This window comes from Brevibacterium renqingii, from assembly GCF_017808105.1.
GTDB lineage: Bacteria > Actinomycetota > Actinomycetes > Actinomycetales > Brevibacteriaceae > Brevibacterium > Brevibacterium renqingii.
This window is the reverse complement of the sequence record NZ_JADBHF010000011.1, coordinates 57672-114976: the sequence shown is the minus strand read 5'-3', so window position 1 is coordinate 114976 and position 57305 is coordinate 57672. Positions and strand designations below refer to the sequence as shown.

Below are 57305 nucleotides of genomic sequence, written 5' to 3'. Positions count from 1 at the left end.
GTTCGACCAGGAGTCGGCGAACAGGACCACCTCGGCGGTCTCGCCTGACCCACCCGATTCGGCCCGGGGCCTCCGGACCCCCGAGGCGGCGTCCGCATCCTGCGCGTCATCCGGTCGTGCGCCCGCCTCGGCGCCGGTCGCCCACCACTTGCGGAAGGTCGTGGCAGCGAACTGCGGGATCGAACGACGCACGTCGATGCCGCCGATCCGCTTCGCCATCGTCGAGAGGACCGGCAGGCCCGTCACTCGATTGACCACGGGCGCCAACGGAGCAGACAGGCGCGCGATCTGCGGGAGGAAGCCGAGCACATAGTGCTTCATCGGCCGCAGTCTGCCGCGGTAGGACTGGTAGAGGACCTCGGCCTTGTACGTGGACATGTCCGTCCCCGTCGGGCACTCCGTGCCGCAGGCCTTGCACGACAGGCACAGGTCGAGCGCCTCGTGGACCTCGGGGGAGTCCCACCGCGGTTCGAGCAGATCTCCGGAGACCATTTCCTGCAGCACCCGGGCGCGCCCCCGCGTCGAATGCCGCTCATCACGTGTGGCCTGGTAGGACGGGCACATGGTGCCCCCATCGGCTGCCGAGTCCGCACGGCACTTGCCGATCCCGGTGCACCGGTGCACGGCCGAGGCGAAGCCCGCGGACTCGCCTTCGTAGGCCATGGCCAGGCCGCCGGGCAGCTCCTGACGCAGGGGCAGCTGAGTCAGCCGGATCGATTCGCTGAGCGCATCGGGATCGACGATGACACCCGGGTTGAGCAGGTGCCGTGGATCGAACAGTCTCTTGACCTCGGCGAACAGATCGATTGCCGCAGGGGTGTACATGAGGGTGAGCAGTTCGGAACGCGCCCGGCCGTCGCCGTGCTCGCCGGAGACCGAGCCGCCGTAGCGCGCCACGAGCTTCGTGGCTGCGACCATGAACTCCCGCATCACCTGGGGGCCGTTCGGGTCCTCGAGCGGGAAGTCCACGCGCATGTGCAGGCAGCCGTCCCCGAAATGACCATAGGGGATGGCCCACAGTCCGTGCTCGTCGAGCAGCTCCATGAGATCGTGCAGGTAATCGCCGAGGTGGTCGACCGGAACCGCAGAGTCCTCCCATCCGGCGTGGGCATCGCGACCGTCGGGGGTGCGGGAGACGAGACCGGCGCCGTCAGCGCGGATCCCCCAGACCTCGGCGGCCGCCTGGGCGTCGAGAACCGCCGAGTCGAGGGACTTCGACTCGGTGATGAGCCGCTGCGTCTCCCGTTCGAGCTCAGGTTCGTCCTCACCGGTGAGTTCGACGACGAGCCAGCCGCCGCCTTCGGGCAGGTGCGGAATCGCCTGGGCTCCCTTGGTCGCGATGACCCGGTCGAGCATGCGCGAGTCGAGGCCCTCGCAGGCGGCGACGGGGAAGTCTTTCAGCAGCGGCGCGTCGTGGGCGGCCGCGACCATGTCCTCGTAGCCGAGCACCACCGCCGAGGTGAAGCTCGGGTTCTTGACCAGCCGCATCTTCGCCGCCAGGATGATGCCCCATGTGCCCTCGGTGCCGGCGAAGGCGCGGCGCAGATCAAAGCCGTTCTCCGGCAGGAGGGATTCGAGCCCGTACCCGGAGACCTGGCGGGAGAAGGTGCCGAAGTCCCGCCGGATGGTCCCGAGGTGCTTCGCGACGAGTTCGTGCAGACGAGGGAACGTCTCGGAGCAGTCCGTATCGTCGAGGGTGACGACGGTGCCGTCGACGAGCATGACCTTGAGCGCGAGGATGTTGTCGCCGGTGCGTCCGTAGCCCAGGGCCCTGGGGCCGCAGGCATTGTTGCCGATCATCCCGCCGATCGTGCAGCGCGTATGCGTGGAGGGGTCCGGACCGAAGCGCAGCCCGTGCGGTCTGGCCTGCTTCTGCAGGTGGGCGTGGATGCAGCCGGCCTCGACCCACGCCGAATGCTCCTGCGGGTCGAGTTCGAGGACCTCATTCATATGGCGGGAGAAATCGAGAACGATCCCGCGGCCGATGGCATTGCCCGCGATCGAGGTCCCGGCCCCGCGGCTGGTGATGGGCACCCCGAGGCGGCGCGAGATCGCAAGGACGCGGCGCACCTCGTCCTCGTCTCGAGGGAAGACGATGGCGGCGGGGACGAGCCGGAAGAGAGAGCCGTCGGAGGAGAAAGCGGCTCTGTCCGTGCTCTCGGTGCTGAAGTCGCTGATGCCCGCGGCACGGAACTCGACCGCGAGTGTGGTGGGCAGCGGTGTCGTGGACTCGTCGTCATCGACGGTCGCCCGATTCGCGCCGGTGGGATGGGCCATAGTCGTCATGTCCGCATTGTGCCACTTGGGTTGCCGGAACATCGAGTCCTTTCGCCTCGGAACGGGTCGTCGCAGAAGTCATCGCCAACTCATAAGAACGTTATCGTTTCGTTATCTCGCAAGCTCAGAACGGCGCTCTTGTGTGGCATGGATTCCGATATCCGGGAATTCTTGGTGTATTGCCATATTCGTGGTATCTAATGGGACTACACCAATTCGTGGCAACGGGCCACAGCATGAATGCAAGGGAAGAGACCATGTCGCGTCGAGCTCGTGAATTGACAGATGATCAGTCGGCATTAGTCGGCGTTGTCCGAAAGGTCGCTCGGCAGCGATCGAAACTCAACACAGACTATGTGATGGCCATTCTGCGTGCGCGTGAAGAAGGGGCCACCTTCGGAGCGATCGCCGAGGCGGCCGGAACCTCCTCGCAGGCCGTGCAGGAGATCGTGCGCAGGCACGGGCCGGTCAAGCGCAGCGAACCGAAAGCGGGCGTCCCGGACCCCGTCTGACCGCGGGAGAACGGGCGGAAGCGGCTTCGCTTCACCCTTCAGGGTCGGGCCGCACCTGCGCGCACACCGGGCGGTGATCCATGGGCGACATGGGTCACCGCCCTTGTGTGTTCCGTGGACGTGCCCTGGCCGTTCGATGGCCGATTTCCATCACTGTTCGATAACAAGAAATCCTACTGCTCGGTAAAACGGTGTGACGGGTGCATAATTGCGCGCATGCGTTTCTCGGATCGATCAGGAAAATCCCACCTCGAATGCGGTGATTCGAAGAGGTGCGACTTTCGCGTCGAGGAATGAGCGGCGATAAACACCGGCCGGAGCAGAGTGTGCAGAGCGCGGAGGAAATAGCGGAATTCCACGGTCCGCAGTCGGCTTCGAACGGCTTAGATACAAGAAGTACATACTCGCGGAAGTATTGCAGTCTTGTTACAGGAAGGTGCTGGCCCGGGTCCATGGGCGGCCAGGGGGCATGTTGTCTAGAGTGGCCGTATGAACTCCGAGCCCGAAACGCTGCCCGCCGAGATCGCCGACCTCCCCCTCATCCGCATCGCCTCCGACCTGTCGCTCATGGCCTGGGAGCAGATGCTCGCCTGGCGACCGCTTCTCGGGGCCAGCCTCGATGCGCGCATCGTCGATACGAAGACCTCGCCGAACGATCTCGTCACCCGGGCCGATGCTCAGATCGAAGCGCTCGTCCGCGGCTACCTCTCGCAGGTCAGGCCGCACGATCTCATGGTCGGCGAGGAGGATTCGCCTGCACTCGACCCGGTCGAGTTCTTCTCCGCCGAATTCCTCGGCAGGCTCTGCGGCTTCGACCCCGAGACTGGAGGCCTGGCCGATCTCAGTGACGGCGGTGCGACCCTGGAATGGCATGTCGATCCCATCGACGGCACCGTCAACTATGTCCGAGGAATCGAATACCACGCCTTCTCGGTCGGTGTCTGCGAAGCGGCTGCAAGCACGGCCTCCTCGGATGGTGCGTCACCGGACGGCCGCTCTGTCGACAGCGGAGCCGGCCTCGGCCTCGGACCATGGCGCATCGGTTTCGTCGCCTCTCCGGGGCTGAACGCCACGTGGCTGGCAGCCGCCGGCCACGGTGCCTACCGTGTCGAGGGGCGGCTGTCCGACCACTCCGCTGCGGGAATCCGCGCGCGACGCCTGCGGGGAACGCCGGCCGGTCTGTCGGGGAGGCTGCTCGCCACCGGATTCGCCTACACCGGGAACAGTAGGGGCCCGCAGTTGGCCAAGCTCGAGAATCTCATGAGCGGCTACGACGATCTGCGTCGCTGCGGCGCGGCCTCCATCGATCTGTGCATGGTCGCCGAAGGGCGGGTCAACGGATACGCCGAACGTGGTCTGGGGATCTATGACTATGCCGGCGGGGCGGTCATCGTCGAGGAGGCGGGACTCCAGGTCAGCCGCGGGGGAACCGGCGGGCCGATCGCTGCGGCCGACACTCGGGAAGAGGTCGAGCGGCTCGTCGCCGCGATCTGAAACGAGTGCGGTGAAGCGGATGTGAGCGCTGCCGCCTGCGCCGGGCGCAGGCATTCGTCTCGCGAGAAGTGTGACGTGGTTAACGTCATATTTCTTTGACTTTATTTTCGTAGCCTAGGCTAAGCTTACTTTCAGTGCGTGCACACGTTTCTCCAATCCGTTCATATCAGGAAGTAGGACCCCATGGTTTCGACTCGCCTTCAACTGAGTGCCCTGGCGGGCGTCGTCGCTCTCACTCTCGCCGGCTGCGGCTCATCCGGTTCCGATGAGAACAAGGCCAGCGCCGAAGACTCCGGCAGCAACACGATCGAGGTCGAGGACAACAGCGGCAAGCAGACCGTTGCCAATCCTCCTGAGTCCGTGGTCGCCACTGACAACCGCACATTCGAGACCCTCGACACCTGGGGCATCGAACTCAGCGCCGGCGCTGTTTCACTCATGCCCGATGACCTCAGCTACACGAAGGACGACTCGATCCTCGACCTCGGCTCCCACCGCGAGCCCGACCTCGAGAAGGTCGTCGAGGCCAAGCCCGATCTCATCATCAACGGACAGCGCTTCTCCCAGTACCACGATGACCTGGCCAAGCTCGCCCCGGACGCCACCATCCTCGAGCTCGATCCCCGTGATGACGAGCCCTTCGACGACGAGCTCAAGCGCCAGACCACCGTCCTCGGCGAGGTCTTCGGCAAGCAGGACGAGGCGAAGAAGCTCATCGAGGACTTCGACGCCTCGATCGAACGCGCGCGCTCGGCATATGACGAGAACGACAAGGCCATGGGCCTGATCACCTCGGCGGGCGATATCGGATACTCCGCGCCCTCGGTCGGCCGCACCGTCGGACCGGTCTTCGACATCCTCGACCTGAACCCGGCCCTCGAGGTCGAGGAGAGCAGTGAGGACCACCAGGGCGACGACGTCTCCGTCGAGGCCATCGCCGACTCGAACCCCGACCTCATGCTCGTCATGGACCGCGACGCCTCCTTCGCGCCCGAGGACCGTGACGAGGGCTCTGCCCCCGCCGCAGAGGTCCTCGAGGACTCGGAAGCGCTCAAGGACGTCCCCGCGATCAAGGACGACAAGATCGTCTACTTCCCGGAGGACACCTACCTCAACGAGGGAATCCAGACCTACACCGAGTTCTTCAACTCCTTCGCCGACAAGCTCGAAGGCAAGTAAGGTCCGCTCCCGCGCATGACACGAGCCCCACGCAGCACTGCCGGCACCGGTGACACCGGTGCCGGCAGTCGCACGTCCATCACCGAGGCTGGCATCCGTCCGGCCCCCCGCGTCCGAACCGCATCCGTGGAACCCGCCTCGGCGGTGGTGGGACAGCTGCTGGACTGGAAGTTCCTGCTCAGCGTCCTCGGTGTCCTCGCTCTGCTCGCGGCCTCGCTGCTGACCGGTGTCTACGACATCTTCGGCGGCGAAGGCGGAGCCGAGATGTTCCAGATCACCCGCGTTCCGCGCACCATCGCCCTCGTCCTCTCGGGAGCGGCGATGGCGATGTGCGGGCTCGTCATGCAGCTGCTGACTCAGAACCGCTTCGTCGAACCGACGACGACGGGCACGACGGAATGGGCCGGACTCGGCCTCATGCTCACCGTCATCATCTATCCCGACGCCTCGATCCTCGCGCGGATGATCGGCGCGATCATCGCCGCGTTCCTCGGCACCATCATCTTCTTCCTGTTCCTCCGCCGCGTCTCGCTGAAGTCCTCGCTCATCGTGCCCATCATCGGCATCATGCTCGGAGCCGTGGTCGGCGCGATCTCGACCTTCGTCGCCGTCCAGATGGACATGCTCCAGAGCCTGGGCATCTGGTTCGCCGGCAGCTTCACCTCGATCCTGCGCGGGCAGTACGAGGTGCTGTGGATCGTCGCCCTCGTCGTCGCCGCCGTCTTCGTCGCGGCTGACCGCTTCACCGTGGCGGGGCTGGGCAAGGAGATCGCGACGAACGTCGGGCTCAACTACAACCGGATCATCCTCATCGGCACGATCCTCGTGTCCATCGCCACGGGAATCGTCACCGTCGTCGTCGGCAACCTCCCGTTCCTCGGTCTCATCGTGCCCAATATCGTGTCGATGCTGCGCGGCGACGACCTGCGCAGCAACCTGCCCTGGGTCTGCCTGCTGGGCATCGCGATCGTCACGGTCTGCGATCTCATCGGCCGCATCATCGTCATGCCGTTCGAGGTGCCGGTGTCCCTCATCCTCGGAGTCGTCGGCGCCGCGGTGTTCGTCGCACTCCTCATGCGCGCACGGAAGAAGGGCTGAAGATGCACGATACGACTTCCACATCAACCGCACAGGCACCCGGCAGCCAGACGGCACCCGCCTCCGCGCAGGAGACGGAGACTGCAGCCGTGCGCACCCGCCCGGCCGAGGGCGGCGACGCTGACGCTCGCGCGGCAGGGGCAGCGACTGCGACTCGGTCGATGATCGCGGGCCTACCTCGGCGCTCGACCTCGCGTCCGCCTCGGCGCTCGACCTCGCGTCCGCCTCGGCGGTCGGCGGGCTCCCTGCCGACTCCGCGGGCTCGGCGCCGGTACTGGGTGATCATGGCAGCCCTCGTCGTCGTCTCGGCGGCGGTCGCCCTCGGGCTGCTGGCCTGGGACAACCCGATGCCGATCACCGATGACGGATTCTGGCTCATCGCCCAGCTGCGGTTGAAGAATCTCGTCGTCCTCGCCATCGTCGCCCTCAGTCAGGCCTTCGCCACGGTCTCCTTCCAGACGGTGACGAACAACCGGATCATCACCCCCTCGATCATGGGCTTCGAATCGCTCTACGTCGCGATCCAGACCGGAGCGATGTACTTCTTCGGCGTCACCGCCATCGTCGATCTCAAGGGCTTGGCGCCCTTCGCCATCCAGCTGATCGTCATGGTCGGCCTGTCCCTGGTGCTCTACGGCTGGCTGCTCTCCGGCAGGCACGGCAGCGTGGCGATCATGCTGCTCATCGGCGTCGTCATCGGCGGCGGACTCGGCTCGATCGCGACCTTCATGCAGCGGACCCTGACGCCGAGCGAGTTCGACATCCTCTCCGCCCGTCTCTTCGGTTCGATCGCGAACTCGGACTCCGCGTATCTGCCACTCGCGATCCCGCTGTGCGTACTCGCCTGCGGCGCGATCTACGCGAGCTCGGGCCGGCTCAACGTGCTCGCACTGGGCCGGGACACCACGAGCAACCTGGGGCTCAACCACAAGTTCGAAATGATGAAGATCCTCTTCTTCGTCTCCATCCTCATGGCCGTGTCCGTGTCGATGATCGGGCCGATGGTCTTCCTCGGCTTCCTTGTCGCGATGCTCGCCTATCAGTTCTCCGACACCTTCGACCACAAGTACATCCTGCCCATGGCCGCGCTCATCGCGTTCACGGTCCTCGGCGGGGCGTACTTCATCATGAAGAACATCTTCTACGCCCAGGGCGTCGTCTCGATCATCGTCGAGGTCGTCGGAGGCGTGGCATTCCTCGTCGTCGTCATGAGAAAGGGACGCCTGTGATCACACTGAGCGATGTCCGCAAGTCCTACAGCGACGAGGTCGAGATCGGCCCCGTCGATCTGCAGATCCCGGCCGGGGGCGTGACCGCGCTGGTCGGGCCCAACGGCGCCGGCAAATCGACGCTGCTGACGATGGTCGGACGACTGCTCGGCATCGACGACGGCGCGATCGAGATCGCCGGATTCGACGTCGCCTCGACGAAGTCGAAGGATCTCGCGAAGGTCGTGTCGATCCTGCGTCAGGAGAACCACTACATCACGCGCCTCACGATCCGGCAGCTCGTCGGCTTCGGCCGCTTCCCCTACTCGAAGGGACGGTTGACGCGCGAGGACGAGGAGGTCATCTCACAGGCGATCGACTTCCTCGAGCTCGGTGACCTCGAGGAGCGATTCATCGACGAACTCTCCGGCGGTCAGCGGCAGCGCGCCTATGTGGCGATGGTGCTCGCTCAGGACACCGACTACGTGCTCCTCGACGAGCCGCTGAACAACCTCGACATGAAGCATTCGGTGCAGATGATGCAGCACCTGCGGCGGGCCGCCTCGGCGATGGGCCGTACGATCGTCATCGTCCTCCACGACATCAACTTCGCCGGCCACTATGCTGACCACATCTGCGCCGTGAAGCAGGGGAAGGTCGTCGAGTTCGGCACTCCCGAGGAGATCATGACCGGCGAGGTGCTCTCCCGAGTCTTCGACACCCCCGTCGAGGTCATCGACGGCCCCCGCGGTCGTCTGGCCGTGTACTACTGAGTCGTTCTGACGATTCGGCTGTGTGTGCTGAGAGCCGGGCACCGGTGAGTGGGCGGTGGCGCTTCGTTGACACCGCAGCGGTGTCGGCGACTCAGCATCCCGTTGCCTTCGCGCCTTCCAAACCACATCGCGTCCATGTCATCAGGATGCGAACAGATGTCAGGCACCGGACGTGAAGCCGGTGTGCACCGAATGTGGTTTCACGAGTAGGAAATGTGGTGCCGGGCTGCACCAAATGTGGCGCGAGAACCTTTCCGATGCCGAGTTAGGTGAATACACGGTCGGGGTCGACACCCACGCGGGCGAGAAGTGAAGTCAGTTGAGTCTGCTCGGACGGAGAGAGCCCCGCAAACAACAGTGCCTCAGCTCGCCCAACTTCCTGTCGGAGGTCGTCGATTTGGCGGATGCCTCGTTGTGAGAGACGAACCAGGACGCGACGTCGGTCGGCAGCGTCGCTGGTCCGGTACACCAGCGAACGTGTGACTAGTCTGTCGACGACGCGAGTGAGGGTGGCGCTGCTTGTTCCGACGGCTTCGGCGAGAGCGGACATAGTGAAGCCATCAGATTCGTACAGGGCGTCGAGCACCCGCCATTGATCCAGCGAGAGATCTGAACTGGAAAGCGCAACCGAAAGGTGGCGATCAACTGCGTTCGCGGAGCGTGACAGTAGGCGCATTGTTGCACCGGTTGCGGTGTGACCAACGAGTTGTGACTCCACGAGATCTTTCCTTTTCTGCCGGACCGCCCTAGATTGATAGGCAATCCTTTCACATGAAAATGTTATCTCCAATGGCGCGAGGAGGCGACGTGGGGTGGAGTTCGGCATTTCACGAGGCTCGGTCTGACGACGTCCTGAGGTTGGGATTGGCAATTCCCCTGCAAGGGCCCGGCGGAATATTCGGGCCGTCGTGTGAAGCTGTGGCCGAGCTGTACTCGCGGCAGTCGAATGCCGAGTCAGGAGTGATCGGTCGGCGGCTTGAATTGGAAATCATCGATGCGGGCGCACCGCCGGCTCAGGTGGCCGCCGAGGTGGACCGCCTCGTCGGATGCGGGCGGATCGATGCTCTCACCGGGTGGCACATTTCCTCTGTTCGAGAAGCGCTCACTCCGGTGACAGCAGGGAGGATCCCGTATGTCTATACCTCACTGTATGAGGGTGGGGAGCGTGGGCCGGGGGTCTTCTGCACCGGTGAAACGCCAGAGCGACAGATTGCTCCCGCCTTGGAATGGTTTCGTGCGGAACTGGGCGCGAGGCGCTGGCATATTGTCGGCTCGGACTATATCTGGCCGAAGCGGTCGGCTCGAGCCGCACAGGATTTTGCGCGAAACCTCGGCCTGGACGTACTCTCGCTCAATTTCATTCGGTTTGGAAACGCTGACTACACCTCGGTCCTCGATGAGCTGGAAGAATCGAAGAGCGGTGATGGGGTGCTGATGTTCCTGGTAGGGCAGGATGCTGTGGAGTTCAATCGCGAATTCTCTGCCAGAGGTCTGCACCGGCACCTGGTGCGATTCGCTCCGCTGATGGAGGAAAACATGCTCCTGGCCTCGGGCGGGGGTGGCTGCGAAAACATGTACGTGGCTGCTGGATATTTTCGATCCTTAGCCACTGAGAGCTCGCTTGACCTCGTCGGAGCATATGCAGCTGAATTCGGCGCTGCGGCGCCTCCGCTGAATAATCAGGCAGAGTCATGCTTCGAAGGGATTGCACTGCTGGCCGAGCTGATCACGGCGGCCGGCAGCATCGATCTGCACGAGATCCTCGCGGTGACGGACGGTTTCGGCTATGAGAGCCCCCGCGGAAGTCTCGAATTTCAGGGCGGCCACGTACACCAGCAGATCCATTTGGCTCGGGCGGGGCAGGCGGACTTCGACGTTCTCACTACCTTCTAGGCTTAGCCTGCCCAGCGTCTGTGGGCCTTGGCGGCGGCACGGTGAAGGGGCTCGGGCCGGTGCAGACTCTTGACTAATGCTTTCATCTGAAACTATTGTGATTGAAAGCACAGGGAGGTGCCCATTGCCGACATACTCATATACCTGCGCCCGTTGCGGGTCGTTTTCTCTCGTCCGCCCAATGTCCCAGAGCTCACTTGCCGGGCGATGTCCGACATGTAATGACGAGAGCAAGAGGAGCTACGAAGTTCCTCACCTGAGTGGACTGAACCCCTCGCTCGACCGAGCCGTTGCTCAATCCGAGCGCAGTGCTGAAGCTCCCCTGGTCACTCGCCGCATTCCACCTGCACGGAGCGCTGCGCCGCCGGATCGCGTCGGCATCAGGTGAATGCGGTTCCGGGGCAGTCCCCGGGCTGACACGAGGCCTTCGCATGTGTCGAATTTCCACCTGACCCACAAGACCATCCGACCTGCAAGACAAGGTGTTTTCACTCAAAGGAGTCATGCAATGCCCGAAGTAGTGTTCAGCGTCGATCACGATAAGTCGATGCGCGATCAAGCAGTCCCCGGTCACAACCGCTGGCACCCCGACATTCCATCAGCCGCAACTATCAAGCCCGAAAACCTCGTCCGAATCGAAAGCAAGGAATGGACTGACGGGCAGATCGGCAACAACGACTCGGCAAACGACGTCCGAGACGTCGACCTCGACCACAACCACATGCTGTCCGGGCCTTTCGACATCGAAGGCGCTGCCCCGGGAGATCTCCTCGTTGTCGACATCGTCGACCTCGGGCCCGCTACTCAGACGAAAGGCGACAACTGTGGCGAGGGTTGGGGTTATTCGGGCATCTTCGCAAAGGTCAACGGCGGTGGCTTCCTCACCGACTACTTCCCCGATGCATATAAGGCAGTGTGGGATTTCCGTGGACAGGAATGCACCTCGCGGCACATCCCCGGAGTCCGTTATACGGGAATCCAGCACCCGGGACTTGCTGGCACTGCGCCCTCACCCGAGCTGCTGTCGCGCTGGAACAAGCGCGAGCAGGCATTGGTCGATACCGATCCCGAGCGAGTGCCTCCACTGGCGATTCCACCCACAGTCGCCTCGGCGCTCGCAGGAACCGCCGATACTGAAATCGCCGCACGTGTCGCACAGGAAGGTGCGCGGACGGTTCCCCCGCGCGAGCACGGCGGCAATATGGACGTCATGAACCTCACTCGAGGATCTCGCGTCTACTACCCGGTGTATGTTGACGGCGCGAAGTACTCGGTCGGCGATCTGCACTTCAGCCAGGGAGACGGTGAGATCAACTTCTGCGGTGCCATTGAGATGGGCGGTTTCATCGACCTGCACTTTGAGGTGATCAAGGGTGGAATGGAAACCTACGGGGTGACTCACAACCCCATCTTCCAGCCCAGCCGAGTAGAGCCGACATACTCCGAATGGCTGACGTTCACTGGAATCTCAGTCGACCACAGAGACGATACAAACCTGTACATGGATGCAACCGAGGCTTATCGAAATGCCTGCCTCAATGCTATCGAGTACCTCAAGAAATGGGGCTACACCGGTGAACAGGCGTATCTTATCCTCGGCACTGCACCGATCCAGGGGCGACTGAGCTCGGTCGTCGACATTCCGAACGCGTGCTGTTCGCTGTTCCTGCCGACCGAGATCTTCGATTTCGACATTCGCCCCGGCGGTGATGGACCGGTCAAGACAGATCGTGGTCAGGTCGCTGTGACGTCCTGAGCGTTCGACATGTTTCGCGTTTGTACGGTGTAGACCGCAAGCCGCTCATTTGACGGGTACGACGCCTCGATGGAGTAATTCTTCATCGGGGCGTTCGGCCGTCTTCTGGGGAATTTGGCCGGCTTGGAACGGGCAGCAGTGGGGTGGCACCACATCGCGTCCATGTCATCAGGGCGCGAACAGATGTCAGGCACCCGAGGTGAAGCCGGTGTGCACCGAATGTGGTTGCGCGAGTACAAAGTATGGTGCCTGGTTGCGCCGAATGTGTATTGAGTGCTTGCGTGACGTGGTCGTTGCAGCGCCGACTCGATCGTTCAACCTTGTGAACGAACGCGGGTCTGACGGTGGCACGATCAGACGAGGAAATCCCTGAGCCTCGGCCACTTGCAGCGGATTCGACAGCCCCTGGCCGTCTACAGGGCCTCATCGTACGAGCGGTCGCTCGGTAGTGCGAACTTGTGGACATCAGCATCACTCGTACACCTGCGGTAAGTGGATGAAGGTGCCTCTTCCACAGGCAAGTTTCACCGCATCGAAATTGCGGACGGTCCTCACACAGACTCACAGCATGAACAACATCGTCTATCGACAAGAATTCATCGCCGCCGGTGTCGCCTCCCGCACGATCAAGCAAGCTCTGAACTGCTGCCTGCTCAAGCTCTGCGCCGGTGTGTATTCGGTCGTAAGGGACTGCCGAGCACCGTCGCATCGACGGATTGCGGGGTTCATCGACGACTTCGATTGGATCGACTTCCACGTGGGGAAAACGGCGGCAGACCTGGCCAGTGACTTTCAGTACCAAGATCTCCTGCGTTCTCTGACGATCAACAGTTATCGCCGCTACCGGGCGGATGACACGATTTCGGGGACCTCGGCAGCGATACTCCACGGCATTCCTTTGTACAAAGTACCCAAAGGACCGATCACGGTTATTCACCCCAGGAGCAACTCCTCATCGAAGCAGATCGTCAGAACTCGGCGCACCATCGACGATGAGGACCGGGTTGTGCTGGGTCACCTGCGAGCCACCTCGGCGATTCGCACCGGTTTGGACTTGATCGGACTTCGAGGTCAGCAGGCGGCTTTCGCTGCGATGGAATGGGTTTTACGGCAGTCAGTGATTCGAGCGGCCCCGGGATACAATCCACGCTTCGGATACACGCAGGGGTTTCGAGACTTGGGGCGAAGACATATCGAGGAGCATTTTCTGCCAGCAGTTGGGAGGCTGAAGACCGGGCATATCACCGCGCAGAACATGGCCGAGTCACTGAGCGCGGTGTCTGAGAGCATTGCTGAAAGCTATTGCTCGCTGAATCTCAAGGCGCTGCGCTTGACCGGCTTTGAGCAGCAGGTGAACATTGACGATGCGCGAGGCTTCATCGCCCGCGTCGACTTTCTGCATGAGGCTACGCGCACGATTGTCGCCGTGGACGGCAGCGGGAAGTATGCGCTGATGGGCCCCGACCTCTTACGCAGCGAGGGTGAGCAGCAGAACCGGCTCCTCGGGCTGGGGTACCGGATCATCCATTTCACCTTCAGAGAGCTGCTGCATCTCAATGACTTCTCGGCGAAGCTGTTTGAGCAGTCACCCGAGTTGAGGAACTTTGCTGGTGCCCGGGGATGAGGGGAAGTGCTGCTGCGGTGAGCGCCGTGCTCGCGGTCACTCACGATCTTTCGGGTCTGCAGCGCAATGCCCGTCCCAGCGATCGAGTGGCCGTGGTCTTCAACGGACATATCGTCGAGATCTGCTCGGTCGATGACTTCTTCGCCGGTCGCGCCGCGAATGCCTATGCTCAGGCGTTGGCCCCGGCCGCACCTGCCGCCGGTGCGCATCCGCTGCCGCTGGCCGACGGGTCTCGACCGAAGCCCTGGACGTTTAGGGACGGGGACGAGCTGCGCCGCCTCGGAGAGGGCGCGGTCGATGGGGGGCGGTCGGAATGAGGCTGACAGACTTGGTGATCGACTATGGTTCCACACGCGTGGGACCGGTCGACGCGGACGTCCCCGCGGGGACGGTGACTGTTCTTCAAGGCGCGTCAGGCGGCGCGCGTGTGCATCGCCCGTGCGCTGGCCAGCGGCATCGACACCATCGTGTGCGACGAGCCGACGGCCGCGCTCGACTCGTCGAATGCCGCACGGATCGCCTGGCTGGTCAACGACCTCGCCGAAGCGGGGAAGACGATCGTCTGGGCGACCCACGACCGAGACCTCGTCGCCGCCACCGACGTGGGGTATTCTTTCGTCACGCTCTGATCGCGGCCGTCGTGCTCTCAGCCGGCTGGGTCCCGCCGGGTCCAGTATCGTCATCACGTTCTGAACAGGTCATCAGGACAAATCCAGATGACCAGTCCGAAACGTGACTAACCCGGGGACGAAACGTGATGACGATTTCGGCTCACATCACTCAGCCGCGGTCGTCTGGCCGTGTACTACTGAGGGCGGATCGTCACCCAGCGGCGGACGGCGAGGACGAGTGCGGCGACCAGTCCGAGGATGAGCAGCCCGTCCGCGGCGATGTAGAACAGGTGCAGCGCCGAACCGCCGTCATCGACGCCGGCGAGCACGGCGTCGGTGCGCCGGTTGAGCAGCGGGCGGATGACGACGACCTTGATGATGAGCACGGCGATGAGCCCGCTGGCCACCCCACGGTAGGCGCGGTCGACACCGGACTTGAGCATCGCCCACAGCAGGAGCACGCCGATCACGAGCTCCACCCAGTTCATCACCCCGAAGACGAGGCGGCCGATGCCCAGGCCCAATGGAATCGTGATGCCCGGAGCGGTGAACTTCAGCGGGGCCTCGATGAGCGAGATGCCGATGATGAGCCCGAGCCAGATCGCAGGCAGGATGAGGCGCGCACCCGCCGCCAGACGCGAGTCGTTCGTGCTGAAGAAGTGTGTCATGGAGCCGATTCTACTCCCCGTAGAAGAGGGTGTTCGAAGCGCAGAGCAGCCTCCCGCCGCACCCGGGGCCGAGGGGTCGGCCTGGCCGGTGACCGCCCGTTCTAGACTGGTGCCCATGCGTCTGTTCTCCAACGCCATCGTGCGCACGTTCGCGCCCTCGGCCGACTCGGACACCCCCGGATTCCTCGACACTGCAACACCGCCTCCGGACGCGATCCTCGTCGACGGCGAGACGATCGCGGCCGTCGGCACCAGGGCCGAACTTCTCGACATCGCAGCCGCGGAATCATCGACCACGGCGGCGCTCGCCTCGGCGGGCGGGGTCGGGGCGACCACCGTCATCCCCGGGCTCGAGATCGAGGAGATCGACTGCGGCGGACAGGTGATCCTGCCGGGCTTCGTCGACGGGCACATGCACTCGATCGCCTATGCGAATTCGATCGAGGAGCTCGATCTGTCGCAGACGCGAACACTGGCCGAGGCGGTCGAAGCGATCCGCGAACGTGCCCGGACGCTGCCGGTGGGGGAGTGGGTCGTCGGTTCCGGATGGGACCTCAACAAGTGGGATGACCCTCGCTACCCGGACCGGGAACTGCTCGACCAGGCGGTGCCCGACCATCCGGTGGCGATGTGGTCACTCGACCTCCACACACTCTGGGCCAACGGCCATGCCCTCGAGATCGCCGGAATCGACGCGCTCACGGCCGACCCCTGGGGCGGGGAGTTCGTCCGCGACGAGGACGGTGAGCTGACCGGACTCGTCCGGGAGGACGCGACCGACTTGGTGGCCAGGTTCATTCCCGAGCCCACGCGCGAGGAACAGGTCGAACGACTCGATCGCACGCAGAAGCTCTTCCTGTCCCAGGGACTGACCGGCTTCCACGACTTCGACGGCATCTCCTCGACGCTGGGCTGGAATGATCTGCGGGAAGCCGACCGGCAGCATATCCGGGTGACACAGCACTTGCGCGGCAATGAGGTCCCGTGGGCGATCGAGACCGGTTGGCACACCGGAGACGGCGATGACTGGCTGCAGCGAGGCGGACTCAAGCTCTTCTCCGACGGGGCGCTGGGCTCGCACACGAGCCACATGTCCTCGCCGTTCCCCGCACCTGAGGCGTCCGAGACTCTGGGCGATTCCGGTGCGGTGACCGCGGACGGAACCGACCTCAGCGGCGCAGCACCCAGGACCGGAACCGAAGCGCTCGAGCACGGCACGCACACGTATCCCGGCACGATACTCGAGGAGATGGTCGGCAGTGACGCTCCCCAGGCCAACTACGGCATTGCGCAGATGTCCGAAGACGATCTGTTCGAAAACGCCGAGCGGGCCACCGAGGCGGGCATCTCAGTGTCGATCCACGCCATCGGCGACCAGGCCAACCACCATGTGCTCAATGTCTTCGAACGCCTGCGCGAGACCACGCGGGAGGCCGAGGAGAGGTTCGGTCGGCCTCTGCGTCACCGGGTCGAACATGCTCAGTTCATCCGGCCCGAGGACCTCGCCCGGTTCGCCGAACTCGACGTCATCGCCTCGATGCAGCCGCGGCACTGCATCTCCGATCTGCATCTGCTCCACCTCGTCGACGAATCCGCAGGCCTGGCCGCCTACGCCTGGCCGGACCTGCTCTCGGCCGGCGCGCAGGTCGTCTTCGGCTCCGATGGCCCTGTCGAGCCCGCGAACCCCTTCGCAGCGATCTATGCGGCGATGACCAGGGCCGATATCTCGGGTGATGCGGGCACGAGCTTCCAGCCCGAACGTCGGCTCTCGGCTGTCGAGGCGATCCGCCTGCACACGCAGGGCCCCGCATTCGCCGCCGGGCTCGAGGACCGCCGCGGATATCTGGCCGCGGGAATGGACGCCGACTTCATCGTCGTCGACACGGACCCATGCGTCGCCGAAGGGCTGAACCCGGAAACGCCTGCGCACGGGACGAGCGGCCTCTTCGAAGAGGCCCATAGAGCTGCCGGCGGCCTGCTCGGCTACACGAGCGAGGAGGCTCTCTTCGCCCACGCCGAGGCGATCCGAGACACCCGCGTCGGCATGACCGTCGTCGGCGGTGAGATCAAGCACCGCGCCTGACCTCCCGTCCGGACCGCGCCCCCACGGGGACGCGAAGCCCGCCGATCTCGCGCTCCACCCCACTCAGCGGGTGGGGAGCGGCGACGGCGATGCAGGGAGGGCCGCCTCGGCGAGCGGAGAGGTGATCAGATGTGGCGGCCGCCGGAGATCTCGGTGACGGTGCCGGTGAGGTAGCTCGACAGGCCGGAGGCGAGGAAGAGGACCACCGAGGCGACCTCCTCGGGCTCTCCCGGACGACCGAGCGGGATCTCGGCGAGCTTCGAATCGATGACGTGCTGCGGCATGGCCGCGGTCATCGCGGTGTTGATGAAGCCGGGCTGGATCGCATTGATGCGGATGTTCTTGAACGCGACCTCCTTGGCCACGGCCTTCGTCATGCCGACGATGCCGGCCTTCGCTGCGGAGTAGTTCGACTGGCCGAGCATGCCGACCTTGCCGCTGATCGAGGACACGTTGACGATCGCACCGCCGCGGTCCTGCTCGCGCATGAGGCCGGTGGCGACCTTGAGGCCGTTCCAGGTCCCGCGCAGGTGGACGGAAATGACGTCGTCGAACTGCTGCTCGGTCATCTTCCGGATCGTCGCGTCGCGCGTGATGCCGGCGTTGTTGATCCAGATGTCGACACCGCCGAACGTGCGTGTGGCGGCTTCGGCGAGCTTCTCGACGTTCTCCAGCGAGGACACATTGCACACGACACCGGCCGCGGACTCGGCCCCGCCGAGCTCTTCGACAGCGGAGGCGAGGCTGTTCTCGTTCATATCCCCGATGACGACCTTGGCCCCGGAGTCGACGAGGCTGCGGGCCATAGACAGGCCGAGGCCCTGGGCGCCGCCGGTGACGACGGCGACCTTGCCGCTGAGCAGGCCGGGGATCGCTGTGACTCCGCCGGTGGCGGTGATGCCGGGTGCAGGGGTGGAGGTGTCGGTCATGGAGAGTCCTTCCGTGAAGTCGGTGCCAGTGTACGTGTCGGTGTCAGAGGTTGAACTGGGGCTTGTGTGCGCCACCCAGCAGCTGCCGGGCGACGACGACGCGCTGGACCTCCGAGGTGCCCTCGTAGATCCGGAACAGTCGGGCATGGCGGTAGAAGCGCTCGACCGCGGATTCGCGCATGTAGCCCATTCCGCCCTGGATCTGCACTCCCTTGTCGGCGATGCGGGCGAGTGCTTCGGAGGCGAAGAGCTTCGCCGAGGAGGGGCCGAGTTTGCGATCGGTCCCTTCGTCCCAGCGTTGTGCGGCCGAGAGCACGAGGGACTTCGCGGCGGCGGTGTCGGTGTAGATGTCGGCGAGCATCGCCTGGACGAGCTGGAACCGCGCGATCGGCTCGCCGCCCTGTTTCGCCTCGGCGGCGAAGCGGACGGATTCGTCGAGGATGCGGATGGACTGGCCCACGCAGATCGCGGCGATGTGCAGTCGGCCCTTGTTCAGCGAGGCCATGGCTGCATAGAAGCCCTTCTCCTCCTCGCCGCCGATGAGGTTGGCGGACGGGACGCGGACGTCGTCGAAGAAGATCTCCGAGGTCCAGGCTCCGGCCTGGCCCATCTTGTGGTCGTGGGGGCCGACGGTCACTCCCTCGGACTTCGTGGGCACGAGGAACACCGAGATGCCCTTCGAGCCGGTGGCATCGGGATCGGTGCGGGCGAAGACGATGAGCACATCGGAGGCCTCGGCATTGGTGATGAAGCGCTTGCTGCCGTTGATGATGTAGTCATCGCCGTCGCGGGCGGCCTTCGTTCGCAGCCCCGAGGGGTCGGAGCCGGCTTCGGACTCGGTCAGGGCGAAGGAGGCGACGACGTCTCCGGAGGCCAGACGGGGCAGCCATTCGGATTTCTGCTCATCCGTGCCGTAGTTGACGAGCACCTGTCCGGCGATGCCGTTGTTCGTGCCGAACAGGGAGCGGAAGGACGGTGTCGTGTAGCCGAGCTCCATGGCCAGCAGCGCGTCCTGCTCGGCGTTGAGCCCCAGGCCGCCGTGCTCCTCGGGCAGTGCCCACCCGAAGAGACCCATCTCGGCGGATTCCGTGATGATGTCTTCGGGAATGGCGTCCTCGTCCTCGATTCGGGTTTCGAGCGGCACGACCTTCTCGCGGACGAATTCGCGGACGGCGGCCAGGATGTCATCGAGCTCTGTGGTGTCCATGGTTCCTCTCTTATGGGCGGGTGGAGTTCAGCCGGAGCCAGGCGCGGACCCGGTCGGAGTCGACGACGGTCTGGCCGGAGAGAGGGCCGCTGCCCGAACGCGGCAGGAAGTCATCGATCGGGGGAGAAGCCTCCTGGTCGGTGCTCTCGCGGTTGTCACCGACGGAGGTCGGTGCGGAGACATCGGTCATCGTTGAAGGATCCTCTTGGTGGTCGGCCCGCGCGCGGTCGGACTCAGTGGGTGTCGACTATGCTGCGCTGCGGATGCGAGTGCGTGGTTGAGAACACAATATACCAGCGGAATCAATAAAGAGAAGCAATTGTTGCGCGAACCGATATTGATGGAGCCTCGCTCACAGGAGGGACAGGGCGGGAAGCGCTCGCGGTGAGGAGTCCTCGCAGTCCTTCGGCGTACCGCCGCGCCATCATCGACTGCCCCATCACCGCCACAGGCCCGGCTGCTTTGAGCAGCGGATGCCCGGGCACCGACTCGGCAGTGATGGATACGCCGAGGCGGCCGTCCGGCCCGACCATCACGAGGAAGGTCTCCTCTCCCGTCTCCACGTGGCCCGGCAGAGTGCGATAGGTGAACCCGGCCCGATCCGCTTCGTCGATGACTCGGACGACGACGCACGACCCGACCGGCACGGTCAGATCGCGACCGTGGAGCCGCCTCGGCGAGGCGGGCCAGAGAGGATTGAGCCTGAGATCGATGACCTGACCGCTGTGCACACGGCGGGCCGGCCGCACGCTCACTCCCGCACTCTCCTGCAGCGCCCAGGTGAGAACCGCTTCGCGAGCGAGCGGGAACAGGTGAGCCGGACCGAGGTCGAGGTGGTGCTCAAGCTGGTTCATGATCCCCATTCTCTCCTTGTCTTCCCTGATGGTCGTGCCTACGATGGGAGCAGATTGCTGAACGAACGCTCGCTTCATGCATCATCGCATTCGCCCGCCGACCGAACACTGGAGTTCACCCATGTCAGAGAGCACCGCAACCACCCCGCAGTCCGGCTGCCGATTCGAAGGCCAGGTCGCCCTCGTCACCGGCTCCAGCCGCGGCATCGGTCTCGGCATCGCCCAGCGGCTCAATGCCGAGGGCGCCACCGTGATCCTCACCGCCCGCAAACCCGAGGCGCTCGACGAGGCGGTCGCGAAGTTCCCGGACGGCACCGCACTCGGCATCGCCGGCAAGTCCGACGATCCGGCGCACCGGGCGGAGGTCTTCGACACGATCGCGGAGAAGTTCGGTCGCCTCGACGTGCTCGTCACGAATGTCGGGATCAATCCGGTCTACGGTCCGCTCATCGACATCGATCTCGATGCCGCACGGAAGATCCTCGACGTCAATGTCCTCGGCACACTCGCCTGGATCCAGGGCGCCGCTCACCACGAGGGCCTGAAGTTCAGGGAGAACAAGGGGCGGGTCGTGAGCATCTCCTCGGTGGCCGGCGAGCGGCCGAGCCCCGGCATCAGCTTCTACGGCATCTCGAAGGCCGCAGTCTCCCATCTGACCAAGTCCCTGGCCGTCGAGCTCGGTCCGGACATCCGCGTCAACGCCGTTGCGCCGGCCGTCGTCAAGACGAACTTCGCGACCGCCCTCTACGAAGGGCGCGAGGACGAGGTCGCTGCGGCCTATCCGGTCAAGCGGCTCGGCACCCCCGAGGACATCGCCGGAGCCGTGGCCTATCTTGCGTCGGCCGACGCCGATTGGATCACCGCGCAGGTGCTCACAGCCGACGGCGGCGTCATCACCGCAGGCGGCAGCGCCTGAGCTGACGCAGACAACGCACCTCGGAGGAGCGTTGCCTCTGAAGGCTGCGCTTGAGCCCGCCGCTGAAGGCCGCGGCGCACACCGGCCGAGAAACGGGTTGGCGAATCAAGATGTGGTCGCAATCGGATACTTTTCTCGTTGGAGAGTATCCGATTGCGACCACTGTTCTGTCCGATTGCGACCACTGTTCTGAAGAAAGCAGGCGTGCGTGAGGCGCAGGCCCGGACTGCGTTTGAGACCCGGCGGGTGACAGCTCTGCGTTGTGCCCCTGAGCGGCTGCGGCGCTGCCCCTGCGCCCACCTGCGGAGCCGACCCGCGGTGCGGCCGACGAGCCCTGCTTCCGCGACCACCGTTTGCGAGCGAGCTGAAGCGAGCATCAGGAGGTTTGTCGGGCGTGACTTCATTCACTAGGATTGGAAGCGCAGTTCCACGCGGTTCTGCGCACAACTTCATACGCCGCTAAGACATGACGTGGGAGAGCTGCCGGACAGACACCGGGCAGCGCCGTAGGTGCAATTCCCTCCCCGGGAAACTCTCAGGCCCAGTACCACCGATTGCAGGCATATCTGAAGGACCGCCCGTCCGCCGCGCACCGGCGTGGGAGAGGCGGCGGCCCGACAGATCGGGGAGGACACTCAGTGATCAGTGCGTCCTCCATCGGTGGGCGCGACACCGACCCTAGGACGGCAATTGACCAGTTCACTCGCCCATACGACGCAGGAAACAGGGGACACCGCACGCCCCTTCTCCGACCGCCACATCGGCCCCCGCGCCGACGACGTGCAGGCCATGCTCGCCGAACTCGGCTACGATTCCCTGGCCGAACTCTCGTCCGCCGCCGTCCCCGCGTCGATCCAGAATGAGGAGCTCGACCTTCCCGCCGGCCGCTCCGAATTCGACGTTCTCGCCGATCTGCGCGATCTGGCCTCCCAGAACGTCATGCGCACTCAGCTCATCGGCCAGGGGTACTACGACACGATCACCCCCGCCGTCATCCGTCGCAACCTCGTCGAGAACCCCGCCTGGTACACCGCCTACACCCCGTACCAGCCCGAGATCTCCCAGGGCCGGCTCGAAGCGCTGCTGAACTTCCAGCAGGTCGTCCAGGACCTCACCGGCCTCGACATCGCCAACGCCTCCCTCCTCGATGAGGCCACCGCCGTCGCCGAGGCGGTCCTGCTCATGCGCCGAGCCGTGAAGAAGGGGACCACCGTCGTCCTCGACTCCGAACTCCATCCCCAGACCATCGCCGTCGTCCGCGCCCGAGCACGGGCCATGGACTTCCGCGTCACCGTCGCCGACCTCGCCGAGGGCCTCGTCGGCGAAGACATCTTCGGCATCGTCTGCGCCCAGCCCGGCACCACCGGCGCCATCCGCGACTTCTCCGAGGCCGTCACCGGTGCCCACGACCGCGGGGCACTGGTCACCTTCGATGCCGACCTGCTGGCGCTGACCCTGCTCAAGGACTGCGCCTCCCAGGGCGCCGACATCGCCGTGGGCTCGGCCCAGCGCTTCGGCGTGCCGCTGTTCTTCGGCGGGCCCCACGCCGGGTTCATGGCTGTGAAGAGCGGCCTGAAGCGCCAGCTGCCCGGCCGCCTCGTCGGTGTGTCCAAGGACGCCCAGGGCAAGCCCGGCTACCGCCTGGCCCTGCAGACCCGCGAGCAGCACATCCGCCGGCAGAAGGCCACTTCCAACATCTGCACCGCGCAGGCCCTGCTGGCCAACGTCGCCTCGATGTACGCCGTCTACCACGGCCCCGTCGGACTGACCCGGATCGCCTCGCGCGTTCACCGTTTGGCCCGTGCCTTCGCCGTCGCCGCGGACACCGCCCCCGGCGCCGAGGTGACCACCTGGGACTTCTTCGACACCGTCGCATTGCGCGTGGCCGACGCCGAAGCCGCCCGCCACGTCGCCGACCAGGCCGGCTACAACATCCGCGTCATCGACAACGCGACGATCGGCATCTCCTTCGGCGAACCCCACACGGTCGCCGACGCCAATGGTGTGCTCGAAGCACTCGGCATCATCGCCCGGGTCGACGCTGCGGACTTCGAAGCCGCCTCGGCGGGTGCCTTCGGATCCCACGCGGTGCCGGAACCGACCTTCGACGCGAAGTTCCACCGCGACACCGAATTCCTCACCCACCCGGTCTTCAACACCCACGGCTCCGAGACCTCGATGATGCGCTACCTGCGCACGCTCGCCGATCGGGACCTGGCCCTGGACCGGACGATGATCCCGCTGGGCTCGTGCACGATGAAGCTCAACGCCGCCGCCGAGATGGAGCCCATCACCTGGCCCGAGTTCGCCTCGATCCATCCCTTCGCCCCGGCCGAGCAGACCCAGGGCTGGCGCACGCTCATCACCCGCCTCGAGGATTCGCTGACCGCGGTCACCGGCTACGACCGCGTGTCCCTGCAGCCCAATGCCGGCTCCCAGGGTGAGCTGGCCGGACTGCTCGCCATCCGCAGCTACCATGTGGCGGGCGGCGACGACGAGCGCACCGTCGTCCTCATCCCGCAGTCCGCACACGGCACGAACGCCGCCTCGGCCGTCCTCGCCGGCCTCCAGGTCCAGGTCGTCGGCACCGCCGAGGACGGCTCGGTCGACATGGACGACCTCGATGCGAAGATCGAGAAGCACGCGGGCAAGATCGCCGGAATCATGATCACCTATCCCTCGACCCACGGGGTGTTCGAGTCCCAGGTGCGCGAGGTCTGCGAGAAGGTCCACGCCGCCGGCGGCCAGGTCTACGTCGACGGGGCGAACCTCAACGCCATGGTCGGTCTGGCCAAGCCCGGCGAGTTCGGCGGCGACGTCTCCCACCTCAACCTGCACAAGACCTTCTGCATCCCCCACGGAGGCGGCGGGCCCGGAGTCGGACCGGTCGCCGTGCGCGAGCACCTCGCTCCATACCTGCCCGGCGACGCCACCTCGCCCGAACTCGTCGCCGACGCCGACCACTCCGTGACCCCGCCGATCTCCGGATCGATGTTCGGCTCCGCCGGTGTGCTGCCGATCAGCTTCGCCTACCTCGAGCTCATGGGAGCCGAAGGGCTGCGCGAAGCCTCACGGGCCGCACTGCTGGGAGCGAACTACCTCGCGAAGAAGCTGGACGACGTCTTCCCCGTCCTCTACTCGGGCGAGCACGGCCTCGTCGGACACGAGACGATCCTCGACCTGCGCGAGGCCACCGCGAAGTCCGGCGTCACCGCCGAGGATGTGGCCAAGCGCCTCATCGACTTCGGCTTCCACGCCCCGACGCTGGCGTTCCCCGTGCCGGGCACCCTCATGGTCGAACCGACCGAATCCGAGGACAAGGCCGAACTCGACCGCTTCATCGAGGCCATGCGCACCATCCGCGCCGAGATCGACGCGATCGGCGACGAATACTCCTATGAGGAGTCCCCGCTGTACGGAGCCCCGCATCCGGCGACCGTGGTGATGGACGACTGGGACGGCAAGTACAGCCGCGAAACCGCTGTCTTCCCGGTCCCGGGTCTGCGCCTGACGAAGTACTTCCCGCCGGTCAGCCGGATCGACGGCGCCTACGGCGACCGCAACCTGGTGTGCTCCTGCCCGCCGCCAGAGGCCTTCGAAGAGTTCGAGGAAGAGGACAAGTGATGACTGAGAACACGCAGAAGCCCAAGGAGACCCCGCTGCACGCCGAGCACGCCGAGCTTGGCGCCTCGTTCACCGACTTCGGCGGCTGGGACATGCCGCTGAAGTACGGTTCGGAACTGGCCGAACACCGTGCCGTGCGCGAGGCCGCGGGCATCTTCGACCTCTCCCACATGGGCGAGGTGCGCATCACCGGCGCCGATGCCGCCGCCTTCCTCGACTACGCGTTCGTCGCGAAGTACTCGAAGATGAAGATCGGCAAGGCCAGATACGGTGTGATCGTCAACGAGGGCGGGTACATCCTCGATGACCTCATCACTTACCGCATCGGCGATGAGGAGTTCCTCATCGTGCCCAACGCTGCGAATACCCGCGCTGTGGTCACCGCGCTGAAGGAGCGGATGGAGACCTTCCTCACCGATATCGCACCCGGTGCCGCCGTGCGGCTCTTCGACGAGTCCGACGCCACTGCGCTCATCGCCGTCCAGGGCCCGAACTCCGAGGCCATCATCCTCCGCGCCCTCGACGAGAGCGCCGACGGCGAATTCGGCCCGCGCACCGGCACCGGCGACAGCGCGCAGGCCGAGGTCACGGACGCCGTCAACGGGGGAGCCACCTCGGCGGGGCAGGAGAAGATCACCCTCGGCGAGGCGGTGCGCGAGCTCAAGTACTACGCGTGGATGCCGCTGACGATCGCCGGCATCGATCTCATGCTCGCACGCACCGGCTACACCGGCGAGGACGGCTTCGAGCTCTACATCCCGAACATCGGCGCGACCCGCCTGTGGGAGACGCTCGTGACCTCGGGTGCCGACTACGGACTCGTCCCCTGCGGACTGGCCGCACGCGACTCGCTGCGCCTCGAGGCCGGAATGCCGCTGTACGGCAATGAACTCGACCTCGAGACCACGCCGTACGATGCCGGGCTGGGACGGATGATCGGGTTCAAGACGAAGGAGACTTTCTTCGCCCGCGAAGCCCTGGCCGAACTCGGCAAGACCGAACCCCCGCGCGTGCTCGTGGGCCTGACCTCCGCAGGCCGCCGGGCCGCCCGCTCCGGTGCCGCGGTGTCGATCGACGGCGCGGAGATCGGCACCGTCACCTCGGGCCAGCCCTCGCCGACGCTCGGCCACCCTATCGCCTTGGCCTATCTCGACCGGAACCACGCCGAGGCGGGCACCGAGGTGACCGTCGACATCCGCGGCAAGGCCCACGACTTCACCGTCACCGAACTGCCGTTCTACACACGACAGTCCCACTGAGTTCATCCAGGTGAGACCGGTGGCTCGTACACTGGTCTCACCTGCCCGACAACGTCGCGGCCTCCGCCCACCGGCGCAGGCCGCAGAGAAGGAAAGACATATGGCACAGCTGCCCCCGCTCCCTGAGCACTACACCTACTCCGCCGAACACGAGTGGGTCGACGGTGCGGCCGACGAACTCGTCGGCAAGACCGTCAAGGTCGGCATCACCGCCGTCGCATCCGATGCCCTCGGCGAGGTCGTCTACGTCGACCTGCCCGAGGTCGGCGACACCATCACCGCAGGCGAGACGTGCGGCGAAGTCGAATCGACGAAGTCCGTGTCCGACCTCTACACCCCGGTCTCCGGGGAAGTCGTGACCATCAACGAGGCGGCCGTGGACTCACCCGGACTGCTCAACTCCGATCCCTACGGCGAGGGCTGGCTGTTCGAGGTCAACGTGACCGAGGTCGGCGAAGTCATGGATGCCGCCGGCTACGCCGAAGCCAACTCTCTCTGAGGAAACCCTTTCTCGAGAGGCGTCCTCCACACGGAAGCGCGCGCTCTTGAGGAGGGACCACCCCTTTCATGCGGGGTCGGCCGAGGTCGGCACGGGCGTGAGCGCCCGCGCAGGCTTCCCGTGCACGCTGCGTGCACGGTCGCTCGGTCGGCCCCGTCGTCATCCCACCAGAAACGAAGTGATTGCCATGCCATTGAGCGTCTTCGACCTCTTCACCGTCGGCATCGGACCCTCGAGCTCCCACACCGTCGGACCGATGCGTGCGGGCTCGAGCTTCATCAACCTCCTCGGCGAATCGCTGGGATCCGTGGCCGGCATCAAGGTCGATGTCTTCGGATCCCTGGCCGCCACGGGTGCCGGCCACGGCACGTTCGACGCCATCCTGCTCGGTCTCGAGGGCTGCCGGCCCGACCTCGTCGAGGCCAACGAACTCACCGCCCGCCGGACACGGATGTCCGAGACCGGGACGATCATCCTCGGCGACTCCACCGGAGCCGGTGTCGAGCTCGCCTTCACCGAGGACGACATGGTCAAACGACCGCTGACCGTCCTCCCCCGCCACACGAACGCACTGACGATCACCGCCCTCGACTCCGCGGGCGAGACCCTGGCCGAAGAGACCTACTACTCCGTGGGAGGCGGGTTCGTCACCTCCGAGACCGAATTCCTCGAGAAGGAGAGAGCCGCCGAGGCCGAAGCCGCGGGTGGCGCGGATTCGGAGTTCGCGGTGTCCGAGTCCGTCGTCGACGCCGAACTCGAGTCCTCCAGCGGAGAGCTGCCCTACCCGTTCCATTCCGGCGCCGAGCTGCTCCAGCGCTGCGCCGAGACCGGTATGTCGATCACCGAGATCATGCATGCCAACGAGCTGTCCATGCGATCGGAGGAAGAGATCCGGCACGGGCTGCTCCACATCTACTCCGTGATGGAGGAATGCGCTTCGGCCTCGCTGGATCGCTCGGGCTACCTGCCCGGCGGGCTCAAGGTGCGCAGGAGGGCCCATGACTGGTACCTCAAACTCAAGGCCGAGGACCCCGATCGCGATCCCGGCTACTACCTCGAATGGGTCAACCTCATCGCCATGGCCGTCAACGAGGAGAACGCCTCGGGCGGCCGGGTGGTCACCGCACCGACGAACGGTGCGGCCGGCATCATCCCCGCGGTTCTGCACTACGCCCTCAACTACGTCACCTCCGTGGCCGAGGGCGGCGAATCCGCCAAGCACAGGGCCATCATCGACTTCCTGCTCACCTCGGCGGCGGTGGGAGTCCTCTACAAGGAGCGGGCCTCGATCTCCGGCGCCGAGGTGGGCTGCCAGGGCGAGGTCGGATCCGCCTCGTCGATGGCGGCCGGAGGACTGGCCGCGGTCATGGGCGGGACCCCCGAGCAGGTGGAGAACGCCGCCGAGATCGCCATGGAGCACAACCTGGGCCTGACCTGCGACCCGATCTCCGGACTCGTGCAGGTGCCGTGCATCGAACGCAACGCGATCGCCGCCGGCAAGGCCATCAACGCCGCCCGGATGGCGCTGTGGGGCGACGGCCAGCACCGGGTCAGCCTCGACGAGGTGATCGAGACGATGCGTCAGACCGGCGCGGACATGTCCTCGAAGTACAAGGAGACGGCACTGGGCGGCCTCGCCGTCAACGTCGTCGAGTGCTGAGCCCGGTCTCGGCGCGGGAGTGACCCCGCAGGGTGCCTCGGCAGGGGTGCCTCAGCGGGGCAGACCTCGCAGGGTGCCTCGGCGGGGCAGGTCCACCGGGGGAGCCTCAGCGGGGGAGGCCCTCGCAGGGTGCCCACCGGGGGAGCCTCGGCGGGGGAGGCCCTCGCAGGGTGCCTCATCCTCAAACAGCGGTCACGTTCGGATACTTTTCTCGCTGGAAAGTATCCGAACGTGACCGCTGTTTCGGTGCTGACGCATCAGCCCCGTCTGTGGGGCGCTTAGGTGGGAGAAATGGGCGGATTTTCCGCAGGTGGGCCCAGCCCAAAACGACCACTTAAGACGCCGAAGGGCCGGTTGCAGCCGAGGCCCGAATGTACTGCCTGGCCCACCCCGGGCCGCCGCCCGGTCCACTCCGGGCCGCCGCCGGGCGATGCTCCGGCCGCTGCCCGGTCCTCCTCCGGTCCGCCTCGGGGCCGCCGCCCGCGTCGCCTTCCGGATTCAGGCCCCGGAACAGCGCGTGGAACTGCGCCGAAATCCCCGCGCAAACTGACAAGCCTGCTTGCTGTCCCAATTCCGTCCAAGTGACATGGAACACGTGGAACCGCTGTTCCAGGCCGGCGCAAATGTAACGAAACGATAACGAAGCTCCAGCCCGGAATGAGCGCGAAGGAGTGCCCCGTCACATCCCAGAGATGCCATGGGGAAGACCGGGTTCGTTACATGTCGGTGGTTCGCGACGATGGTTGCGAAAGTGCCCCGTAATCGATGGTTGTGGGGTTGACGCTCGATCTCATCCCGTTAGGTTTGTTGGCGTGAGAAACGCACTCGCTGAACCGAAGACGCAAACCGACGTTCGTACTCCCGAGCTGGAGGACGGACAACATCTATGGCGGCTCGCGAAAGACACAGCCGTGCTCGATCTGAACTCCTCGTACTCGTACCTGCTGTGGTGCCGCGACTTCGCGGAGACCTCGGTGATTGCGCGGATCGACGGAGAGCCCGCCGGCTTCATCACCGGGTACACCCGTCCGGAGAATCCGGACACCCTGATGATCTGGCAGGTCGCCGTCGACGAGAAGTTCCGTGGCCACGGACTCGCATCGACCATGCTCCACGAACTGGCCGATCGGACCGGCGCTCTCCGCTTGGAGACGACGATCACCGATGACAACGCGGCCTCGAACCGTCTGTTCCAGGCGTTCGCCGAACAGCGCGGAGCAGGTTTCGACCGTCGACCGCTGTTCACCCCGGACCTTTACCCGGACGGCCACGACACCGAATACCTCTACGAGATCGCACCGCTGTAACGAGCCACACCACGGCGTCGCGCGGAGCCCTGCATCAAGGGAAGCGCTCGGCGTCAGGAGGCGGAAGCGACTGCCCGCGATGAGCGGTTGCGGCCACCGCCTCGGCGCCTGCATAAGTGCAGACGCACAATCAAGAAGTCGAAAGGACTCCAGTGATGACCGAAAGCTCCACACCTGCCAAGCCCGATATCTTCGAAACTCGCGAATCCGCCGTTCGCAGCTACTGCCGCTCCTGGCCCGCCACCTTCGCCCGCTCGCTGGGCGCGAAGCAGTGGGACGAGGACGGCAACGAATACCTCGACTTCTTCTCCGGCGCCGGTGCGCTCAACTACGGGCACAACAACCCTGTCGTGATGAACCCGCTGATCGAATACCTGCAGTCGGGAGCCGTGCTGCACTCGATGGACATGAAGACGCCGGCCAAGCGTGAGTTCCTCGAGACCTTCCAGGACCTCATCCTCAAGCCGCGTGGGCTCGACTACTCCATCATGTTCCCCGGACCGACGGGCACCAACACCGTCGAGGCCGCCCTCAAGCTGGCCCGCAAGGTCACGGGACGTCAGCACATGCTCTCCTTCACCAACGCCTTCCACGGCATGACGCTGGGATCGCTGTCGGTGACCGGCAACTCGATGAAGCGCGAAGGCGCAGGCATCCCGCTGACCAACAGCTCGAAGATCCCGTACGACGACTACTTCGACGGCGAGATCCCGGACTTCCTGTGGCTGGAGAAGGTCCTCGAGGACTCGGGCTCGGGCGTCGACAAGCCCGCTGCCGTCATCGTCGAGACCGTGCAGGGCGAGGGCGGACTCCGTGCCGCTCGGGCCGAGTGGCTGCGCGCACTGTCGGAGCTGACGAAAAAGCACGACATCCTCCTCATCGTCGATGACGTGCAGGCCGGCTGCGGCCGCACCGGTTCCTTCTTCAGCTTCGAAGAGGCCGGCATCGAGCCCGACATCGTCTGCCTCTCGAAGTCGATCTCCGGATCGGGTCTGCCCATGGCGCTGACCCTGTTCCGTCCCGAGCTCGACGTCTGGGAGCCGGGCGAGCACAACGGCACGTTCCGCGGAAACAACCCCGCGTTCGTCACCGCGACCGCTGCGATCAAGAACTTCTGGGCCGACAACGACTTCCAGAACCAGCTCGCCGACACGATCGCCGAGCTGCACCAGCGCCTCGACACCATCGTCGAGAAGGCCGAGGGCGCATCGATCCGCGGACGCGGTCTGCTGGCCGGGCTTCACTTCGAGGACACCGAGGTGGCCGAGAAGGTCGCCGCCTACGCCTTCGACAACGGCCTGCTCCTTGAGACCTCGGGTCCCGAGGACGAGGTCATCAAGATCATGCCGGCGCTGACGATCGACTCGCGCGATCTGCAGGCCGGGCTCGACATCATCGAGGCCGGAGTGCTCAAGTTCGCTCCCGCCGCCGAGGCCGTCCTGGCCTGATCTCAGCTCTGTCCGGGCCGGCGCCGCAGCAGTGGCGCCGGCCCGCCGCATGACGGCACCCCTGAACTCCATGAACTTCACTGAAAGGACCACGAATGTACGTAGTCAACCGCGATGACCTCAATGACACCGACCGCGACATCAAGTCCGAGACCTGGCGCAGCCGCCGCATGGTGCTCGGCAAGGAGCGCGTCGGCTTCTCGTTCCACGACACGGTGATCTATGCGGGAACCACCTCGACGTTCCACTACCAGAACCACGTCGAAGCCGTGTACTGCGTGCAGGGCAAGGGAACGCTGACCGACCAGGAGACCGGTAAGGAGTACCCGCTCCACGACGGTGTCATGTACCTGCTCGACGGTCACGAGAAGCACACCGTGGTCGCCGAAGAGGAGCTGCGCATGGCCTGCGTGTTCAATCCTCCGGTCACCGGCCGCGAGGTCCACGATGAGAACGGCGTCTACCCGCTGATCGTCGAAGACGAAGAAGCACCCGTGAGCTGATCATCCTTCACCCGCCGAGGCGGCCCGAGCGTATTCGCTCGGGCCGCCTTTGTGATGTGGGCTGCGCCTGGAGCGGTGTCACACGCGTGTGCAGCCTGTCGTTTGTGGTCACTCCGCCGAGGAGGGTCCGCCGAAATCGCAGATATGCCTCGGCTCAGTGACCACAAACGCGGCTGCCGGCTTCTCCAAGGCGACTGCACGTGCTCGTTCCGTCGCCGACAATCTGCTCCGAGCTGACTTCATGCGTGGTATTGTTCGGTCATACAACTTTCAAGTTTCGTAACCTGTCGTTGCCGACTCCACTCTCATTGACTCCAACTCAGGCATCTCTTTCGTCCCCTCTTCAGTTGGAGTCTCTATGAAGTTCCTCAAACGAGCCCTCGTGGCTTCGGTCGCCGCAGTTGCTCTCGCCATCGGCCCAGCAGTTTCCGCCGAGGCAGCCAAGATGTCGTTCGACGTCACGAAGCTGTCTGCCAAGAATATGGTGATTGCCAACTCTGATTGCAAGTACTTCGACGTGCATATGAAGTACAAGAAGAAGAACGTGGACTCCTGGTCCGTCGATGCCGACATCGCTGGCCGCTATGGGAACTCGACAACAGCATTCTTCGGTACTTATTCGCGGCCCTACGACAAAGACAGGGCAATGATCTGCCCGAGTCTTGAGGGCCTCGGAAAATACAGGATCGGCCCGTCGGAGATTGATGCGGACTATGACGATGCGGACTATAACTCCTATTGGTACGCCCGCACCGACTACACCAAGGGCTACTTCTACGTTCGCGGCAAGGCCTACGCCTCGCTGTCAACCAAACGCAGCGGCAAGACCGTCACGCTGACCTCGAAGACGAAGGTCTACAACCCGGAGAAGTACGGCAAAGTCACCTACAACCCGAAGGTGAAGTTCCAGGTCAAATCCGGAAGCAAGTGGAAGACCTTGAAAACGGTCACCGCGAAGAAGGGCAAGGCCACGTACAAGGTGAAGTCGAAGACCAAGAAGACCTACCGCGTGACTTTCAGTCAGATCAGCTGGGCGACCGGGGCCACGTCGAAGTCGGTCAAACGCTGACCGTCGCATGAATGACCGGCACTTTCGGGGGCGACCCACCAGAAATGAATCGCCCCGAAAGTGCCGGTCTCGCTGTTCTGGCTCTGACCGGACTACCACCGGGAACGTCCTCCTGTTACGGTGGCCGCACAAGCCGATTTGCCAGGTCGATAAGCGGTCACGACACCGCCTGGCAGTCGGCACATAGCGAAGGAAGGAGAAATGATGACAGCAGTGTCAACTGCAACCACCGCCACAGATCTCTATCCGACTCGCTCCGGTGAGGCCACTGAGGTCCTCCCGCGCACGGGTCCGATCGTCTTCGGTTCCCCCGACGATGGTCCCCTCGAGGCGACGGAGCTCAAGCATTTCGAGGACACGGGCTATCTCACGATCGATCAGCTCATCACGCACGAAGAACTGACTCTCTTCACTGATGAACTCCACAGGCTTTCGCACGACCCTCAGGTGAAGGCCGATGAGCGCACGGTCGTCGAGGCGAAGTCCGACGAAGTCCGGTCGATCTTCGACATCCATCGCACCAATGAGATCTTCAGGAAGATCGCGAACGATCCGCGACTCGTCGATCGTGCACGTCAGATCCTCGGATCGGATGTCTACATCCATCAGAGCCGGATCAACTACAAGCCTGGATTCGTCGGCAAGGAGTTCTCCTGGCATTCCGACTTCGAGACCTGGCATGCGGAGGACGGAATGCCCGCTCCCCGTGCGGTGAGCATCTCACTGTCGCTGACGGACAACTACTCGTTCAATGGTCCCCTGATGATCATGCCCGGCTCGCATAAACGCTACATCAGCTGTGTGGGAGGCACTCCCGAGGACAACTATCGGAAGTCTCTGATCATGCAGGGCGCAGGCACCCCGGACCGTCAGACGCTCAGTGAATTCGCCGACGAATTTGGAATCGATGTGCTCGAAGGCGCCGCCGGGGGAGCGATCATGTTCGACTCCAACTGCATGCACGCTTCGAACGGCAACGTCACACCGTACTCACGCTCGAACATCTTCATCGTGTACAACTCGGTGGAGAACGCCTGCGTGGAACCCTTTGCCGCGCCGAAGCCGCGGCCGGAGTTCGTCGGCAGCACGGACTTCACACCGGCCGGTCGCTGAGAACTCGTACGAGCGTTGAGCCTCTCCGCAGTGTGAGTGCATCAGCACAGGAGGCCCGGTGCCGCAGAGGCGGCACCGGGCCTCTTCCTGTCTGCGGGGCAGGGGAAGGCCGAGCCTGGGTCGGCGGTCGACACGCGTCCGGGCCGGCCGAAGCCCGCACCGCAACTGCAGCCGTCACTGACCGTCGTCACGGACCTTCCTGCCGCGGTCCCGCCAGAACTGCGCGGTGGTCACCTCGTCGGTGCCGTCCCAGGCGTCGACCTCGGTGTTGATGAACTTGAATGTGGGCAGATCGCCCCGACGGAAGATCGGCTCCTGTCCGGCACGGCGCTGGTCCATGTAGTTCTTCAGCAGCGTGAACACCAGCGGCGAGAGCAGGATCAGGGCGAAGAGGTTGATGAGCGCCATGACGGCCATGAAGATGTCTGCCGCGGTCCAGACGAGATCGAGGGCGGCGATCGCACCGATGAACACCGCGGCCATCACGATCAACTGGTACACGCGCAGAGCCGTCCTGTTCGTCGTCAGGTGCTCGATATTGGCTTCGCCGTAGTAGTAATTGCCGAGGATCGACGAGAACGCGAAGAGGAAGATCGCGAAGGTGAGGAAGTGGATCGCCCACTGGCCGAGCTGCCCGCTCAGCGCGGTCTGCGTCAGCTGGATTCCCTCGGCCGAGCTGCCGTACTCCGGGTTCGACAGCAGGATGATGAAAGCGGTGATCGAGCACACGAGGATCGTGTCGAAGTAGACGCCGAGTGCCTGCACGAAGCCCTGCTTGGCCGGATGCGAGGCCGACGCTGTCGCCGCGGCGTTCGGAACGGAGCCGATGCCCGCCTCGTTGGAGAACAGGCCGCGCTGCACGCCGACCAGCATGATCGAACCGAGCGTGCCGCCGGCGATCGAGTGCATGCTGAAGGCATCGGAGAAGATCGTGGCGATCATGCCCGGCACGGCGCCGATGTTCATCGCCACGACGATGATCCCGACGATCAGGTAGAGCCCGGCCATGAACGGCACGAGATAGGCGGAGATGTTCGAGATGCGCTTGGCACCGCCGGCGAAGATCGCATAGGCGCCGACGGCGATGATCAGCCCCGCGATCGCCGTGAACATGAAGTTCGAGTCCTCGACGCCGAATGAGGCGCCGACCGCGTCGACGATGGAGTTCGACTGCACCGTGTTGAACACGATGCCGTAGGTGATGGCGACGATCACGGCGAAGATCAGTCCGAGCCACTTCATCTTCAGCCCGTGCCTGATGTAGTACGCCGGGCCGCCTCGGAAGTTGGGACCGTCCTTGAGCTTGTAGAGCTGACCGAGAGCGGACTCGGCGAAGGCCGTCGCACCGCCGACGATGGCAGTCAGCCACATCCAGAACATCGCCCCGGGGCCGCCGAGCGAGATCGCCAGAGCGACACCGGCGATGTTCGCCGTGCCCACGCGTGAAGCCGCCGAGATGGAGAAGGCGCGGAACGGAGAGATGTTCCTGTTGCCTTCCGAATCCCGTCCGCCGGGCTCCGTCAGCGTGCGGAACATCTCGGGGAGCAGCCGCACTTGGACGACTCCCGTGCGAATGGTGAAGTACAGACCTGTGGGGATGAGAACAGCCACGAGGATGTATGACGAGACTGTGCTGACATTGTCGAACACGCCCTGGAGCATCTCCATCGAACTGAGCCTCCTTCGGCTATCGAGCTGCGGGGATCGGAGGGGCACACGCGAGAACTCCGTCCGTGGTTGGCTCCAGTCTGCCACCTGCCACCGAACCGCGCAGACATCGACCCCTCATTGAGGTGCGCACGACCACAGGTCCGAGGGACGGCGGCGATGGAGGAACAGCGAAGGGAACGTGCAGCTCAAGCACCGCCAGGATTCACGTGGTGTCCATGCGCATATCATCGGAAACTCGATCGTGCCGACTAGTCTGGCCGCCATCGAACTGCACGATCGGACGCCGGAACGGACCCCCGATCACCACCCTCGCAGTCTTCGTGGAGGAGTCCTCACATGCCCATCACCCTCGTGACACCCACTGCCGGATCCGCGTTCCCACACACCGTCGACCCCACCTCTCAGAGCATCGCCGACGCCGTCCGCACCCACGTCCCACCGTTGGTCATCGCACACCGAGGCGCGTCCGAGGAGTGGCCGGAGAACACCATCCCGGCGTTCCTGGCCGGGATCGACCAGGGCGCGGACATGATCGAGACCGACGTCCACATGAGCGCCGACGGTGAGCTCGTCATCATGCACGACACCACCGTCGACCGCACCACGGACGTTCGCACGCTCTACCCGGATCGCACCGACCGCAGCATCGCCGGAATGGACGCGGCCCAGATCGCCGCGCTCGACGCGGGCCGATGGAAGGGTGAGGAGTTCGCCGGAATCCGCGTGCCCCGCCTCGCGGAGGTGCTCGCCCTCGTCCACGACACCCGCACAGGGCTCCTGCTCGAGGTCAAGCACCCCGAACGCTATCCGGGAATCGCCGAGGCGATCGTCGCCTCGCTGAGAGCCCTGCCGAACTATCTCGAGCGGGCACTGGCTGCCGGGATGCTCGTCATCCAGTCGGCTGATTGGGCATTCGTGCGCGAATTCCATGCGCTCGCCCCGGAGATCCCCGTCGGCGTGCTCGGGCGCCCGTGTCCGGACGAACTCCAGGCCTTCTCCGAGTGGGTCGACCAGGTCAACCCCGAATTCATCGCCGCAGATGCCGATTTCCTCCGCTGCGTGCATGAATCGGGCATGTCGAGCCTCGTGTGGACCGTCGATGAGGTCGCCGACATGCGCCGGGCCATCGAGTCCGGAGCCGATGGGATCATCACAAACGCCCCGGACCGGCTCGTCGAGATCGTCGAAGCACTGTGAGGCGAATCCGAGTCCTCACTCCCGCGGCGCGGGGGACACCTGACTGAACGGCGACTCCCACGTCGAGGGCTCCGTCACCTGGAAACGGCGCCCCGTGACCTCCTCGGCGAGTATGCGGATGAAGTGGTTCTTCGTCCCCGACTGCCAGGGTGCGACATCGACCGAGATCGTCTCCTGCAGGTCCTCGGGTGCGGTGACCTCTTTCGCGGTGCCCTTGACCACGACGCTCCACGCGGTGTCGGTCTCGGCATCGAGGCCGTCGATTTCGAAAGCGACGCGAGGATTCGCGCGGATGGCATCGACCTTCGTGCCGTCGCCGGTGCGGATCATCAGAGCGGAATGCTCGATGGCGTAGTTGATGGGGAAGATCTCAGGGCCCTCTTCGACGAGGACGGCCAGACGTCCGACCGTGGTGCTGCGCAGGTGGTCCCAGCAGTCATCGACGTCGAGGATCTGTGTAAGTTCGGCGCTCATGGTTCTTCCTCCTGTCAGCGACGGCTGGCGGGACGGTTCCCCCACCGTCTGGTTCTACGAATTGTAGAATAATCCTGCGCGAAGCGGAAGAGCCTGTGCCTGTTGTTCAGAGGTCGGAATTCAGCAGAGCTTTCCATCGCCGAGGCATCGGTGCCGTGACTACGAGGTCCGCGCCGTCCGGCTTGGGGATGACCAGCTTGGCGGCATGCAGATAGATCCCGGGACCGCCGAGGCCGGTCACACGACGATTGAAAGCGCGACCCCCGTAGCGGTCGTCACCGGCGATGGGGTGGCCCGCATGGCTGAGATGAACGCGGATCTGATGCTTCCGGCCCGTCACCAGTCGGACGTCGACGACGGTGGCCCGATTCCCGATCCGCCGCTTCACGGAGACACGCGTTTCGGCGCTCTGACCGTCCCCAGCGACGACGACGCCGTCCTCCTCGCGCCGCAGAGGGGCATCCACGATGTCCATGTCCGCCGGCCAGCGCCCGGCGACGACGGCCAGGTAGTGACGTTCGATCTCGTGTTTCCTGTCCCGCAGCAGTCCGTGGAGGTACCGCAGCATCGACGGGGTCTTCGCCAGCGCCAGCACACCGGAGGTGCCTCGGTCGAGGCGATGGCTGAGCTCCAGCTCCGGCAGCTCGGGTCGCAGGTGCTGAAGTGCTTCGATCACGCCGGCCGAGACATCGGTGCCCCTGTGGACTGCCGCGCCGGCCGGCTTGTCGATGATCAAGAGGTCATCGTCTTCGTGGAGGACCGCGCCTCGCAGCTGGTCGAGCAGTGTTGACGGGACCGCAGGCCGGGGAGCTGCTGCGGTATCGACGTGCAGTTCGGGAACATCGATGACATCGCCTTCTTGCAGGCGGTGGTTCTGCTGTGCCTTGCGCCCGTTGACGCGCAGCTTCCCCTGACGCAGGAGCCGGAACAGCAGACCTGCCGGCACCCCTTTGAACTGTGAGCGCAGGAACTTGTCCAGCCGCCGGCCGGCGTGTTCGCCGTCGATCGTGATCGTACGCGCCGGCTTGCGCTGGCCGAGGCTTCGCTGCGGCGATGAACGCTCGTCGGAATGCCGTCGTCCGCCGAGACGAGGACCTGCCTCAGACACACACTCACTCCATCCGGTATTCGCGGTCGCGACCGCACCATTGTCTTCTCGGACGGCATTGTACCGATGGAGCATGCTTCACCGAGGCGGTGCCACCTCGGTGAGGAACGCTCAGTCCTGAACGGCTGGGCTCTTCACACTGCGACTCTTCACGGCGTCGAGTGTGACGATGCCCAGAGCGAAACCGCCGATGGTGAAGGCGCACGCGTGCAGCACCCAGGTCATGAATCCAGTGCCGAGCTCGACTGGGAAGCCTGCCGCGATGGCGGTCGATGTCAGACAGAGATGGAGTCCGCCGGCGAGGGTGAAGAAAGTCAGCACCCGTGCGAGTCGAGGATGAGCACGGTTCCGGCGCTGGCCGACGACCGGTTCAGGGCGGGGCAACGAGCGGGAGACCGCGACGCAGCGGAGCGCGAAGACGGCGGCGACGGTTCCGGCGACCGCGGCGAGGGCATTGATCACATCCCCTGAGGACCAGAGCACCGATAATCCGGGCGCCGACTGGCGGAGGAGCCAGACTCCGACTGTGACGATTGCAGCGGCAAGGAGCGCGAACGCGGACAGCAGCCCGCTGCGACGGACCGCCGATCGCTTGCGCTCGATCTCCGGACCGGCAGCCTCGTCCGTGGCAGGAGAGACTCGTGAGACCGTCGCGGCCAGGACCGCGGCGACGACGAGCGGGTAGAGCAGATCGGCGAGGAAGACGAACAGCGTCAGGGCAGAGAAGAGCGGGAAGCCGACATCTCGAGCCCCGCCGGTGAGAGCGGCGAGAGGAGTCAGTCCCGAGAAGACCGAGTAGCAGATCGTGATGACGATGAAGACGCTGCGGGGAACCGGCCTGAGGCTCCTGCCGACCACGATGGCAGCGGCCCCGGCGAGCAGGAACAGCGCGAGCTGGAGGAGGCTGAGGTCGGTTCCGCCGGCACCGTCGACCGGGACCGAGAAGGCGGTCAGCTTCGCACCGATCCACGCCGGAATGAAGACGACGAAGGCAAGGAGAGTGATGGACAGACCGGTATCGTCCAAGGCGGCAGGGGCAGTCCGGGGAGTCTCGCCGTGTGCGGCTCCCGCGGTGTCGTTCGGGGTCGCGCTCATGGCCTCATCATCGCATAGAACCAGGCGCCTTGTGTTTGAGAGTTCCGCGGCCCCTCGCCACAGCGGTCCCGAAGTGAGACGCTGGGTCCATGCCGAATGAACTCGCCACTTCGACCAGCCCCTACCTCCGCGCGCATGCCGACAATCCCGTGGACTGGCGGATGTGGACGCAGGACGCCCTCGCCGAGGCGGCCCGCCGAGACGTGCCCCTCCTCATCTCCATCGGCTATTCCACCTGCCACTGGTGCCACGTCATGGCGCACGAATCCTTCGAGGACGAAGCTGTGGCCGCGGTGATGAACGAACGGTTCGTCCCGATCAAGATCGACCGTGAAGAGCTGCCCGACATCGACGCCTACTACATGAACGCGCTGCAGGCGATGACCGGCCAGGGCGGATGGCCGATGACGATCTTCGCGACCCCGAAGGGCAGCCCTTTCTACGCGGGAACGTACTTCCCGCCTGGCCAGCGCGGCAACCTGCCCGCCTTCACCCAGGTGCTCACGGCCGTGTCCCAGACGTGGACCGATCGCCGCGACGAGGTGGACCAGATGACGCGGCGCATGGACCGCGGGCTGGCCGAGATGGCCGACGCGATCAGTGGTGCGCTCCCCGCCGAGGCGGCCGCAGAGTCCCTGAACACCGAGGAACTCGATTCCGCCGCCGCTGCGCTGCTCGACTCCTATGATCCCGCCTGGGGCGGATTCGGCACAGCGCCGAAGTTCCCGCCGATGATGAACGTCCTGCAACTCTTGGCGGCGTTCGTGCGCTTGGGCGGGACCGCCTCGGCCGGCGTTGGCACCGCCGGGGTCACTACGGCGGACGATGACCAGCGCGGGACCACCTCGGCGGATGGGGGCGAGACCGACGATCACCCGGTGTCGCGGGCACGGGCCGAGGGGCGACTCGGCTGGCTCGGTGCCGATGGTCATCTCAGCGGTGAACTCGTCCTCGACTATCTCATCGCCGTCCGGGGGACTCTCGCCCGGATCGCCAGCGGCGGCATGCGTGACCAGGTGCGCGGCGGGATCGCCCGCTACAGCGTCGACCGGCAGTGGTTCGTGCCGCACTTCGAGAAGATGCTCTACGACAATGCGCTCTACCTGCGGGCCGTGGTGGCCTGGGCCAAGGTCGAACGCGCGCTCGACCCGGATTCGAAATGGCTGGCACTGGCCGAACGCGAGATCACAGACACCGCGGACTTCCTGGTCAGCGACCTGTCGACCGACGACGGCCTCATAGCCGCGCTCGATGCGGACTCGCTCAACTCGGCAGGTGTCTCCGAAGAGGGAGCCGCCTACGTCTTCACTCCCGAAGAGTTCGCCGAGGCGGGTGGTGCCGGAGTGCTCGGACTCGTCGATTCCCCTGCCGGAGGGGAGCTGTCCGGACAGGTGGTCGCGGCCGTGCGCATCATCGACTGGCTCGGCATGGAAGACGTGCCCTTCGACGACGAGCATCCCGCTCCATGGAACATCGACGCCACACGCAGCCAACGCGAGACGCTGGCGAACATCCGTGCGCGGCGTTCGCCGCCGGCCCGCGACGAGAAGATCATCACCGAATGGAATTCCCTGGGCATCACAGCCCTCGCCGAGGCGGCCCTGTACTCAGGTGCGGGTGCCGGTGATGCCGGCAGCGAGGCCTCCGGAGACGCCGAGGCGCGGGGTTCCGGCGGAGCCGAGGAATGGGGAAAGGCCGCCCTGCACTTCTGGTCGGCTATGCACGCTCGTTTCGGCGGTTCGGACGAGACAGCTGAGCCATCCGAATTCGACGTGCGCCGCAGCTACACCGACGGCGTGGCCGGTCCCGGACACGGCGGACTCGCCGACTGGGCCCAGTTCATCACCGCCGGGATCACGGTCGGGCAGCTGCCAGGTGGGGCCGCCTCGGCGCCGGTGGATCTCCTGGCCGGGGCGGGCGCGCGGATGCTCGATCTGTTCACATCCGATGGCGAGGACGGAATCCTCGAAGTGGTCGATTCGCTCGGCGACGGGATCCTCGAGGTGAAGTCCTCGGATCCGGTGGACAACACCGTGCCGTCCGGGCGGTCAGCCGCCGCCGAGGCCGTGCTGCTGCTCGCGGAACTCGGCGTCGAGGCGTCCGAGCGTGCTGCCGGCAGTCAGGCCGCCTCGTTGGACACCGGTCGGCTGCTCGACGTCCGTGATCGGCTGCTCGGCGTGTACCGGGCGCTCGCCGGACAGGCCCCGAGAGGGTGCGGTCACGCCCTCTGGCAGGCCGAACGCGCCCTCGGCCCTGTACGGGTCGCGACCAGCGAGAACGACCTGCGGAATGCCGCCGTCCGGCATCCGTCTCTCACTCTGCTCACGGAATCGACCGGGGTGCCGGGCGCGGACGGCGACGAAGTCGACGTTCCAACAGGCACGGCGATCGTGTGCCGGGGAACGCAGTGCTCCCTGCCGGTGACGACGACCGCCGACCTCACGGCGCTGTTGGACGGGTAGGAGTGCGCCGGGCAGATAGGCAGGCGCCGACGGACACCCGGGCTCCGCTCAGTGCGCCAGCCGCAGCTCACGGAAACGGTTGAGCGCCGCGGCGATCTCCTGTGTGCGGGGTCGGGTGAGGTGGCCCGGATGGTCGCGGTGCCCGGTGATCCCGTCGAGTCCCTGCGCCTCGAGCATGCCGTCGATCTCGGCCAGCGCCTCGGTCAGGGAAGTGCGGCCGTCGAAGATCTCCGCGAGGTACTCGAGCGCTTCTGCCACGCCGGCGGTCTGCTGTGCGTCGACGAGCTGAGCCACGGCGACGAGATCGATGAAGCTCCGGCCGAACTGGATCCGATCTGTGCCCTTGGCCCGGGCGGACTTCGTCTTCGACGCCGGCCGCAGAGCCTTCGCTGTGGGCACGCGCCGCACCGCACCGAACGCGGGGGAGTCGCCGCCCGGTTCGCCGGGCCCGGTGCCGTCAGAGCCGGTGTCGTCAGAGTCGGTGCCGTCGGCGTGGTCCTGATGCGCATCGAGGTTCCCGCCAGAGACGCCGACCAGCTCATGCGCCCGCTCGGTGACGACGCTGGGCACATAGGCGTCGAGGGCGATGACGTGATCGGCGACCTCGAAGAACGCGCTCGACCCGCCGGCGACGAGGACCGTGGACACGCCGCCGCGAGTGAGCAGCGGACGCACCCGATCGACGAACGGGGTGATCGGCTCCTGCTCGGCGGGGATGAGCGCGCGCATGCGTTCGTCGCGGATCATGAAGTTCGTCGCCGAGGTGTCCTCGTCGATGAGCAGGGTGCGGGCTCCGGCCTCGACGGCTTCGACGAGGTTGGCCGCCTGCGAGGTCGAGCCGCTCGCGTTCGTCGTGGAGAAGGCCCTCGTGTCAGTGCCCGATGGCAGATTGTTGATGAACGCCGAGATGTCGTCGCCGGTCACGGCGCGACCGTCCTCGGCACGGATGGAAGCGGCGCTCGGGTCGCTGATGACCCATTCGCGTCCGTCACCTGCGATATGCGGGTAGACACCGCGTTCGAGGGCGCGCAGGATCGTCGACTTGCCGTGGTAGCCGCCGCCGACGATGACAGTGACACCGCGGGGGATGCCCATGCCCGTGAGGCTGCGCCCGCTCGAGAGATTCACCGTGTGTTCGAGCTCGGGAGGGGAGGTGAAGCCGACCGCAGCCGCGGCATCCATCGGCCGGTCCGAGTCTCCGGCCTGACGCGGCAGGATCGCGCCGTTGCCGATGAAGCCGATGAGACCGGCCTCGCCGAGGTGGTCCCGCAGCTCCAGCTGATCCCGGTGCAGCTGCACATGGGCGGCCAGGTCCAACGCGGACGGGCCGGATTGCGCATGGACGTCGGTGGCGTGGTGCGCATCGGCGGCGTGGTGCGCATCGGCGGATGCGAGCGAGTCCGCGTCGCTCCAGCTGTGGAAGAGGAACAGCGTCTGCGCGAACTCCGGCAGATCACGGGTGAGGATGTCGGCGGCCTGATGGCCGAGGATGCTCCGACCGCGGGCGGGAAGATTGACGAGCAGCCGTGCTTCGAAGCCCGCATCGTCGATGAGGATGTTCGTCCTCTCGAGGATCTCCTGGCCGGGACGGCCGAGGATGATCGCACGCTGCCCGATTCCCGACAGCACCGCATTGTCTGCGCGCTGCAGGTAGTCGGATGCGGCGATGCGGTCGGCACGATCGGTGGTGAGTTCCGGCGGGAACTTCGCCTCGTCGCGATCGACTCGGACCCGCACCTTCGAGGGGGAGGCGAAGGGGTCGGCCTGGACCCGGTCGATGAAGAGGGTCACCGGTCCGAAGGTGTAGCGACCGCGGATCTGTTTGAGATTGCCGTAGCTGCGGCCGTCGAGGCTGCGCAATGTGGAAGCGAGATCTGTTCTGGAGCTCATTGGGGCATGCTACTCGATCGGGAAGCGGTGAAAGGACCTCAGTTGGCGCCGTTCGGTTCTGTCCCCGAACCGGGTTCCGAGATGACCCGATACCTTCCGGCTCGGGCCAAAGCCGAGTCGATGGTCTCGCGGCGGGGTTCGCAGCCGACCTTGTGCTTGATCCACAGTCGGGTCAGTTCGTTGGGCACGATCTCGAATGTGGCCTGCCCCAGACCGTTGGCGGCGAAGACGTCGTAGAGGGACTGAAGCGCCTTCTTCGTATCCCGGTCAGTGGTGACTCCCTCGACGAGGAAGCACGACGAAGAGATTGGTGCCACGGAGCTCAGATCCTTCCGTTGAATGCCTGCAAAGCGGAGTCCTCTCGAGTGCCTCCGCGGCCATCGCCGTAGTCAGCATAGTCGTGGATCCACATGATCCGCGAAACCCATTTCACGTGTTTGTAGCCGTGGTTGGATTCGACGCGCAGGCGTGCGGGTGCGCCGAGGTGGTCCTCGAGCGGATGGCCGTTGCGTTCATAGGCCATGATCGTCTCCTCCTCCGCAGTCGAGTCGAGATCGATGGCCGCGTAGAACGGTTCGCGGGGGCGATTGTCGTACATCTTCTGCGCCAGCCCATAGGACTCCACCAACAGGTATCGGGCGCCGTCAGGGCGGGGTCCGAGGAGATCCATCAGGTCGATCAGTCGGGCTCCGGTCCAGCGGGAGGTCGCCGACCACCCCTGCATGCACGTGTGCGTGGCGACGTAGGAATGCTTCGGCAGTGACTTGAGATCGCCGATGGTCACGGTCTTCTCGACGTCGTTGATGTCGTCGCGCAGGGTGATGGTCAGCCCCTCCCAACCGTTCTCGCGCGCTTCGGTCCACGGCTTCGACTCCTCAGCCGTCGGCGGCAGGCCGTTGGTCCAATGGAATTCGGAGATGTCCTTGTCGGTCAGTGCCCTCTTCTTGTTCCCGATGGGACGCAGCCGGTTGAGGAAGATTGCGCGTCCGATCTCGGTGAAGCGCTCGGTGACGCGCTGAGCACGAGCCCGATCGGCCAAACTCCAGTACGAGAGCGCGATCCAGAACACGACCACCGCCACGATCGTCGCGATCATGATGACCACTGCCTGCGCCGCGCGTGCGGCAGTGACCTCGCCGCCGCCGAAGACCATGTTGACGACGTTGTGGTCGCGGTGCACGAGGAAGACCAGGGTCACGTGCATGACGATGAATCCGGAGAAGACGACCAGTCCGATGAAGTGCAGGGAACGAGCGCCCTGATGGCCGCCGAAGGCTTTGACGAACCAGGGGAAGCGGGAGCGAACGGCCGGTGACATCGCGATGCCGCTGAGCATCATGAATGGGGCGAGGATGAAGATGACGAAGGTGTAGCCGAGCATCTGAAGTGAGTCGTAGGGCGAGAAGTGGCTGATGTCCGGCACGTCGAAGCTCAGGTAGATCAGCAGCGAGTCCCAGGCCTCACCGAAGACGTCCCACGAGGTCGGAATGATCCGCCGCCAGAGCCCGGTGGCGAAGAGCAGTACGGCATACACGACGCCGTTGAGCACCCAGAGCATGACGGATGCGCCGTGCCAGTGCCGTCCCAGGCCGATGTTCTCCCTCCCTGGCAGCGCGAGGGTCGGGTGGACCGATCTCTCGTCCATGAGAGAGGTGTAGACGCCCTCTTCGGCCGGCAGCTTCCGGCGAGTGAACTTCAGCCACTCCCTGCCCGGGGCACAGTCATTGCGCCACCAGAGACGCGGCAGGGACGCGAGCATCTCGATGCCGGATCGGATGAGCATGCCGATGAGGATGAAATTGATCAGGTGCTGAGCACGCAGCCACAGCGGGAAATCACTTCCGACGGCTTCCATTGCCTCTCCTTGCGGGCTTGAGCGGCGGCCGGCGCTCGAACGCCGACCGATATGTCAGTCGTGGGACTCGAACGCGGCGATTTCGTCGACCTTCGGCCCGTAGGATCCGGTGGGATCATGTCTGAGGTCCAACCACAGGTCGATGAGCATTCGTGCGTACGGAGCGGCGATGACGTTCTGCCCCATGCACAGTATCTGTGCGTCGTAGTTCTCGACCGCCCCGCGAACCGTCACCAGATCATGCGCCGTGGCGGCGCGAACTCCCCTGACCTTGTTGGCAGAGATTGCGGTGCCCACACCCGTGCCGCAGATGAGGACCGCCCGATCGACTTCACCGGCGGAGACCTTCTGCGCGGCGAGGAACGACACCGCCGGGTAGGTGATCTCGGGTTCGGACAGATCGAGGACGGCATCGACCCGGTCATCATCGACGAGGAAGCTCCTGATCTCGTCCTTGAGGATCTCCCCGTTGCCCGGGGCGCCGATCGCGATATGCATCTCTGTCCTCCGCCTGCTCACTACTTCGTAAGTTTCTACAGACTGTAGTAAAAAGCGTCTTGATAGTAAACAGTGCTATGTGGCTGAGTCCGCTCCTCCTGCGGATGTGGCGGGCTCGATCCGATAGAACTTCGCCGCGTTCGTCCAGAACACCGCATTCGCCTCGGCGGGGGTGAGCACCTGGCGGATGAGTGCGAAGTCGGCATCGGCGAACGGCCTGCGCGCCCTCGTCGACGGCAGATCCGTGCCCACCATCAGTGCGGTCGGGTCGGTGTCGACGATGCGGCGCACCGCCTCGGCGGGGTCGAACTCCACCCGGCCGAAACCGGTCGCCTTGACCTTCACCCCTCGTTCGACCATGCGCAGCAGGATGGGCAGACCGTCCTCGTGCATGCCGAGGTGGTCGATGCTCGCAGCCGGCAGCGCGGCGATCCGATCAGCGAGCTCGTCATCGATGGTGCGGGCGTCGATGTAGAGCTCGGTGTGCCACCCTGCAAGGTCATGGACCCGGCGGGCGAAACCGTCGAGAGCATCGAGCGTGGACGAACCGCCGCGGGCGATGTTGAAGCGCAGCGCCGTCACTCCCGCCTCGTCGAGCTCTCGGATCTCGTCATCGGTTGCCCCGTCGGGCAGCTGGGTGACGCCGACATAGTTCGGACCGAGTTCGTCCAGCGCGGCGATGAGATACCCCTGGTCGAAGCCCTGGAAGGATCCCGAGACGACGGCGCCGCCTGCGATCTCGACACCGACCTCAGGCAGACTGCGCAGCCGGGCACGGTAGTCGGCGACGGTGAACGGCTCGGGCAGAAAACCGTTGTTCTCGATCAGCGGATGGCCCGGATCGATGATGTGCAGGTGCGCGTCGAAGGCACGCTGGAGTTCACTCATGGAACACAACCTCATCGTCGGACGCGCTCGGGGCCGCTCGAGGTCGCTCGTTCAAGGCGCCAAGCGGATGTCGAATGGTGCACGGTTCTGGCGAGAGCTCGGTCCACGACGGAGGGAGCGGTGCGGAACCAGAGATTTCTGTCGTAGACCGAGCACTCGCGGCGGCTGTTGCTCGAGCGATCTCAAACGCCCTGGAGGAACGCCGTCGCGACAGCACCGAGGTCGACGATGTCGGAGACCGCTGCCATCTCGCGGGCCGAGTGCATCGAGTACAGAGCCGGACCCACATCGACGGTGGTCATGCCCAGCCGTGTGGCGGTCAGCGGGCCGATCGTCGACCCACAGGGCATGGCGTTGTTCGACACGAAATCCTGATACTCGACCCCGGCCGCCGCACATGCCCGCGCCCAGACTGCCGTGCCCACAGCATCGGTGGCGTAACGCTGCTGGGCGTTGAGCTTGAGCAGCGGACCGCCGCCGAGGCGGGGGCGGACATGCGGATCATGCCGTTCGGGATAGTTCGGATGCGCGGCATGCCCGGCGTCCGAGGACACGCAGATCGAAGACGCGAGCGCGGTCAGGTAGTCGCTGCGCGTCGAGTTCGGCAGCAGAGACGCGATGATGCGCTCGGTGACATCGGCCAGGAACGGTCCGCAGGCCCCGGACCTCGAGTTCGAGCCGATCTCCTCATGGTCGAAGGCCGCGAAGAGCGCGATGGCCTCGAGGTTGTCGGCATCGAGATGCGTCAGCGCGGTGACGCCGGCGTGGACGGACAGGAGATTGTCCAGTCGCGGCGAGGCGAAGAACTCCTCGGCGGCGCCGAAGCGGGCGGGCTCCTGGGCCGCGATGGTGTAGACGTCATGGCCGACGACGGTCTCGGGGTCGACCTCGGCCGACGCGGCGAGCAGCTCGATGAGATCCGCCTCGGCGAGGTCGGCCAGCCCGATCACCGGCGCGGTGTGACGCTGCTTGTCCAGGGTCAGGCCCTCATTCACCTGACGGTCGAGGTGGATCGCCAGCTGCGGTATGCGGGCGATCGGCCCGGTGCGGGCCAGCACGACCGTGCCGTCGGCGAGGCTGAGGCGACCGGCGAAGGCGAGCTCGCGGTCGAGCCAGGAGTTCAGCAGCGGACCGCCGTAGATCTCGACGCCGACCTGACGCGTGCCTTCGGCGGTGTACTCCTCACCGGGCTTGAGCTTGAATGCGGGGGAATCCGTATGGGAGCCGAAGACCCGGAACCCGGGCACAGCCTCGGCGGGTGCCGTGGGATTGATCCACGCGATGAGCGCGCCGTCGCGGGCGACGAAGTGACCGCTCCCCGGCGACAGCGCCCACGCAGTCGATTCGTCGAGGCGGGAGAATCCGGCCGCCTCCAGGCGTTCGACCGCGGCGGCCACGGCGTGATAGGAGCTGGGGGAGGCGTTGACGAAGTCACTGAGGTCGGCCGCAGTCTCGGCGGCCACGTCCTGTCTCGGGTGCGATTCACTCATTTCTTCAGCCTATCGTTTGCGGTAGTTTGGATGGCAGAGGGTTTGGTTCCAAGCAGCGGCCTGGCACCGGATTCGGTGGCAGACGCGGATGACAGGAGCCCGGTGACCGCGACCCGGTGACCGCAACAGCGACAGCAAGGAGTGTTCGACGTGAACCAGTTCGTGACTGAGTGGAACACCTGGCGCGATTCACGGAACTCGGCACTGGCGAAACCCTTCGGCTGGCTCAGCGTCGTCGGCCTCCACTGGCTCGACGAAGAGACGACTTGGCCCGATGCGCCCGGCACTTTCACCGTCGCGGACGGCTGGGTCACCGTCGCACTCGAGTCCGGAATCAAGGCCGGGCCCGCGGCCGAGACCTTCGACCTCATGAGCACCTCCCAGACCGCTGCGACCCAGGGCTCGTCGGGCGTGACGAGGGCGACCAGCCCCTCGGTGCCCAGCGACACCTCGACCCTGCCGACCGTCAGCGAACAGGCCGCCACCGAGGAGACCGAACCCGCCCGGCCGCAGGTGCGCGTCGAAGACAACGGCTTCAGCGCACGCCTGCCCGAAGGAGGATCACTGAGCTGGTTCACCGTCGGCGGTGTGCTCTACGAACTCATCGACCGCGGCGGCCGCCTCGGCGTGCGCGTCCGTGACTCGAAATCGCCCCTTCTGGGCAAGTTCTTCGAGGTCCCGGCCTTCGACCCGGACCCGGACTTCGTCTTCCTCGGCCGGTTCACACGGTTCGACCCCTTCAGGACGTTCACGATCGAGACCGCCCAAGAGGATCTGCAGCTGCAGACCCAGGCGGCCGGGGTCGTCACCTTCGAGACGAAGCAGGGCGAGGTCAGCCTGCTCGCCACCGGGTGCCCGAAGACCGGGCTCCAGCTCGACTTCCACGATGCGACGAACGGGAAGACCACTCCTGCGTGGCGGACGCTCGACCTCGGCGTGCCGAACCAGGACGGCTCGCTCGTCATCGACTTCAACCGCGCCGTGAACTACCCCTTCGCGTTCACTTCGTTCGCCACCTGTCCCGCCCCGATCGAGGGCAATGACGTGCCCTTCGACGTCACCGCCGGCGAGCGTCGACCTCCGTTCTTCTACTCGGAGGCCGGGATCAACGTTCCGTTCCTGTTCTACGTCTGGTGGGACGAGGAGAGCGCCGAGGTGACCCGTCCGTGGTATTCGCGGTTCGGCCTCGACATCACCATCCTCAATCCGAACCATGACGACGAGCGGGTCTCCCTGACCGGTTTCGATGGTGTCGCGATGTCCGGCGGGGACGTCGGCCCGCTCGGACGCAAGGCGAGGTCGCGTCTCATCGACGTCGCCACCGAGGCGCTGACTTCGCGGATCCCGGTGATCGGCATCGGCGCCTACACCGAGTTCGTCATCCGAGCCCAGCGGGAGCTGCGCCAGCAGCAGGGCTACCGCGACGATATCGAATCCGAGTACCAGCCTTCCGAGGGGCGCCTGCTCATCGTGATGAACAACGAACTCGATCCGCAGCAGGCGGGGTTCGACATAGTGCACACCGATGCTAGCGGTCTCATCTACGTGGAGATGCCCTTCGACATCCCGCTCGAGTCCGATTTCACCGAGGTCGAGGACTTCGAAGCGGCGATGGAGGCAGACCGTCCGATCACGAGCTGGCAGGAATTCGACTACCGTATGGTCGCGCTCATCCGCCAACACCGCTGAGCGGGCGGGAGCCCGGGCCCTCGGGCCTCAGGTCACGTCCCGTCGGGGCCCTGCGAGGTGCGGAGGATGCCGCCGGCCTGAGTGAGCCAGCGAGCGACAGTGGCGAGCTCTTCGTCGTCGAAGCCCTCGTTGAGAGCAGCATTGAGGTCGTCGAGTGCCGTTCTGGCTTCTGCGGCGACGTCGCTCCCTCGATCCGTGAGCGAGACTCGGGTGACGCGCTGATCCGACTCATCGGGCGTGCGAGCCACCAACCCGGCCGTCTCCATCCTCGCCAGCAGTCCGCTCGCCCCTGCCGGAGACGCGTGCAGGGCGGAGGTCAGTTCGCTCATCGTCGCCGCCGGATTCCGCCGCAGGTACATGAGGACCCCGCCCTTCGCAGCGGTCATGCCGGACGCGCTGCCGCGAGCCTCGATCCACCGTCGCACGGTGCGTTCGGCATTGCTGAGGAGGAAGATCAGCCGCGGGGGTTGTGAGCGGCTCATGATGCCGGTTCGATTCGCCGCCGCAGCCACTCGCTCACCTGCGGCCAGAGGCGATCGCGGTTCGCGCGGCGGAAGAACCCCATATGGCCGATCTTCTCCACGCCCACGGATGCGGGGTCGATGGTGCGCCGTTCGACCTCGGCACCGGCCATGTGCCCGGTGATGGCATCGATCTGTTCGGCCGTCGCCCACAGGTCATCGCTGAATCCGATCGCCAGAACATCCGTCCGCACACCCGCGGCCCGCGCCTCGGCATCCATCGTCGGGTCGTCGAAGAAGTAGCGGGGCAGCCTCGACCATCTGCTCCACTCGAGCATCGCCGCCCCGGGCATGTCCTCACCGAGGCCGATGCGCCGGCCGGGCACGTACCCGAGGAGCCGGGCCGTGACCGGTCCGAGCACGCGCAGCACGAACGCGACCCGCAGGCGTTCAGCACGTGTGGGAATCGCACGGGTGACACCGGCATGCGAGGCGATCGTGACGAATCCCCGCAGCTCGGACGAGCCGTGGCCGAGGGCCAGGGCATGGCCGCCGATGCTGTGGCCGACCGCCAGCTGGGGCGCATTCGGGAACCGGTCCTGGGTCCATTGTGCGACGGCCGGGACGTCGACGCTCATCCAGTCGCGCATCCGGATGCCGCGGTTCTCCCGCGGCACACCCGACGTTCCGGTTCCGCGATAGTCGTAGGTGACGACGGCGAAGCCCTCGCCGGCGAGGAACTCGGCGAATCCTCGGTAGAGGCGCTCGGGCACGGCGGTGGCCGGGTGCAGGACGACGGCCGCCGCGACGGTCTGAGCATCCGCAGGCTCCAGCACGTGCCCGCGGATGGTCCCCGCCGAGGTGGGGATGGACACGCTCTCCGACGTGATCTCATTGAGAATATTTCGCATGCGAAGTAATGTACCTCACATGCCCGCCGCATGGAACCCCCAAGCTCGGGCGGAGGCAGACATTTCGCGAAGGAGACGCAACCCATGGCCCAGGACATCGTCATCGCCGAGCACGAGGGCGTGCTCACCATCAGGCTCACCCGCTTGGCGAAGAAGAACGCGCTGACCAACGGCATGTACGACGAGCTGGCAGATGCTCTCGAGCGCGCGGAGACGGACAGGGCGATCCGGGCTGTGGTCCTGCGCTCCGAGGGCGACACCTTCACCGCCGGCAACGACCTCGCGGACTTCGCCGAGCAGTCCGCCGGTCGGGGAGTCGCTGCATCCGAGGAGCCGGCCGGTCAGGGGTCCGAGGAGCCGGCCGGTCAGGGGTCCGAGGAGGCGGCCGGTCAGAGATCCGAAGCATCCGAGGAGAAGCCGGTCCAGCGCTATATCCGCGCGCTCGTCGACTCCTCGACGCCGATCGTGGCGGCGGTGCAGGGCAAGGCGGTGGGCATCGGGACGACGATGCTGCTGCACTGCGACTACGTCCTCGTGACCGACGACGCTCAGCTCAGCACCCCGTTCGTCAACCTCGCCCTCGTGCCCGAAGCGGCCTCGAGCAGGCTGCTGACCCAGCGCATCGGGCACGTGCGCGCGTTCGGGATGTTCGCCCTCGGCGAGGCCCTCGACGCGCAGTCGGCGGTCGCCGACGGCGTCGCGAACGCGATCGTGCCCGCGGACGAACTCCATGCGCGGGCGCATGAGATCGCCGTGAGACTGGCGGCTCAGCCGGCGGGATCGCTGACGGCGACCAAGCGGCTGATGCGCGATGTGGGCCCGACGCTCGAGCAGATCGACGCCGAATCCGCCCTCTTCCTCGAGCGCCTCGGCAGTGCGGAGGCGCTCGAGGCCTTCACCGCCTTCCGCGAGAAGCGCCGCCCCGACTTCGCGCAGTTCTCCTGAGCCCGAACTCGACCGGCCCGACCTACCAGATGGTCACGCGCTCGGCCGGGGCGAGGTACATGCCGTCGGACTCGCTCACGCCGTAGGTGTCGTGGAAGGCGGTCATGTTCTTCACGACCTGGTTGCAGCGGAACTCCTCGGGCGAGTGCGGGTCGATCGACAGTCGACGCACGCGCTCCTCGGTGCGCATCTTCGACCGCCAGGCCTTCGCCCACGCGGAGAAGAACGACTTCGCCTGCTCCGTCGATGGTGCCACCGGCTGGCCGGGGGTGCCGGCACTTTCGCCGAGTTCGAGCTCGAGCGCCTTCCACCCGATCGACAGGCCGCCGAGGTCGCCGATGTTCTCACCGACGGTCAGCGCCCCGTTGACATGCTGGGACTCGTCGAGCCCGGCCGGAACCAGCTCTTCGTACTGGGCGATGAGCGCGTTCGTGCGCTCCTCGAACAGCTTCCGGTCCGATTCGGTCCACCAGTCGACGAGGTTGCCGTCCCCGTCGTAGCGTGATCCCTGATCGTCGAAGCCGTGTCCGATCTCGTGGCCGATGACCGCGCCGATGGCACCGAAGTTCGCCGCCACGTCACCCTCGGCGTCGAAGAACGGCGGCTGCAGGATCGCGGCGGGGAAGACGATCTCGTTCATCACCGGGTGGAAGTAGGCGTTGACCGTCTGCGGGGTCATCAGCCACTCGGTCCGGTCGATCGGCCCGCCGATGCGCTTGACCTGCCGCACATGCTCGGCCTGGGAGCAGCGGCGCACATTGCCGACGAGATCAGTCGCATCGATGACGGCCGGGTACTCGCGCCACACCTCGGGATATCCGACCTTCGGGCTGAACTTCGAGAGCTTGACAAGGGCGCGCTCCTTGGTCTCCTCGCTCATCCAGTCGAGTTCGCGGATCGACTTGTCATAGGCCTTGATGAGCATGGCCACGAGATGGTCGATGGCGTCCTTGGCCGTCGGCGGGAACTCGGCTGAGACGTAGAGCTTGCCCACGGCTTCACCGAGGCAGCCCTCGACGAGTCCGACCCCGCGCTTCCAGCGCTCCCGCAGGGCCGGCGTGCCCGAGAGAGTGCGGGAGTTGAAGTCGAAGTTCTCCTCGACGAGCTCATCGGTCAGCAGCGCCGCGGTGTCGGAGACGACGACGAAGCGCAGCCAGGTCTTGATGGTCTCGATGTCGGTCTCGGCCCACACCTTCGCCATGCCGGTGACGAACGAGGGCTGGGAGACCACGAGGTACTTGAGGTCGGCCGCTTCGGCGGTGAGGATGCCCAGGTAGGAATCGAAGTCGAACTCGGGGCCGAGGTCGCGCAGCTCGGCGATCGAATACTTGTTGTAGGTCTTCTCCGCATCCCGGCAGGCGACCCGGTCCCAGTGGTGGCGGGCGAGTGCGGTCTCGAACGCCATCACCTTGGCTGCCACCTCGGTATCAGTGATCCCGGACTTCTCACCGAGGCCGGCCAGGGCGGCGATCCTCTGCACATGGGCGAGGAACTTCGCCCGCACCTCGGCGTGGTCGTCGTTGAAGTAGTAGTCCTCGTCGGGCAGGGAGATGCCGGCCTGGACGAGGTAGAGGGCGTAGACGTCGGAGTCCTTCGCATCGGCGGTGACGTAGCCGCCGAGCACCCCGCCGATGCCCTCGATCTCGAGGCGGGCGAGCAGCGCGGCGAGCTCGGACTTGTCCTCGGCGGCGTCGATGGCCGCGAAGGTCGAGTCGAGCGGGGTGACGCCGAGTGAGTTGATGCGCTCGACGTCCATGAACGAGGTGAACAGGTCGGCGACCTTCTGCCCTTCGCTGCCGGGTTCCTGCGGGGTTTCCGACACGGAGGTGATGATGTCGCGGACCTTGGTCTCGGCGGTGTCGAAGAGCTCGCGCATGGCACCGTCGCCGGCCCGGTCCTCGGGGATGGTGAATGAGTCGATCCACTCGCCGTTGATGTGGCGGTAGAGGTCGTCCTGAGGCCTGATCGACGGGCGTGAAGTTTCAGAAGTCATGGTCCAACAGTATCGTGATCAGTGCCCGGGTCGATGGCCGTCGACGTCCGAGAAGTGCCGCCGCGGCCGCGTGTCGGTCGCAGCCGCGGTCGCGTGTTGAGGAGGAACGAATGAGTATGGCATCCGTCGTGTTCGTGTGCACCGGCAACATCTGCCGATCCGTCACCGCCGAACGCGTGCTCGAGCATCATCTGCAGATCAACGGCGCCGAGGCTCTCGTCGACTCCGCCGGTATCAGCGACGAGGAGGCCGGCAACCCCATCGACCCACGACAGGCGCGTGTGCTCGCCGCCGCCGGCTACCGCACCGATGATCACATCGCGCGGCAGATCACGCCCGAATGGCTGGCCGAACGCGACCTGGCCGTGGCGATGACCGCCCGCCACTATCGAGTGCTGCAGAGGCTGATCGCCGACCTCCCCGCCGAGGCGGCTCCCGAGCTGCGGATGCTGCGCGAATTCGACCCGCGGGTGAGCGGGGCGGGCAAGGGTGCGGCAGGCGATGTGAGCGCGGATGCCACGGCCGGCGCAGGGGCCGCCTCGGCGTGGGACGACGATGCCCCGGCCCCCGATGCGCCGGACCCCTGGTACGGCGAATTGAAGGATTTCGAAGAAACTCTTGAGACAATAGAGGTATCCGTGCCGGGAATCACCGATCACCTGCATGCGCTGGCGGCGAAGTCTCAGTGATACTGGTAGGCAGAAGCTTGTCGGCACGACTCCACCGATATCGCAGGTACGCCTTGAAGGAGAATCTCTCATGACTCGACTCATGACTCGAACGAACTGGTCCGCTCTCAGGCTGGGCTTCGCCGCCCTGCTGGTCGCCGCGATGAGCGTGTTCGCGTTCGCCCCGGCCGCCAGTGCGCACGACCAGCTCGTCTCGTCGAATCCCGAGGACGGCGCCGAACTCGACCAGCAGCCGAAATGGCTCGAGATGAACTTCTCCGGCGATATCCAGGAAGTCGGCTCCGAGGTCACCGTCGTCGTCGACGGCAAGGACGTTTCCGCAGGTGAGTTGACCGTCGAGGGCAAGAAGCTGAGCGTGGCGCTGCCCGATGACCTCAAGCCCGGCGACTACAAGGTGACCTGGCGGGTGGTGTCCCAGGACGGCCACCCGATCTCCGGCGACTACTCCTTCACCATCAAGGACTCCGAGGGCGCCGGCGGCTCCGTCGAGGAGTCGACGAAGGCCGGACTCGGCGGCGGCGTCGTCGACGAGCCGGGCAAGGACACCGAGGACCGCGGCGAGATCGGCGAGACCGCCGGCAGCGATTCGGGAATGTCGACCCCGATGATCGTGCTGCTCTCCGTCGGCGGCGTCGCCATCATCGTCATCGTCGTCCTGCTCATGCGCCGCAAGTCCCAGGGCCTGCCCGGCACCAAGGACGACTGAGCCTCAGACATACGCAATCAGGGCCCCGGAAGTGATCGCTTCCGGGGCCCCGGTGTCTCACGGGGTGAAGCGCAGGAGCCGGTCGTCGTCCGGGCCAGGCTCTCCGCGGCCGTCGGTGTTGTTCGTCAGCACGAGCAGCGAACCGTCGGGTGCCTGGACCACGTCGCGCAGCCGCCCATGTTCGCCGGTCCAGAGCTCGGTGGCACTTGAGAGCTCGTCGAGCGGCACCTGGTGCAGGCGCTCGCCACGCAGCCCGGCGATGAGGATGCTGTCGTCGGTGACGGCCAGTCCGCTGGGGCTCGCCTCGTCGGGGGACCACTGCTGCACCGGATCGATGAAATCGTCGCCACCGCCATCTGCACCGCCGCCGTCCTCGGCGATGCCTTCGACCTCGGGCCACCCGTAATTGCCGCCGGCCTCGATGACGTTGAGCTCGTCCCACGCGTCCTGCCCGAACTCCGAGGCATACATCGTGCCTTCGTCATCCCACCCGAGGCCCTGCGGATTCCTGTGGCCCATGCTGAAGACGAGCGAATCGCCGAACGGATTGTCCTCGGGCACCTGCCCGTCGGGTGTCATGCGCAGAATCTTCCCGGACAGCGCCTTCTCATCCTGCGCACTGTCGCGATCGCCCGTGTCACCGAGCGTGGCGTAGAGCATCCCGTCGGGGCCGAAGGCCAGACGCCCCCCGTTGTGGAAATCCGCGGTGGGCAGCCCGTCGAGGATCGTCTCTTCCTCACCCAGCGACAGATCTCCGGCCTCGCCGAGGAGGTCGAACCGCACGATCCTATTCTCCGTCCCTGCCGCGAAGAAGGCATAGAGACGGTCGTCGTCGACGGCGAGACCGTGGAGTCCGGCCTCGCCCGATGCTGAGGCCTCATCGATCCGGCCGACCTCACGGACGTCACCACCTGCGGAGACTTCGAGGATGCGACCCGAATCGCGCTCACTGACCAGCGGGGTCTGACCATGGAAGGCGATCGACCACGGAGATTCGAGCCCAGTGGCGACGACCTCAGCGGAGTCTGCATCAGGGGCGGATGAGGCCTCGGTGCGGCCACCGGAAGACCCGGCGTCCGCGCTCACCGAGGTGGTCGCGGGCTCGTCTGCGCCCTGGTCGTCGTCGGAATCCGAATCCGAGGAGCAGGCGGTGAGGAGGAGAGCGCAGGAAATCGCGGCACCGGCGAGAAGCCGTCCGGTGCGTCGCAGTGCTGCGGTTCTCATGTTCACTCCTCTTCAGGGGAGTCCGGTTTCTTCAGCGTAGCCGTCAGCACCCCAGGAATAGAACCGTTCGTCCGGACTGTTCATTGAAGCGATCGCCGTCTGCGACCGTGCTCTGCGCTCGCGTCGTCCACCCGCCTGAGGAGTCCTCTGTTTTGTCCGTTCCGCTGAATATCCTCGACCTCGTCTCCATCCGCGAGGGTGCCACTGCCCGCAGCGCCATCGCTGAATCGCTGTCCTCGGCGACACTGGCCGACGAGCTCGGATACAAGCGGCTCTGGTTCGCCGAACACCACAACACGATGGGCCTGGCCGCCAGCGCCACGGCCCTGCTCATCTCGCAGGCCGCCTCGGTGACGGAGCGGATCCGCGTGGGCTCCGGCGGCGTGATGCTGCCCAACCACGCCCCGCTCATGGTCGCCGAACAGTACGGTACCCTCGCGAACATCCACGGCGACCGCATCGACCTCGGGCTCGGCCGCGCGCCCGGCACCGACG

Annotated in this window: 51 protein-coding genes and 1 riboswitch (2 of these 52 cut by a window edge); of the genes, 30 read left to right on the top strand and 21 right to left on the bottom strand. The window is 65.6% G+C overall.

Going from position 1 to position 57305, the window contains the following annotated elements; translation table 11 throughout:
• Positions 1-2286 carry the 5' portion of an FAD-binding and (Fe-S)-binding domain-containing protein gene (locus tag IHE57_RS12435; RefSeq protein WP_253720226.1) on the bottom strand. The gene continues 693 nt to the left of window position 1, outside the view, so 2286 of the gene's 2979 nt are visible here — the first part of the coding sequence; the start codon lies at positions 2284-2286; its stop codon lies beyond the left edge, outside the window.
• A 350-nt stretch (positions 2287-2636) separates the two neighbouring features.
• Here IHE57_RS12435 and IHE57_RS12430 point away from each other — a divergent pair, with 350 nt between their 5' ends.
• From IHE57_RS12430 to IHE57_RS12405, 6 genes are all read left to right on the top strand, one after another.
• Positions 2637-2789 (top strand): hypothetical protein, encoded by a 153-nt coding sequence (locus IHE57_RS12430; protein ID WP_209326007.1) that lies wholly within the window; start codon positions 2637-2639, stop codon positions 2787-2789.
• Positions 2790-3278: 489 nt separating this feature from the next.
• Positions 3279-4283, top strand: a complete 1005-nt coding sequence (locus tag IHE57_RS12425; RefSeq protein WP_209326008.1) for an inositol monophosphatase family protein — start codon at positions 3279-3281, stop codon at positions 4281-4283.
• A 183-nt stretch (positions 4284-4466) separates the two neighbouring features.
• Positions 4467-5462: a siderophore ABC transporter substrate-binding protein gene (locus IHE57_RS12420; RefSeq protein ID WP_209373388.1), complete on the top strand. Its 996-nt coding sequence runs from the start codon at positions 4467-4469 to the stop codon at positions 5460-5462.
• 15 nt (positions 5463-5477) lie between these two features.
• The gene (locus IHE57_RS12415) at positions 5478-6560 is read left to right on the top strand and encodes an ABC transporter permease (protein WP_209373386.1); all 1083 of its coding nucleotides are present in this window, start codon (positions 5478-5480) and stop codon (positions 6558-6560) included.
• A gap of 2 nt (positions 6561-6562) precedes the next feature.
• Positions 6563-7789 carry an iron chelate uptake ABC transporter family permease subunit gene (locus tag IHE57_RS12410; protein WP_253720224.1) on the top strand — a complete coding sequence of 409 codons (1227 nt, stop codon included), beginning with the start codon at positions 6563-6565 and terminating at the stop codon, positions 7787-7789.
• Entirely contained in the window at positions 7786-8541 is a 756-nt protein-coding gene (locus IHE57_RS12405; protein ID WP_209326011.1) for an iron ABC transporter ATP-binding protein, read from the top strand. The genes IHE57_RS12410 and IHE57_RS12405 overlap by 4 nt, the downstream gene beginning before the upstream one ends.
• Positions 8542-8806: 265 nt before the next feature.
• Here the strand turns inward: IHE57_RS12405 and IHE57_RS16745 are convergent, their stop codons facing one another.
• The gene (locus tag IHE57_RS16745; RefSeq protein ID WP_366933946.1) at positions 8807-9217 is read right to left on the bottom strand and encodes a MarR family winged helix-turn-helix transcriptional regulator; all 411 of its coding nucleotides are present in this window, start codon (positions 9215-9217) and stop codon (positions 8807-8809) included.
• A 95-nt stretch (positions 9218-9312) separates the two neighbouring features.
• Here IHE57_RS16745 and IHE57_RS12395 point away from each other — a divergent pair, with 95 nt between their 5' ends.
• From IHE57_RS12395 to IHE57_RS12370, 6 genes are all read left to right on the top strand, one after another.
• A complete protein-coding gene (locus IHE57_RS12395; protein ID WP_436627489.1) occupies positions 9313-10434 on the top strand; it encodes a substrate-binding domain-containing protein in 1122 nt (373 codons plus the stop codon).
• A 76-nt stretch (positions 10435-10510) separates the two neighbouring features.
• Entirely contained in the window at positions 10511-10822 is a 312-nt protein-coding gene (locus tag IHE57_RS16740; RefSeq protein WP_209373382.1) for an FmdB family zinc ribbon protein, read from the top strand.
• Between the two features lie 120 nt (positions 10823-10942).
• On the top strand, positions 10943-12190 hold the full coding sequence (gene fmdA, locus IHE57_RS12385; protein ID WP_209373380.1) for a formamidase: 1248 nt from the start codon (positions 10943-10945) through the stop codon (positions 12188-12190).
• Between the two features lie 568 nt (positions 12191-12758).
• Positions 12759-13814 carry a putative endonuclease domain-containing protein gene (locus IHE57_RS12380; protein WP_209373378.1) on the top strand — a complete coding sequence of 352 codons (1056 nt, stop codon included), beginning with the start codon at positions 12759-12761 and terminating at the stop codon, positions 13812-13814.
• On the top strand, positions 13811-14131 hold the full coding sequence (locus IHE57_RS12375) for a hypothetical protein (RefSeq protein WP_209373376.1): 321 nt from the start codon (positions 13811-13813) through the stop codon (positions 14129-14131). Before IHE57_RS12380 ends, IHE57_RS12375 begins: the two co-directional genes overlap by 4 nt.
• Positions 14132-14239: 108 nt before the next feature.
• Positions 14240-14443, top strand: a complete 204-nt coding sequence (locus IHE57_RS12370; protein WP_209373374.1) for a P-loop NTPase family protein — start codon at positions 14240-14242, stop codon at positions 14441-14443.
• 176 nt (positions 14444-14619) lie between these two features.
• On the opposite strand, the gene IHE57_RS12365 is transcribed toward IHE57_RS12370, so the two are convergent.
• Positions 14620-15093: a hypothetical protein gene (locus tag IHE57_RS12365; RefSeq protein WP_209326012.1), complete on the bottom strand. Its 474-nt coding sequence runs from the start codon at positions 15091-15093 to the stop codon at positions 14620-14622.
• A 115-nt stretch (positions 15094-15208) separates the two neighbouring features.
• Here IHE57_RS12365 and IHE57_RS12360 point away from each other — a divergent pair, with 115 nt between their 5' ends.
• Entirely contained in the window at positions 15209-17176 is a 1968-nt protein-coding gene (locus IHE57_RS12360) for an amidohydrolase (RefSeq protein ID WP_209373372.1), read from the top strand.
• 125 nt (positions 17177-17301) lie between these two features.
• Here the strand turns inward: IHE57_RS12360 and fabG are convergent, their stop codons facing one another.
• The 4 genes from fabG to IHE57_RS12340 all read right to left on the bottom strand — a co-directional run bounded on the left by fabG (position 17302) and on the right by IHE57_RS12340 (position 20166).
• Complete coding sequence (fabG, locus tag IHE57_RS12355) at positions 17302-18105, bottom strand: 3-oxoacyl-ACP reductase FabG (protein ID WP_209373371.1); 804 nt, start codon at positions 18103-18105, stop codon at positions 17302-17304.
• 43 nt (positions 18106-18148) lie between these two features.
• Complete coding sequence (locus IHE57_RS12350) at positions 18149-19312, bottom strand: acyl-CoA dehydrogenase family protein (protein WP_209373369.1); 1164 nt, start codon at positions 19310-19312, stop codon at positions 18149-18151.
• 10 nt (positions 19313-19322) lie between these two features.
• Complete coding sequence (locus tag IHE57_RS12345; RefSeq protein ID WP_209373368.1) at positions 19323-19502, bottom strand: hypothetical protein; 180 nt, start codon at positions 19500-19502, stop codon at positions 19323-19325.
• Positions 19503-19614: 112 nt separating this feature from the next.
• Complete coding sequence (locus IHE57_RS12340; RefSeq protein ID WP_209373366.1) at positions 19615-20166, bottom strand: DUF1990 family protein; 552 nt, start codon at positions 20164-20166, stop codon at positions 19615-19617.
• Between the two features lie 121 nt (positions 20167-20287).
• Between IHE57_RS12340 and IHE57_RS12335 the strand changes: the two genes are divergently transcribed.
• The 10 genes from IHE57_RS12335 to thpD all read left to right on the top strand — a co-directional run bounded on the left by IHE57_RS12335 (position 20288) and on the right by thpD (position 33564).
• Positions 20288-21082 (top strand): SDR family oxidoreductase, encoded by a 795-nt coding sequence (locus IHE57_RS12335; RefSeq protein WP_209373364.1) that lies wholly within the window; start codon positions 20288-20290, stop codon positions 21080-21082.
• Between the two features lie 462 nt (positions 21083-21544).
• Positions 21545-21642, top strand: a riboswitch (glycine riboswitch).
• Positions 21643-21772: 130 nt separating this feature from the next.
• Entirely contained in the window at positions 21773-24706 is a 2934-nt protein-coding gene (gene gcvP / locus IHE57_RS12330) for an aminomethyl-transferring glycine dehydrogenase (RefSeq protein WP_209373363.1), read from the top strand.
• Positions 24706-25965, top strand: coding sequence for a glycine cleavage system aminomethyltransferase GcvT (locus IHE57_RS12325; RefSeq protein WP_209373361.1), 1260 nt, complete (start codon positions 24706-24708; stop codon positions 25963-25965). Before gcvP ends, IHE57_RS12325 begins: the two co-directional genes overlap by 1 nt.
• Before the next feature lie 100 nt (positions 25966-26065).
• Positions 26066-26464: a glycine cleavage system protein GcvH gene (gene gcvH / locus IHE57_RS12320; protein ID WP_209326021.1), complete on the top strand. Its 399-nt coding sequence runs from the start codon at positions 26066-26068 to the stop codon at positions 26462-26464.
• A gap of 187 nt (positions 26465-26651) precedes the next feature.
• Positions 26652-28124 (top strand): L-serine ammonia-lyase, encoded by a 1473-nt coding sequence (locus IHE57_RS12315; RefSeq protein ID WP_209326022.1) that lies wholly within the window; start codon positions 26652-26654, stop codon positions 28122-28124.
• 911 nt (positions 28125-29035) lie between these two features.
• Positions 29036-29431 (top strand): diaminobutyrate acetyltransferase, encoded by a 396-nt coding sequence (ectA, locus tag IHE57_RS12310; protein WP_425491448.1) that lies wholly within the window; start codon positions 29036-29038, stop codon positions 29429-29431.
• 155 nt (positions 29432-29586) lie between these two features.
• Positions 29587-30879 (top strand): diaminobutyrate--2-oxoglutarate transaminase, encoded by a 1293-nt coding sequence (gene ectB, locus IHE57_RS12305; protein WP_209324939.1) that lies wholly within the window; start codon positions 29587-29589, stop codon positions 30877-30879.
• Positions 30880-30974: 95 nt separating this feature from the next.
• The gene (locus IHE57_RS12300; RefSeq protein ID WP_209324940.1) at positions 30975-31382 is read left to right on the top strand and encodes an ectoine synthase; all 408 of its coding nucleotides are present in this window, start codon (positions 30975-30977) and stop codon (positions 31380-31382) included.
• Positions 31383-31740: 358 nt separating this feature from the next.
• On the top strand, positions 31741-32451 hold the full coding sequence (locus IHE57_RS12295; protein WP_209373359.1) for a hypothetical protein: 711 nt from the start codon (positions 31741-31743) through the stop codon (positions 32449-32451).
• A gap of 204 nt (positions 32452-32655) precedes the next feature.
• The gene (thpD, locus tag IHE57_RS12290) at positions 32656-33564 is read left to right on the top strand and encodes an ectoine hydroxylase (protein WP_209373351.1); all 909 of its coding nucleotides are present in this window, start codon (positions 32656-32658) and stop codon (positions 33562-33564) included.
• 174 nt (positions 33565-33738) lie between these two features.
• Here the strand turns inward: thpD and IHE57_RS12285 are convergent, their stop codons facing one another.
• On the bottom strand, positions 33739-35232 hold the full coding sequence (locus IHE57_RS12285; protein WP_209324943.1) for an alanine/glycine:cation symporter family protein: 1494 nt from the start codon (positions 35230-35232) through the stop codon (positions 33739-33741).
• A gap of 339 nt (positions 35233-35571) precedes the next feature.
• Here IHE57_RS12285 and IHE57_RS12280 point away from each other — a divergent pair, with 339 nt between their 5' ends.
• The gene (locus IHE57_RS12280; RefSeq protein ID WP_209373349.1) at positions 35572-36432 is read left to right on the top strand and encodes a glycerophosphodiester phosphodiesterase; all 861 of its coding nucleotides are present in this window, start codon (positions 35572-35574) and stop codon (positions 36430-36432) included.
• 15 nt (positions 36433-36447) lie between these two features.
• Here IHE57_RS12280 and IHE57_RS12275 read toward each other — a convergent pair whose 3' ends face one another.
• The 3 genes from IHE57_RS12275 to IHE57_RS12265 all read right to left on the bottom strand — a co-directional run bounded on the left by IHE57_RS12275 (position 36448) and on the right by IHE57_RS12265 (position 39109).
• The gene (locus IHE57_RS12275; protein ID WP_209324945.1) at positions 36448-36906 is read right to left on the bottom strand and encodes a pyridoxamine 5'-phosphate oxidase family protein; all 459 of its coding nucleotides are present in this window, start codon (positions 36904-36906) and stop codon (positions 36448-36450) included.
• Positions 36907-37012: 106 nt separating this feature from the next.
• Positions 37013-38014, bottom strand: coding sequence for an RluA family pseudouridine synthase (locus IHE57_RS12270; RefSeq protein ID WP_366933944.1), 1002 nt, complete (start codon positions 38012-38014; stop codon positions 37013-37015).
• Between the two features lie 111 nt (positions 38015-38125).
• A complete protein-coding gene (locus tag IHE57_RS12265) occupies positions 38126-39109 on the bottom strand; it encodes a hypothetical protein (protein WP_209373345.1) in 984 nt (327 codons plus the stop codon).
• A gap of 89 nt (positions 39110-39198) precedes the next feature.
• Here IHE57_RS12265 and IHE57_RS12260 point away from each other — a divergent pair, with 89 nt between their 5' ends.
• The gene (locus IHE57_RS12260) at positions 39199-41571 is read left to right on the top strand and encodes a thioredoxin domain-containing protein (RefSeq protein WP_209373343.1); all 2373 of its coding nucleotides are present in this window, start codon (positions 39199-39201) and stop codon (positions 41569-41571) included.
• A 48-nt stretch (positions 41572-41619) separates the two neighbouring features.
• Here IHE57_RS12260 and IHE57_RS12255 read toward each other — a convergent pair whose 3' ends face one another.
• From IHE57_RS12255 to IHE57_RS12230, 6 genes are all read right to left on the bottom strand, one after another.
• Positions 41620-43461: an ABC-ATPase domain-containing protein gene (locus IHE57_RS12255; protein ID WP_209373341.1), complete on the bottom strand. Its 1842-nt coding sequence runs from the start codon at positions 43459-43461 to the stop codon at positions 41620-41622.
• A gap of 38 nt (positions 43462-43499) precedes the next feature.
• A complete protein-coding gene (locus IHE57_RS12250; RefSeq protein ID WP_209373332.1) occupies positions 43500-43778 on the bottom strand; it encodes a hypothetical protein in 279 nt (92 codons plus the stop codon).
• Positions 43779-43783: 5 nt separating this feature from the next.
• Entirely contained in the window at positions 43784-45316 is a 1533-nt protein-coding gene (locus IHE57_RS12245; RefSeq protein WP_209373330.1) for a molybdopterin-dependent oxidoreductase, read from the bottom strand.
• Positions 45317-45370: 54 nt separating this feature from the next.
• Positions 45371-45814 (bottom strand): RpiB/LacA/LacB family sugar-phosphate isomerase, encoded by a 444-nt coding sequence (locus IHE57_RS12240; RefSeq protein ID WP_209373328.1) that lies wholly within the window; start codon positions 45812-45814, stop codon positions 45371-45373.
• Positions 45815-45889: 75 nt separating this feature from the next.
• On the bottom strand, positions 45890-46702 hold the full coding sequence (locus IHE57_RS12235; RefSeq protein WP_209373327.1) for an amidohydrolase family protein: 813 nt from the start codon (positions 46700-46702) through the stop codon (positions 45890-45892).
• Between the two features lie 182 nt (positions 46703-46884).
• The gene (locus IHE57_RS12230) at positions 46885-48192 is read right to left on the bottom strand and encodes a M18 family aminopeptidase (protein WP_209373325.1); all 1308 of its coding nucleotides are present in this window, start codon (positions 48190-48192) and stop codon (positions 46885-46887) included.
• A 150-nt stretch (positions 48193-48342) separates the two neighbouring features.
• On the opposite strand from IHE57_RS12230, the gene IHE57_RS12225 reads away from it, so the two are divergent.
• A complete protein-coding gene (locus tag IHE57_RS12225; RefSeq protein WP_366933943.1) occupies positions 48343-49881 on the top strand; it encodes a DUF1684 domain-containing protein in 1539 nt (512 codons plus the stop codon).
• Between the two features lie 32 nt (positions 49882-49913).
• Here the strand turns inward: IHE57_RS12225 and IHE57_RS12220 are convergent, their stop codons facing one another.
• Both IHE57_RS12220 and IHE57_RS12215 read right to left on the bottom strand, forming a co-directional pair.
• Positions 49914-50363, bottom strand: a complete 450-nt coding sequence (locus IHE57_RS12220) for a MarR family winged helix-turn-helix transcriptional regulator (RefSeq protein WP_209373316.1) — start codon at positions 50361-50363, stop codon at positions 49914-49916.
• The gene (locus tag IHE57_RS12215) at positions 50360-51253 is read right to left on the bottom strand and encodes an alpha/beta hydrolase family protein (protein WP_209373314.1); all 894 of its coding nucleotides are present in this window, start codon (positions 51251-51253) and stop codon (positions 50360-50362) included. The genes IHE57_RS12220 and IHE57_RS12215 overlap by 4 nt, the downstream gene beginning before the upstream one ends.
• A gap of 84 nt (positions 51254-51337) precedes the next feature.
• Here IHE57_RS12215 and IHE57_RS12210 point away from each other — a divergent pair, with 84 nt between their 5' ends.
• Positions 51338-52198, top strand: a complete 861-nt coding sequence (locus tag IHE57_RS12210) for an enoyl-CoA hydratase-related protein (protein WP_209373312.1) — start codon at positions 51338-51340, stop codon at positions 52196-52198.
• Positions 52199-52220: 22 nt separating this feature from the next.
• Here the strand turns inward: IHE57_RS12210 and IHE57_RS12205 are convergent, their stop codons facing one another.
• The gene (locus IHE57_RS12205; protein ID WP_209373310.1) at positions 52221-54191 is read right to left on the bottom strand and encodes a M13 family metallopeptidase; all 1971 of its coding nucleotides are present in this window, start codon (positions 54189-54191) and stop codon (positions 52221-52223) included.
• A 110-nt stretch (positions 54192-54301) separates the two neighbouring features.
• On the opposite strand from IHE57_RS12205, the gene IHE57_RS12200 reads away from it, so the two are divergent.
• Together IHE57_RS12200 and IHE57_RS12195 are read left to right on the top strand one after the other, a co-directional pair.
• On the top strand, positions 54302-54880 hold the full coding sequence (locus tag IHE57_RS12200) for a low molecular weight protein-tyrosine-phosphatase (RefSeq protein WP_209324960.1): 579 nt from the start codon (positions 54302-54304) through the stop codon (positions 54878-54880).
• 70 nt (positions 54881-54950) lie between these two features.
• Positions 54951-55586 carry a copper resistance CopC family protein gene (locus IHE57_RS12195; RefSeq protein WP_253720221.1) on the top strand — a complete coding sequence of 212 codons (636 nt, stop codon included), beginning with the start codon at positions 54951-54953 and terminating at the stop codon, positions 55584-55586.
• A 57-nt stretch (positions 55587-55643) separates the two neighbouring features.
• On the opposite strand, the gene IHE57_RS12190 is transcribed toward IHE57_RS12195, so the two are convergent.
• Positions 55644-56810 (bottom strand): PQQ-dependent sugar dehydrogenase, encoded by a 1167-nt coding sequence (locus IHE57_RS12190; RefSeq protein WP_209373308.1) that lies wholly within the window; start codon positions 56808-56810, stop codon positions 55644-55646.
• 152 nt (positions 56811-56962) lie between these two features.
• On the opposite strand from IHE57_RS12190, the gene IHE57_RS12185 reads away from it, so the two are divergent.
• A protein-coding gene (locus IHE57_RS12185) for an LLM class flavin-dependent oxidoreductase (RefSeq protein ID WP_209373306.1) crosses the window boundary here: on the top strand, positions 56963-57305 show its 5' end (the start). 644 nt of this gene lie beyond the right edge of the window; the window shows 343 of its 987 coding nt (coding positions 1-343); the start codon lies at positions 56963-56965; its stop codon lies beyond the right edge, outside the window.

Excerpts from the sequence above, each read along its gene's own strand:
- IHE57_RS12430 (WP_209326007.1), top strand. The coding sequence starts at position 2,637 with ATGGCCATTCTGCGTGCGCGTGAAGAAGGGGCCACCTTCGGAGCGATC.
- IHE57_RS12425 (WP_209326008.1), top strand. The coding sequence starts at position 3,279 with ATGAACTCCGAGCCCGAAACGCTGCCCGCCGAGATCGCCGACCTCCCC.
- IHE57_RS12420 (WP_209373388.1), top strand. The coding sequence starts at position 4,467 with ATGGTTTCGACTCGCCTTCAACTGAGTGCCCTGGCGGGCGTCGTCGCT.
- IHE57_RS12415 (WP_209373386.1), top strand. The coding sequence starts at position 5,478 with ATGACACGAGCCCCACGCAGCACTGCCGGCACCGGTGACACCGGTGCC.
- IHE57_RS12410 (WP_253720224.1), top strand. The coding sequence starts at position 6,563 with ATGCACGATACGACTTCCACATCAACCGCACAGGCACCCGGCAGCCAG.
- IHE57_RS16745 (WP_366933946.1), bottom strand. The coding sequence starts at position 9,217 with ATGCGCCTACTGTCACGCTCCGCGAACGCAGTTGATCGCCACCTTTCG.
- IHE57_RS12395 (WP_436627489.1), top strand. The coding sequence starts at position 9,313 with ATGAAAATGTTATCTCCAATGGCGCGAGGAGGCGACGTGGGGTGGAGT.
- IHE57_RS16740 (WP_209373382.1), top strand. The coding sequence starts at position 10,511 with ATGCTTTCATCTGAAACTATTGTGATTGAAAGCACAGGGAGGTGCCCA.
- fmdA (WP_209373380.1), top strand. The coding sequence starts at position 10,943 with ATGCCCGAAGTAGTGTTCAGCGTCGATCACGATAAGTCGATGCGCGAT.
- IHE57_RS12380 (WP_209373378.1), top strand. The coding sequence starts at position 12,759 with ATGAACAACATCGTCTATCGACAAGAATTCATCGCCGCCGGTGTCGCC.
- IHE57_RS12375 (WP_209373376.1), top strand. The coding sequence starts at position 13,811 with ATGAGGGGAAGTGCTGCTGCGGTGAGCGCCGTGCTCGCGGTCACTCAC.
- IHE57_RS12365 (WP_209326012.1), bottom strand. The coding sequence starts at position 15,093 with ATGACACACTTCTTCAGCACGAACGACTCGCGTCTGGCGGCGGGTGCG.
- IHE57_RS12360 (WP_209373372.1), top strand. The coding sequence starts at position 15,209 with ATGCGTCTGTTCTCCAACGCCATCGTGCGCACGTTCGCGCCCTCGGCC.
- fabG (WP_209373371.1), bottom strand. The coding sequence starts at position 18,105 with ATGACCGACACCTCCACCCCTGCACCCGGCATCACCGCCACCGGCGGA.
- IHE57_RS12350 (WP_209373369.1), bottom strand. The coding sequence starts at position 19,312 with ATGGACACCACAGAGCTCGATGACATCCTGGCCGCCGTCCGCGAATTC.
- IHE57_RS12345 (WP_209373368.1), bottom strand. The coding sequence starts at position 19,502 with ATGACCGATGTCTCCGCACCGACCTCCGTCGGTGACAACCGCGAGAGC.
- IHE57_RS12340 (WP_209373366.1), bottom strand. The coding sequence starts at position 20,166 with ATGAACCAGCTTGAGCACCACCTCGACCTCGGTCCGGCTCACCTGTTC.
- IHE57_RS12335 (WP_209373364.1), top strand. The coding sequence starts at position 20,288 with ATGTCAGAGAGCACCGCAACCACCCCGCAGTCCGGCTGCCGATTCGAA.
- IHE57_RS12325 (WP_209373361.1), top strand. The coding sequence starts at position 24,706 with ATGACTGAGAACACGCAGAAGCCCAAGGAGACCCCGCTGCACGCCGAG.
- gcvH (WP_209326021.1), top strand. The coding sequence starts at position 26,066 with ATGGCACAGCTGCCCCCGCTCCCTGAGCACTACACCTACTCCGCCGAA.
- IHE57_RS12315 (WP_209326022.1), top strand. The coding sequence starts at position 26,652 with ATGCCATTGAGCGTCTTCGACCTCTTCACCGTCGGCATCGGACCCTCG.
- ectB (WP_209324939.1), top strand. The coding sequence starts at position 29,587 with ATGACCGAAAGCTCCACACCTGCCAAGCCCGATATCTTCGAAACTCGC.
- IHE57_RS12300 (WP_209324940.1), top strand. The coding sequence starts at position 30,975 with ATGTACGTAGTCAACCGCGATGACCTCAATGACACCGACCGCGACATC.
- IHE57_RS12295 (WP_209373359.1), top strand. The coding sequence starts at position 31,741 with ATGAAGTTCCTCAAACGAGCCCTCGTGGCTTCGGTCGCCGCAGTTGCT.
- thpD (WP_209373351.1), top strand. The coding sequence starts at position 32,656 with ATGACAGCAGTGTCAACTGCAACCACCGCCACAGATCTCTATCCGACT.
- IHE57_RS12285 (WP_209324943.1), bottom strand. The coding sequence starts at position 35,232 with ATGGAGATGCTCCAGGGCGTGTTCGACAATGTCAGCACAGTCTCGTCA.
- IHE57_RS12280 (WP_209373349.1), top strand. The coding sequence starts at position 35,572 with ATGCCCATCACCCTCGTGACACCCACTGCCGGATCCGCGTTCCCACAC.
- IHE57_RS12275 (WP_209324945.1), bottom strand. The coding sequence starts at position 36,906 with ATGAGCGCCGAACTTACACAGATCCTCGACGTCGATGACTGCTGGGAC.
- IHE57_RS12265 (WP_209373345.1), bottom strand. The coding sequence starts at position 39,109 with ATGAGCGCGACCCCGAACGACACCGCGGGAGCCGCACACGGCGAGACT.
- IHE57_RS12260 (WP_209373343.1), top strand. The coding sequence starts at position 39,199 with ATGCCGAATGAACTCGCCACTTCGACCAGCCCCTACCTCCGCGCGCAT.
- IHE57_RS12255 (WP_209373341.1), bottom strand. The coding sequence starts at position 43,461 with ATGAGCTCCAGAACAGATCTCGCTTCCACATTGCGCAGCCTCGACGGC.
- IHE57_RS12245 (WP_209373330.1), bottom strand. The coding sequence starts at position 45,316 with ATGGAAGCCGTCGGAAGTGATTTCCCGCTGTGGCTGCGTGCTCAGCAC.
- IHE57_RS12240 (WP_209373328.1), bottom strand. The coding sequence starts at position 45,814 with ATGCATATCGCGATCGGCGCCCCGGGCAACGGGGAGATCCTCAAGGAC.
- IHE57_RS12235 (WP_209373327.1), bottom strand. The coding sequence starts at position 46,702 with ATGAGTGAACTCCAGCGTGCCTTCGACGCGCACCTGCACATCATCGAT.
- IHE57_RS12230 (WP_209373325.1), bottom strand. The coding sequence starts at position 48,192 with ATGAGTGAATCGCACCCGAGACAGGACGTGGCCGCCGAGACTGCGGCC.
- IHE57_RS12220 (WP_209373316.1), bottom strand. The coding sequence starts at position 50,363 with ATGAGCCGCTCACAACCCCCGCGGCTGATCTTCCTCCTCAGCAATGCC.
- IHE57_RS12215 (WP_209373314.1), bottom strand. The coding sequence starts at position 51,253 with ATGCGAAATATTCTCAATGAGATCACGTCGGAGAGCGTGTCCATCCCC.
- IHE57_RS12210 (WP_209373312.1), top strand. The coding sequence starts at position 51,338 with ATGGCCCAGGACATCGTCATCGCCGAGCACGAGGGCGTGCTCACCATC.
- IHE57_RS12205 (WP_209373310.1), bottom strand. The coding sequence starts at position 54,191 with ATGACTTCTGAAACTTCACGCCCGTCGATCAGGCCTCAGGACGACCTC.
- IHE57_RS12200 (WP_209324960.1), top strand. The coding sequence starts at position 54,302 with ATGAGTATGGCATCCGTCGTGTTCGTGTGCACCGGCAACATCTGCCGA.
- IHE57_RS12195 (WP_253720221.1), top strand. The coding sequence starts at position 54,951 with ATGACTCGACTCATGACTCGAACGAACTGGTCCGCTCTCAGGCTGGGC.
- IHE57_RS12190 (WP_209373308.1), bottom strand. The coding sequence starts at position 56,810 with ATGAGAACCGCAGCACTGCGACGCACCGGACGGCTTCTCGCCGGTGCC.